51 protein-coding genes and 1 pseudogene (1 of these 52 running past the window's edge) are annotated in these 57671 nt (G+C 67.8%); 14 read left to right on the forward strand and 38 right to left on the reverse strand.

Annotated features, from left to right (window positions below):
* Positions 1-456: 456 nt before the first annotated feature.
* The 4 genes from tyrS to AC50X6_RS13390 all read right to left on the reverse strand — a co-directional run bounded on the left by tyrS (position 457) and on the right by AC50X6_RS13390 (position 5507).
* Positions 457-1770 (reverse strand): tyrosine--tRNA ligase, encoded by a 1314-nt coding sequence (gene tyrS, locus AC50X6_RS13375; RefSeq protein ID WP_494966696.1) that lies wholly within the window; start codon positions 1768-1770, stop codon positions 457-459.
* A 129-nt stretch (positions 1771-1899) separates the two neighbouring features.
* Positions 1900-4128 carry a HelD family protein gene (locus AC50X6_RS13380; RefSeq protein WP_494966697.1) on the reverse strand — a complete coding sequence of 743 codons (2229 nt, stop codon included), beginning with the start codon at positions 4126-4128 and terminating at the stop codon, positions 1900-1902.
* A gap of 135 nt (positions 4129-4263) precedes the next feature.
* On the reverse strand, positions 4264-4806 hold the full coding sequence (locus AC50X6_RS13385; RefSeq protein WP_494966790.1) for an adenine phosphoribosyltransferase: 543 nt from the start codon (positions 4804-4806) through the stop codon (positions 4264-4266).
* A gap of 26 nt (positions 4807-4832) precedes the next feature.
* Positions 4833-5507: a DNA-3-methyladenine glycosylase gene (locus AC50X6_RS13390; RefSeq protein ID WP_494966698.1), complete on the reverse strand. Its 675-nt coding sequence runs from the start codon at positions 5505-5507 to the stop codon at positions 4833-4835.
* A 94-nt stretch (positions 5508-5601) separates the two neighbouring features.
* Between AC50X6_RS13390 and AC50X6_RS13395 the strand changes: the two genes are divergently transcribed.
* Together AC50X6_RS13395 and AC50X6_RS13400 are read left to right on the forward strand one after the other, a co-directional pair.
* Positions 5602-7176, forward strand: a complete 1575-nt coding sequence (locus AC50X6_RS13395) for a DNA-3-methyladenine glycosylase 2 family protein (protein ID WP_494966699.1) — start codon at positions 5602-5604, stop codon at positions 7174-7176.
* Positions 7173-7709: a methylated-DNA--[protein]-cysteine S-methyltransferase gene (locus AC50X6_RS13400; RefSeq protein WP_494966700.1), complete on the forward strand. Its 537-nt coding sequence runs from the start codon at positions 7173-7175 to the stop codon at positions 7707-7709. The genes AC50X6_RS13395 and AC50X6_RS13400 overlap by 4 nt, the downstream gene beginning before the upstream one ends.
* 58 nt (positions 7710-7767) lie before the next feature.
* Here AC50X6_RS13400 and AC50X6_RS13405 read toward each other — a convergent pair whose 3' ends face one another.
* The 10 genes from AC50X6_RS13405 to argC form a co-directional block, all read right to left on the reverse strand.
* Positions 7768-8508, reverse strand: coding sequence for a maleylpyruvate isomerase family mycothiol-dependent enzyme (locus tag AC50X6_RS13405; protein WP_494966701.1), 741 nt, complete (start codon positions 8506-8508; stop codon positions 7768-7770).
* Positions 8509-8546: 38 nt separating this feature from the next.
* Positions 8547-9077 (reverse strand): pyridoxine/pyridoxamine 5'-phosphate oxidase, encoded by a 531-nt coding sequence (locus tag AC50X6_RS13410; protein ID WP_494966702.1) that lies wholly within the window; start codon positions 9075-9077, stop codon positions 8547-8549.
* 59 nt (positions 9078-9136) lie between these two features.
* Positions 9137-10573 (reverse strand): argininosuccinate lyase, encoded by a 1437-nt coding sequence (argH, locus tag AC50X6_RS13415; RefSeq protein ID WP_494966703.1) that lies wholly within the window; start codon positions 10571-10573, stop codon positions 9137-9139.
* Positions 10574-10578: 5 nt separating this feature from the next.
* Positions 10579-11784 (reverse strand): argininosuccinate synthase, encoded by a 1206-nt coding sequence (locus tag AC50X6_RS13420; RefSeq protein ID WP_494966704.1) that lies wholly within the window; start codon positions 11782-11784, stop codon positions 10579-10581.
* Positions 11785-11909: 125 nt separating this feature from the next.
* The gene (locus AC50X6_RS13425) at positions 11910-12443 is read right to left on the reverse strand and encodes an arginine repressor (protein ID WP_494966705.1); all 534 of its coding nucleotides are present in this window, start codon (positions 12441-12443) and stop codon (positions 11910-11912) included.
* Positions 12443-13447, reverse strand: a complete 1005-nt coding sequence (gene argF / locus AC50X6_RS13430) for an ornithine carbamoyltransferase (RefSeq protein WP_494966706.1) — start codon at positions 13445-13447, stop codon at positions 12443-12445. The genes AC50X6_RS13425 and argF overlap by 1 nt, the downstream gene beginning before the upstream one ends.
* Entirely contained in the window at positions 13444-14703 is a 1260-nt protein-coding gene (locus AC50X6_RS13435; RefSeq protein WP_494966707.1) for an acetylornithine transaminase, read from the reverse strand. The genes argF and AC50X6_RS13435 overlap by 4 nt, the downstream gene beginning before the upstream one ends.
* Positions 14700-15659, reverse strand: a complete 960-nt coding sequence (gene argB, locus AC50X6_RS13440) for an acetylglutamate kinase (RefSeq protein WP_494966708.1) — start codon at positions 15657-15659, stop codon at positions 14700-14702. Before argB ends, AC50X6_RS13435 begins: the two co-directional genes overlap by 4 nt.
* Positions 15660-15683: 24 nt before the next feature.
* Positions 15684-16850: a bifunctional glutamate N-acetyltransferase/amino-acid acetyltransferase ArgJ gene (gene argJ, locus AC50X6_RS13445; RefSeq protein ID WP_494966709.1), complete on the reverse strand. Its 1167-nt coding sequence runs from the start codon at positions 16848-16850 to the stop codon at positions 15684-15686.
* A complete protein-coding gene (gene argC / locus AC50X6_RS13450; protein WP_494966710.1) occupies positions 16847-17878 on the reverse strand; it encodes an N-acetyl-gamma-glutamyl-phosphate reductase in 1032 nt (343 codons plus the stop codon). Before argC ends, argJ begins: the two co-directional genes overlap by 4 nt.
* Before the next feature lie 253 nt (positions 17879-18131).
* Here argC and AC50X6_RS13455 point away from each other — a divergent pair, with 253 nt between their 5' ends.
* From AC50X6_RS13455 to AC50X6_RS13470, 4 genes are all read left to right on the forward strand, one after another.
* The gene (locus AC50X6_RS13455; protein ID WP_494966711.1) at positions 18132-19235 is read left to right on the forward strand and encodes a fatty acid desaturase family protein; all 1104 of its coding nucleotides are present in this window, start codon (positions 18132-18134) and stop codon (positions 19233-19235) included.
* A gap of 233 nt (positions 19236-19468) precedes the next feature.
* On the forward strand, positions 19469-20434 hold the full coding sequence (locus tag AC50X6_RS13460) for a quinone oxidoreductase family protein (RefSeq protein WP_494966712.1): 966 nt from the start codon (positions 19469-19471) through the stop codon (positions 20432-20434).
* Positions 20435-20665: 231 nt separating this feature from the next.
* Positions 20666-24541 (forward strand): Pls/PosA family non-ribosomal peptide synthetase, encoded by a 3876-nt coding sequence (locus AC50X6_RS13465; protein WP_494966791.1) that lies wholly within the window; start codon positions 20666-20668, stop codon positions 24539-24541.
* A gap of 51 nt (positions 24542-24592) precedes the next feature.
* Positions 24593-25978: a M1 family metallopeptidase gene (locus AC50X6_RS13470; protein ID WP_494966713.1), complete on the forward strand. Its 1386-nt coding sequence runs from the start codon at positions 24593-24595 to the stop codon at positions 25976-25978.
* A 563-nt stretch (positions 25979-26541) separates the two neighbouring features.
* Here AC50X6_RS13470 and AC50X6_RS13475 read toward each other — a convergent pair.
* From AC50X6_RS13475 to pheS, 3 genes are read right to left on the reverse strand one after another with little or no spacing between them, the layout of a single operon-like run.
* A complete protein-coding gene (locus AC50X6_RS13475) occupies positions 26542-27261 on the reverse strand; it encodes a 4'-phosphopantetheinyl transferase family protein (RefSeq protein ID WP_494966714.1) in 720 nt (239 codons plus the stop codon).
* 2 nt (positions 27262-27263) lie between these two features.
* Complete coding sequence (pheT, locus tag AC50X6_RS13480) at positions 27264-29819, reverse strand: phenylalanine--tRNA ligase subunit beta (protein WP_494966715.1); 2556 nt, start codon at positions 29817-29819, stop codon at positions 27264-27266.
* Positions 29820-29821: 2 nt separating this feature from the next.
* On the reverse strand, positions 29822-30880 hold the full coding sequence (gene pheS, locus AC50X6_RS13485; RefSeq protein ID WP_494966716.1) for a phenylalanine--tRNA ligase subunit alpha: 1059 nt from the start codon (positions 30878-30880) through the stop codon (positions 29822-29824).
* Between the two features lie 251 nt (positions 30881-31131).
* Here pheS and AC50X6_RS13490 point away from each other — a divergent pair, with 251 nt between their 5' ends.
* Both AC50X6_RS13490 and AC50X6_RS13495 read left to right on the forward strand, forming a co-directional pair.
* On the forward strand, positions 31132-31620 hold the full coding sequence (locus AC50X6_RS13490; RefSeq protein ID WP_494966717.1) for a hypothetical protein: 489 nt from the start codon (positions 31132-31134) through the stop codon (positions 31618-31620).
* 1 nt (position 31621) lies between these two features.
* A complete protein-coding gene (locus tag AC50X6_RS13495) occupies positions 31622-32260 on the forward strand; it encodes an SIMPL domain-containing protein (protein WP_494966718.1) in 639 nt (212 codons plus the stop codon).
* A gap of 35 nt (positions 32261-32295) precedes the next feature.
* Here AC50X6_RS13495 and pcp read toward each other — a convergent pair whose 3' ends face one another.
* On the reverse strand, positions 32296-32937 hold the full coding sequence (gene pcp / locus AC50X6_RS13500; RefSeq protein ID WP_494966719.1) for a pyroglutamyl-peptidase I: 642 nt from the start codon (positions 32935-32937) through the stop codon (positions 32296-32298).
* A gap of 77 nt (positions 32938-33014) precedes the next feature.
* Between pcp and AC50X6_RS13505 the strand changes: the two genes are divergently transcribed.
* Entirely contained in the window at positions 33015-34268 is a 1254-nt protein-coding gene (locus tag AC50X6_RS13505) for an Rv2578c family radical SAM protein (RefSeq protein ID WP_494966720.1), read from the forward strand.
* A gap of 73 nt (positions 34269-34341) precedes the next feature.
* Here AC50X6_RS13505 and AC50X6_RS13510 read toward each other — a convergent pair whose 3' ends face one another.
* The 4 genes from AC50X6_RS13510 to AC50X6_RS13525 form a co-directional block, all read right to left on the reverse strand.
* The gene (locus AC50X6_RS13510; RefSeq protein WP_494966721.1) at positions 34342-35715 is read right to left on the reverse strand and encodes an NAD(P)(+) transhydrogenase (Re/Si-specific) subunit beta; all 1374 of its coding nucleotides are present in this window, start codon (positions 35713-35715) and stop codon (positions 34342-34344) included.
* A complete protein-coding gene (locus AC50X6_RS13515; RefSeq protein WP_494966722.1) occupies positions 35712-36047 on the reverse strand; it encodes an NAD(P) transhydrogenase subunit alpha part 2 in 336 nt (111 codons plus the stop codon). The genes AC50X6_RS13510 and AC50X6_RS13515 overlap by 4 nt, the downstream gene beginning before the upstream one ends.
* Positions 36048-36063: 16 nt before the next feature.
* Positions 36064-37221, reverse strand: a complete 1158-nt coding sequence (locus AC50X6_RS13520) for a Re/Si-specific NAD(P)(+) transhydrogenase subunit alpha (RefSeq protein WP_494966723.1) — start codon at positions 37219-37221, stop codon at positions 36064-36066.
* A gap of 102 nt (positions 37222-37323) precedes the next feature.
* Complete coding sequence (locus AC50X6_RS13525; RefSeq protein WP_494966724.1) at positions 37324-37779, reverse strand: (deoxy)nucleoside triphosphate pyrophosphohydrolase; 456 nt, start codon at positions 37777-37779, stop codon at positions 37324-37326.
* A 170-nt stretch (positions 37780-37949) separates the two neighbouring features.
* On the opposite strand from AC50X6_RS13525, the gene AC50X6_RS13530 reads away from it, so the two are divergent.
* Positions 37950-39158, forward strand: a complete 1209-nt coding sequence (locus tag AC50X6_RS13530; RefSeq protein ID WP_494966725.1) for an MFS transporter — start codon at positions 37950-37952, stop codon at positions 39156-39158.
* Between the two features lie 5 nt (positions 39159-39163).
* On the opposite strand, the pseudogene AC50X6_RS13535 reads toward AC50X6_RS13530, so the two are convergent.
* Positions 39164-39362: pseudogene (locus AC50X6_RS13535) on the reverse strand (cation diffusion facilitator family transporter); the annotation flags it as partial.
* 275 nt (positions 39363-39637) lie between these two features.
* Here AC50X6_RS13535 and AC50X6_RS13540 point away from each other — a divergent pair.
* Positions 39638-39907 (forward strand): GlsB/YeaQ/YmgE family stress response membrane protein, encoded by a 270-nt coding sequence (locus AC50X6_RS13540; protein ID WP_494966726.1) that lies wholly within the window; start codon positions 39638-39640, stop codon positions 39905-39907.
* A 121-nt stretch (positions 39908-40028) separates the two neighbouring features.
* On the opposite strand, the gene AC50X6_RS13545 is transcribed toward AC50X6_RS13540, so the two are convergent.
* From AC50X6_RS13545 to infC, 4 genes are all read right to left on the reverse strand, one after another.
* Positions 40029-40940 carry a TrmH family RNA methyltransferase gene (locus tag AC50X6_RS13545; RefSeq protein ID WP_494966727.1) on the reverse strand — a complete coding sequence of 304 codons (912 nt, stop codon included), beginning with the start codon at positions 40938-40940 and terminating at the stop codon, positions 40029-40031.
* 66 nt (positions 40941-41006) lie between these two features.
* The gene (gene rplT / locus AC50X6_RS13550; protein WP_494966728.1) at positions 41007-41486 is read right to left on the reverse strand and encodes a 50S ribosomal protein L20; all 480 of its coding nucleotides are present in this window, start codon (positions 41484-41486) and stop codon (positions 41007-41009) included.
* Between the two features lie 120 nt (positions 41487-41606).
* Entirely contained in the window at positions 41607-41801 is a 195-nt protein-coding gene (rpmI, locus tag AC50X6_RS13555; protein WP_003798720.1) for a 50S ribosomal protein L35, read from the reverse strand.
* Positions 41802-41916: 115 nt separating this feature from the next.
* Positions 41917-43023 (reverse strand): translation initiation factor IF-3, encoded by a 1107-nt coding sequence (gene infC, locus AC50X6_RS13560; protein ID WP_494966729.1) that lies wholly within the window; start codon positions 43021-43023, stop codon positions 41917-41919.
* A gap of 435 nt (positions 43024-43458) precedes the next feature.
* Between infC and AC50X6_RS13565 the strand changes: the two genes are divergently transcribed.
* Entirely contained in the window at positions 43459-43845 is a 387-nt protein-coding gene (locus tag AC50X6_RS13565) for a DUF1844 domain-containing protein (protein WP_494966730.1), read from the forward strand.
* A gap of 178 nt (positions 43846-44023) precedes the next feature.
* Here AC50X6_RS13565 and AC50X6_RS13570 read toward each other — a convergent pair whose 3' ends face one another.
* The 8 genes from AC50X6_RS13570 to AC50X6_RS13605 all read right to left on the reverse strand — a co-directional run bounded on the left by AC50X6_RS13570 (position 44024) and on the right by AC50X6_RS13605 (position 50419).
* A complete protein-coding gene (locus AC50X6_RS13570; RefSeq protein WP_494966731.1) occupies positions 44024-45337 on the reverse strand; it encodes an MFS transporter in 1314 nt (437 codons plus the stop codon).
* A 61-nt stretch (positions 45338-45398) separates the two neighbouring features.
* A complete protein-coding gene (locus AC50X6_RS13575) occupies positions 45399-46331 on the reverse strand; it encodes an SseB family protein (protein WP_494966732.1) in 933 nt (310 codons plus the stop codon).
* Positions 46332-46343: 12 nt separating this feature from the next.
* A complete protein-coding gene (gene priA / locus AC50X6_RS13580; protein WP_494966733.1) occupies positions 46344-47090 on the reverse strand; it encodes a bifunctional 1-(5-phosphoribosyl)-5-((5-phosphoribosylamino)methylideneamino)imidazole-4-carboxamide isomerase/phosphoribosylanthranilate isomerase PriA in 747 nt (248 codons plus the stop codon).
* 75 nt (positions 47091-47165) lie between these two features.
* Positions 47166-47324, reverse strand: coding sequence for a CG2302 family histidine operon protein (locus tag AC50X6_RS13585; RefSeq protein ID WP_326966946.1), 159 nt, complete (start codon positions 47322-47324; stop codon positions 47166-47168).
* Positions 47325-48098, reverse strand: a complete 774-nt coding sequence (hisH, locus tag AC50X6_RS13590) for an imidazole glycerol phosphate synthase subunit HisH (protein ID WP_494966734.1) — start codon at positions 48096-48098, stop codon at positions 47325-47327.
* Positions 48095-48721 (reverse strand): imidazoleglycerol-phosphate dehydratase HisB, encoded by a 627-nt coding sequence (gene hisB, locus AC50X6_RS13595; RefSeq protein WP_494966735.1) that lies wholly within the window; start codon positions 48719-48721, stop codon positions 48095-48097. The genes hisH and hisB overlap by 4 nt, the downstream gene beginning before the upstream one ends.
* A gap of 85 nt (positions 48722-48806) precedes the next feature.
* Complete coding sequence (locus tag AC50X6_RS13600; RefSeq protein WP_494966736.1) at positions 48807-49925, reverse strand: histidinol-phosphate transaminase; 1119 nt, start codon at positions 49923-49925, stop codon at positions 48807-48809.
* A gap of 68 nt (positions 49926-49993) precedes the next feature.
* Positions 49994-50419 (reverse strand): LysM peptidoglycan-binding domain-containing protein, encoded by a 426-nt coding sequence (locus AC50X6_RS13605; protein ID WP_494966737.1) that lies wholly within the window; start codon positions 50417-50419, stop codon positions 49994-49996.
* Between the two features lie 347 nt (positions 50420-50766).
* On the opposite strand from AC50X6_RS13605, the gene lexA reads away from it, so the two are divergent.
* Entirely contained in the window at positions 50767-51516 is a 750-nt protein-coding gene (gene lexA / locus AC50X6_RS13610; protein ID WP_494966738.1) for a transcriptional repressor LexA, read from the forward strand.
* A gap of 435 nt (positions 51517-51951) precedes the next feature.
* Here the strand turns inward: lexA and AC50X6_RS13615 are convergent, their stop codons facing one another.
* Entirely contained in the window at positions 51952-54183 is a 2232-nt protein-coding gene (locus AC50X6_RS13615) for an ATP-dependent DNA helicase (RefSeq protein WP_494966739.1), read from the reverse strand.
* Positions 54176-55744 carry a GTPase HflX gene (gene hflX / locus AC50X6_RS13620; protein WP_494966740.1) on the reverse strand — a complete coding sequence of 523 codons (1569 nt, stop codon included), beginning with the start codon at positions 55742-55744 and terminating at the stop codon, positions 54176-54178. The genes AC50X6_RS13615 and hflX overlap by 8 nt, the downstream gene beginning before the upstream one ends.
* A gap of 551 nt (positions 55745-56295) precedes the next feature.
* Here hflX and AC50X6_RS13625 point away from each other — a divergent pair.
* Positions 56296-56910: a class I SAM-dependent methyltransferase gene (locus AC50X6_RS13625; RefSeq protein ID WP_494966741.1), complete on the forward strand. Its 615-nt coding sequence runs from the start codon at positions 56296-56298 to the stop codon at positions 56908-56910.
* On the opposite strand, the gene dapF is transcribed toward AC50X6_RS13625, so the two are convergent.
* Positions 56891-57671, reverse strand: partial view of a diaminopimelate epimerase gene (gene dapF / locus AC50X6_RS13630; RefSeq protein WP_494966742.1) — the 3' portion only. It continues 176 nt past the right edge of the window; the window shows 781 of its 957 coding nt (coding positions 177-957); its start codon lies off the right edge, out of view; it ends in the stop codon at positions 56891-56893. The genes AC50X6_RS13625 and dapF overlap by 20 nt on opposite strands.

The raw sequence follows: 57671 nt of genomic DNA on the forward strand, positions 1-57671 counted from the left end.
TTTGAAACCAGCTGTAAAAACCAGACCCACCACACACGTGGCAGGCCCGGCCAATTCAACCAATTCAATACAATAAATTGGTATCAACAAACTTGGCACACTATTGAGTTCTCAAACAACAGACACATTCGAATACTTATCGAAACAATTCACGCAAATAAATTCTTTATGTTCCGTTTTTCTTCGCTGCGATGTTTACAGCTTATTTCATTCATTTCCGCTTTGCAAATCCGGAATATTCTCTCGAAATTCACTTTGCGGAACGAATCCGCCCAGCAACATGAAGCAATTTTCCATATCCACGCCGGGCGCGGGAAGAATTGCTTCTCTATTTAGTGGGGGTTGGCCACCACTCATCGGTGGCGACTAGGAAGACATTACACGCTCCTCGCCGGCCGTGCAACTCGGCCTGGCAGGGCGTTCAGACAACACTGTGGGGAGGCGGACAGATGCTTGTTAGGGCGCAGAGACTTCCACGGTCGCCAGGTTCTTCTTACCCCGGCGCAGCAGCAGGTACCGGCCGTGCAGCAGCTCGCTGGACTCAATGACTACCTCGGGATCCGCGACCTTGGCGTTGTTCACGTAGGCTCCGCCTTCCGCAACCGTGCGCCGGGCCGCCGATTTGCTCTCCGAGAGTCCCGAGGCGACCAGCAGGTCGATGATTCCCAGCGCCGCGGTGCCGACGGTGACGGATGGCAGCTCGGAGGTGGCTGCCTTCAGCGTGGCCTCGTCCAGGACCGTAAGGTCACCATTGCCGAACAGGGCAGCGGACGCGGCGATGACCTTTTCGGTGGCATCCACGCCGTGGACCAGCGAGGTCACTTCGAAGGCCAGCTTCCGTTGGCCCTCGCGGGCGAACGGCCGTTCGGCAACGGAGACTTCAAGGGCCTCGATCTCGGCCCTGCCCAGGAAGGTGAAGACCTTGAGGCGTGCCGCAACATCACTGTCCGCCGTGTTGAGCCAGAACTGGTAGAAGGCATAGGGGCTGCACATCTGCGGATCCAGCCAGATGGCGTTGCCCTCGCTCTTGCCGAACTTCGTGCCGTCGGAGTTGGTGATGAGCGGCGTCCCCAGAGCGTGGACGTGCCTGCCCTCGACCTTGCGGATGAGATCGGTGCCGCTGGTGAGATTTCCCCACTGGTCGGAGCCACCGGTCTGCAGCAAACAGCCGTGGTCGCGGAACAGCTGGAGATAGTCCATACCCTGCAGGATCTGGTAGCTGAACTCCGTGTAGCTGATCCCCTCATCGGAATTCAGGCGGTTGGCCACAATATCCTTTTTGATCATGGTGCCCACGCGGAAGTGCTTGCCGATGCCCCGCAGGAAGTCGATGGCGCTCAGCGGCGCGGTCCAGTCCAGGTTGTTCACCATGCGGGCGGCGTTGTCCCCCTCGAAGCTGAGGAAGCGCTGGACCTGTGCCTGCAGCTTTCCGACCCATTCCGCGACAGTCTCGGGGGTGTTGAGCACGCGCTCGGCCGTCTGCCGGGGATCGCCGATCAGGCCGGTGGATCCGCCGACCAGGCCGAGGGGCTTGTGGCCGGCCAGCTGGATCCGGCGCATCAGGAGCAACTGGACCAGGTTGCCCAGGTGGAGGCTCGGCGCCGTCGGATCGAAGCCGCAGTAGTAGGTGGCAGGATCGCCGGCGAGCAGCGTCTCCAGCTCCGCCTCATCCGTGGAGACGTGGACAAGGCCACGCCATTTCAGCTCCTGCCAGACGTTGGCGAAGGTCGGATCATTCTGCTGGGAACGGAGATCATTTAGCTGGGACACGGAATCCAAGTTAGCAGGATCCGGACGCCGGCAGCGCTTGTGACCGCCGGACGGCGCCCCGCCGTCGGCTGCCGGAGCACATCCGGCTGTCGGCCGGCGGCTGCCGGCATCCGCGCCCGCCGGTGACAGCTATTCTTCGATGCCGGCCGGCACGGCGGCAGCAGCGATGAGCCGGAGGCGCTGGGTGGGCCGGGTCATCGCCACATACAGATCGCCGACGCGGCCGTGCTCGTGGTTCAGCATCGCCGACGGCTCCAGTACCACGACGCCGTCGAACTCCAGACCCTTGGCCTCGCGGGGGCTGATCACCACGATGTCCTGGACATAGCTGCCGGCGTCCGTGCCAACGCGGCGGCCGTAGACGGCGCGCAGCGCGGCGGTCGCCTCGGGGAGGAGATCGCCGTCGGCAATCACCGCCAGCAGGCCGCCCTCCAAGGCAGCCAGCTCCTGCGGCAGGACCTCGACGAGCTTGCTGACGATCCGGCCGGGCTCGACGCGATCGATGACCGGTGACCAACGGCCCTCACGGACCGCTTTGGGCGCCGAAACAACCAGCCCGGCCGCGGTGGCCATCCGCGCGGCTGCTTCAGCAATCTGCGACGGCGTGCGGTAGTTGACGGTGAGTTCCTCGAGCTGCCAGCGGTCCCCGAACATCGGGGCCAGGGCGCTTTGCCAGGAATTGGCTCCGGCGATGGAGCTCGTCTGGGCGATATCGCCCACGATCGTGAAAGACTTCAGCGGGCAACGGCGGACCAACAGGCGCCATTGCATCGGCGAGAGCTCCTGCGCCTCGTCCACCACGATGTGCCCGAAAGCCCAGGAACGGTCGGTCGTGGCACGCTCGGCAGCGGTAAGCCGGGTTTCGCGCTCCTGGTTCTGGTCCACCAGTTCCTCTGCGGAGATGAGGACATCCACGCCGGCGGTTTCCATGTTGACCAGGGTCTGCTTGGCATTGGCGATGTCGCGGGCACGGTCATTCTCCTGCTGCGCCAGTCCCCTGCCGGCGGCGGCGTCGAGCTCGCCCAGCAACTCGGCGGCCTCATCCAGCAGCGGCACGTCAGCCTCGGTCCACGGCGCATCGGCGGGCCGGAGCAGCAGGGCGCGCTCGGCCGGGCTCAGCATCGGGGTGCAGGCTTCAAGGATGGCCGGCTTGCTGAGCAGCTCCCCCACGAGCTTTTCCGGAGTCATCGGCATCCAGCAGAGGTTCAGCGCAATGCGGACGTCCCGGGCGGAGCGGACGTCCTCGGCCAGGTAGGAGCGGTCGGCGTTGTTACCGATGCTGCCGGCCTCCACCAGTTCCGTCATCTGCTCGGTCAGTTCGCGCAGCAGGATCCTGACGAACGAGACCCGGGCCTCGTTGTGCGGCTTGTTGGTGGCGCGGGCCCTCTCGCGCGCCCGGCGGACCTGCCGGGGGGTCAGGACGAGCTTGCGCCCGTCGACGTCGAGGGTCCGGTTTTCGGCGGGGATCCGCTGGCGGTTGGCCACGGCGTTGGCAACGACGTTGGCCATGTCCAGCCGGCCCTTGATGGCGGCGACGGCGGATTCCGGCTCGGCGACGGCTTTGATGCCCGGCATCAGGCGTCCCACGCTGGCCATCACCACGCCGGTCTCGCCGAGCGAGGGCAGCACGCGTTCGATGTACTTCATAAATGACGACGACGGGCCCACGAGCAGCACGCCGGCGGTCTTGAGCCGGTCCCGGTGGGTGTAGAGCAGGTACGCGGCGCGGTGCAGGGCGACGGCGGTCTTGCCGGTGCCGGGTCCGCCCTGGACCACGAGGGCGCCGGAGATGGAGGAGCGGATGATCCGGTCCTGCTCGGACTGGATGGTTCCGACGATGTCGGACATCCGGCCGGTCCGTTTGGAATTCAGGGCTGCCAGCAGGGCGCCTTCGCCCTGGAGGGAATCGTCGTCGGCGAGCATGTCGGCGTCGAGCACGTCGTCCTCGATCGCCTTGACGTCGCGGCCCTGCAGGATCAGGTGGCGCCGGCGCCGCACGCCCTGGCGGTCGAACGCCGTGGCCTGATAGAAGTGGCCGGCCTCGGGGGCGCGCCAGTCCAGCATGAGCCGCTGGAGCTCGTCCGTGGTCAGGCCGATGCGGCCGATGTACTGGGCTTCCCCGGAATCAAGGTCGAGCCGGCCGAACACCAGGCGGTCGTCGACGGCGTCGAGCTGGGCGAGGCGGTCCTCGTACATTGCCGCGAAGGCGTCCCGCTCCGAGACGTTCTGCATGGTGCCCACCGCGCCGGCACGGCGCACCTGGGCCAGCTGGGCGCGCTTTTCCGCCCGCAACTCATCCAGCCTGGCATAAAGTCCGGCCACATAGTCGCGTTCATGGGCCAAATCAGCGTCGTGCATCGAACGTTCCCCTATCGAAAAAGACAGACCCACCATTTTACACCCATTTCGTTAGACGCGTCGGAACTTTGTCAGGGCCTCGTTTTTTTCAGGCATTCCACCGATGCTTCCGACGGCGTCCTGCGACCGCGGGGGCTAGACGCGCAGCAGCGACTCGATCCGATACCCGCCCAGAGCGGCGCGGCCCCGGAGCCCCTCAAGTTCCATCACCACGCCCACCCCGGCCACTTCGACGCCGCAGCGTTCGAACAGCCGGACGGCCGCGCCGAGCGTGCCGCCCGTGGCGAGGACGTCGTCGAGGATCAGGACGCGGCTGCCCGGCGCGAGGTCGGTGGTGTGCAGCTCGAGAGTGGCGGTGCCGTACTCCAACGCATAGTCCTCGGCGACCACTTCACGGGGCAGCTTGCCGGCCTTGCGGACGGTGATGACGCCGGTGTCCGAGGCGTACGCGGCGGCCGCGGCCAGCAGGAAACCGCGGGCCTCCACCCCGGCGACGGCGTCGAACTGGCCCTTGAACGGCTCGACAAGGGCGTTCACTACAGCCCTGAACGCGGCCCCGTCGCCGAAGACAGGGGTCAGGTCCCGGAAGACGATTCCGGGCTTGGGGTAATCCGGGATGGTGGCGCACAGGCTGCCGATCAGCCCGGCCACCGTGGCAGGGGTGTGGTGCCCGGGCAACGTGGTCTGGTGGGTCTCGCTTTGATTCACCCATCAACCCTACTGGCTGGTGCTGCGGCGCCCGCGCTCCGCACCTTCGCCGCCTTGTAGCGGGAGACGGTCGGGTCGCCGCTGAGCCAGAAACGCCAGGGGTAGTGGTGGGTGCCGCCGGCGCCGGACACCCCGACACGCGGCCCGGAGCTGATGCCGGAAGCCTGGCCGGGCGGCACCTCCAGCCGGAACGGTGCGTCGAGCGCGTCCCGGCCGCTGTCCGCCGTCGTCAGTCCGAGAGCCGTGGCGAGCCGGGCGGGGCCGCTTGCCAGGTCTTTCGAGGATTTCGACGTCGGCCGCCGGGCCTGTGCCAGCGCCTCCCCCGCGACGATCTCGCCGGCCCGCAGGAGCAAGGCCGATGCCGTACCCGCCGGTCCGCACACGATGTTGGCGCAGTGGTGCAAGCCGTAAGTGAAGTAGACGTACAGGTGGCCGGCCGGGCCGAACATGGGCGCGTTGCGCGCCGTGGCACCGCGGAAGGTGTGCGAACCGGGATCGGGGTGCAGCGAATCGTGCGGGCCCAGGTAGGCCTCCACCTCGGTGATCCGCACCGACACCAGGCCGTCCCTGCCCTCATACGTCAGCACCGAGCCCAGCAGCCGCGGCGCCACCTGCCGGGCATCGGCGGATAACAGCTCCCGCACGGCGCCGGGCGTCAGTCTGGAATCCATGCTTCGACTTTAACAAACCCCCCCCGGCCGGCCCCGCCACGGCCGTGTCCGATTTCCGCTAGCAGCAGTACCGGGAAGCTGGCAGGATGACCTTATGGACTTCCTGCAGCGCTACCGGGCCATCGATGCCCGGGACACCCGTTTCGACGGGCAGTTCTACACCGCTGTCCGCACCACGGGCATCTACTGCCGGCCCTCGTGCCCGGCCCGGACCCCCAAGGCCGGGAATGTCACCTTCTACGAAACGTCTGCCGCCGCGCACGACGCCGGCTACCGGGCCTGCAAACGCTGCCTGCCCGAGGCCGTCCCCGGCACGCCCGCCTGGAACCTGCGCTCCGACATCGCCGGCCGTGCCATGCGGCTCATCAATGACGGAGTCATCAACCGCGACGGCGTCGAAGGGCTCGCCGCCAGGCTGGGCTACTCCTCCCGGCAGCTCAACCGGATCCTGAGCCATGAACTCGGCGCCGGCCCGCTCTCGCTGGCCCGGGCCAGCCGCGCCCAGACCGCCCGCACCCTGCTCGTCTCCACCCAGATGAAGGTGGCCGACATCGCGTTCGCCGCCGGCTTCAGCAGCGTGCGCCAGTTCAACGAGACCATCGGCGAGGTCTTCGCCATGACCCCTTCGGCGCTCCGGGCCACCGCCCGGCGCAGCCAGGCGCCGGGCCCGGCAGCAGTGTCATCGACAGCACTCACGCTGAACCTGCCGTACCGGGAACCGTTTGATCCCGGCGTCTTCGAATTCCTTGCCGTCCGCGCCATCCCGGGCATCGAGGAAGGGACGTCCACCTCCTACGCACGGACCCTGCGGCTTGCCCACGGCGATGCCCGGTTCACGGTGGATTTCGACGCCGATGCACCGGGCCGGCCCCTCATGCTGACCATCGGCGCACTGGACCTGAGGGACCTCACCTCCCTGCTCAGCCGGGTCCGCCGCCTGCTGGATCTCGACGCCGACCCGGTCGCCATTGACGGCGCGCTGGCGGCCGATCCCCGGCTCGCGGCGAGCGTGGCGCGCCTGCCGGGGATGCGGATGCCCGGCGCCGTCGACCCGCAGGAGCTCCTGATCCGGGCCATGATCGGGCAGCAGATCACCGTGGCGGCTGCCCGCACCGCGCTCATCCAACTGTCCGCGGCAGCGAGCGGGTGCCTGGTTCCCGCCGACGGCCTGCACCGGCTGTTCCCCACCGCGGCGCAGATCGCGGAGACCGGTTTCGGATTGCTCCGCGGCCCTCAGCGCCGCATCGACTCCGTCCGCGGGGCTGCCGCGGCGATGGCCTCCGGTGAGCTCGATTTCGGCTACGGCGACGACCTGCCCGGTCTGGAGGCCAAACTGCTGCCGCTGGCCGGCGTCGGGCCGTGGACCGTGGGGTACGTCGCGATGCGGGTGATCGGTGCGCCCGACGTCTTCCTGGCCAATGACGCCGCCGTACGGAACGGCATCCGCTCGCTGGCCCGCGGTTCCGACGGCGCGGCCCTGTCCCCTGAATTCCGGCCGAGCGCCGACTTCCGCGAAATCAGCCCGTGGCGCTCCTACGCCACCATGCACCTCTGGCGGGCAGCCGCGTCAGCGCAGGCCGCCGCACGCGCCGCGGCCTGCGCCGCACCCCGCTCCCGGACCCGCCCGGCGAAGGCCCAGACTCCCCCACCGAAGAAAGTGATGCCATGAAAGCCCAGCTGTTGACCATGTCCACCCCGGACGGCCCGTTCACCATCATGGCGCGGGACGGCGCAGTCCTGGCCTCCGGCTGGACCGCGGTCCCGGCTGAGCTGACCGGCCAGATCCATGCCCGGCTGCTGCCGGCGTATTTCGAGCCAGTCACGGAGCTGGGTTCCATCTCGGCCGCTGTCGACGAGTTCTACGCGGGCAATCCGGGTGCCGCCATGGCGGTACCCGTACTGCAAAAGTCCGGGCCGTTCCGGGGCCATGCCTGGGATGTGCTGCGGACTGTGCAGCCAGGGCACCCGGTGACCTACACCGAGTACGCGGAGCTTGCCGGAAATGTTAGGGCCGTCCGGGCCGCGGCCAGCGCCTGCGCGTTAAACGCGGCCGCGCTGTTCGTGCCCTGCCACCGCGTGATCCGCACCGACGGAAGCCTGGGTGGGTTCCGCTGGGGGCTTGCCATCAAGGAAAGCCTGCTGGACCGCGAGCGGGAGCTGGCCCACGCCGCACCACAGCACCTCTCGTCAGCGCCGAGGTGAGACTTCGCGCCCATGCTGTGAAAGAACATGGGCGCGAAGTCTCACCTCGGCGGGAGTCTCAGCGGGTCGCGGGCACCCCGGCCGGCCACGGCAGCAGCGCGGGGAGCTCGACGCCGTCGGCCGCGGCGGTGGCACGCAGGCTGCCCAGCGTTGGGGTGCGTCCCGCAAGCCACGCCGCGATATCGGTCAACATCCCGTTGACCACTGTGGACCGGCCGCCGGGGGCTCCGATGGCCGCGCCCGGCAGACCGAGCGGCTGGAGAACAAACCGCTGCCCTTCGGGGACGCGCGCGGACAGGAAGTCGAAGAGGTGCTCGCAGAACGGCCGGCTCCAGGTTTCCGGACCCCGTCCCGTACCGAGGTCGCCGGCGTGGATAGTCAGTTCGCGCCAGAGCGCCAGCCCGCCGTCGAACACGACGCCGCCGCGGTAGCTGATCGGCGTCTGCCAGCCGACGTCGTCCAGCGTTTCAAAAGCGCGCAGCGCCCGGCCCAGGGCTGCGTCCACGTCGATGCGGTGTTCCGCCAGGCTGTGCCCGGCAGCCATGTCGATGGCCCGGGTGCGGCCTTCGAAGCCGCCGTCGTAGAGTTCGATGCTCTCGCCGCGGGCCGCGAATTCCAGCTGGCGGGCCATCGCGTTGGCGATGCCGCCGAGGTGGGCCAGCACATGTCCGCGGGTCCAGTCCGGCAGTTCCGAGAGCGCGCTGACGTCAGGCTCCGTCAGTTTGGCGGTGATTCCGGTCACGACGCCGGCAGCGCGGCGGAGTTCTTCCAGCAGCTTTTCAGGGGTGATAGCGGTCATGGCGAACATCCTAGCCGGAGCTCCCCGATTAACACGGATTAACCCAGCTCAGCGGGACCGAAGCGGTGCCGGAGGTGCCGGCGGCTGTGCCGGGCCTGCCAGAACTCGATCTCCCGGGGCTGCAGGGCGTACAGCTGCCAGTCCGGGTTGTCGCCGCCATCCGCGCCGGGCCGGGCCTGCCAGTCCGCAGCCGAGGCCTCGTCGGACAGCTCCGCCACGCTGCCGGCAACGCGGACCTGCCGGCCCTGCTGCTGCCAGAAGAAGTTCAGCGCGGCGTGGGGATTCGCCGAAAGTTCCCGGCCTTTCCGGGACGTGCGCGATGTCGCGAAGTGCCAGCCGGCGTGGTCGATGTCCTTCAGAATCAGCATCCGGGATGAGGGCCGTCCGTCGGCGTCGACGGTGGCCAGGCTGAAGGCGTTGGGCTGCGGCACACCGGCTGCCAGCGCCTGATCGAACCAGAGGCGGAACAGCTCCGCCGGGTCCGCGGGCGCCGCAGCGGGTTCGAAGTCCGGGAGCACTTCGGGGAAGTCCGGCAGGGCACGCAGCAGTTGGCGGAAGGATTCGCTCATGTGCCCACCCTAACGAACGCGGGAAGGCCCGCGCCCGCAGGGTCCGCTGCGCTGTACTGCTACCCCGCGTACCCGCGCACGCCGTCCAGCTCCGTTTCAAGCGCCAGCAGCTGGCGCTCGACGGCCGCCGGTGCGGTGCCGCCCTGGGAGTTGCGGCTGTTGAGCGAGCCTTGGGTGGACAGGACCGAACGGACCTCCGGCGTCAGGTGGTCCGAGATGGCGGCGTATTCCCCGTCCGTGAGGTCCCAGAGTTCCACCCCGCGGCTTTCGGCCTGCTTGACCGCGGCACCGGAGAGCTCGTGCGCCTCACGGAACGGAACGCCCTGGCGGACCAGCCATTCGGCGATGTCCGTGGCCAGCGCGAAGCCCTGCGGGGCCAGCGATTCCATCCGCTCGGTGTTAAACGTCAGCGTCGCGATCATGCCGGAGACGGCCGGGAGCAGGACCTCCAGCGTGTCGGCGGCGTCGAAGACCGGTTCCTTGTCCTCCTGCAGGTCACGGTTGTACGCGAGCGGCAGGCCTTTCAGGGTGGCCAGCAGCCCGGTCAGGTTGCCGATCAGCCGGCCGGCCTTCCCGCGCGCGAGTTCGGCCACATCCGGGTTCTTCTTCTGCGGCATGATCGAAGAGCCGGTGGAGTACGAATCGTGCAGTGTCACGAAGGAGAACTCCTTGGTGGCCCACAGGATGACTTCCTCCGAAACCCGGGAGAGGTCAACGCCGATCATGGCCGTGATCCAGGCGAACTCGGCGAAGACGTCGCGGGAGGCGGTGCCGTCGATCGAGTTGTGCGTCGCGGAAAAGAAGCCCAGCTCGGCGGCCACGGCCTCCGGATCCAGGCCCAGCGAGGATCCCGCGAGGGCGCCGGAACCGTAGGGCGAGATCCCTGCGCGTTTGTCCCAGTCCTGGAAACGCTGCACATCGCGCAGCAGCGCCCAGGCGTGGGCCAGCAGGTGATGGCTGAGCAGGACCGGCTGGGCGTGCTGGAGGTGGGTGCGGCCGGGCATCGCCACGCCCCGGTGCTCCCTGGCCTGGCCCACCAGCGCGTCGATCGTGGCAAGCACACCGCGGGCGATGATCCGGGCATGGTCACGCAGGAACATCCGGCCCAGGGTAGCCACCTGGTCATTGCGTGAGCGGCCGGCCCGGAGCTTGCCGCCGAGCTGGGTGCCGGCGCGTTCGATGAGTCCGCGTTCCAGCGAGCCGTGCACATCCTCATCGGACTCGGCCGGTGTGTAGGCGCCGGAGGCGACGTCCTCGTCCAGCCGGGCCAGGGCGTCGAGCATCCCTTCGAGTTCGGCGTCGTCGAGCAGTCCGGCCTTGTGCAGCACTCGGGCGTGCGCCTTGGAGCCGGCGATGTCGTAACGGGCCAGCCGCCAGTCAAAGTGCGTGGACTTACTCAGCGCTGCAAGGGCATCCGCGGGGCCGCCGGCAAAGCGGCCGCCCCACAGTGCGCCGGTATTCGTAGCTTCCGCCTTGGTGGTCTCCGACTCAGCCACAGGGGCTACTGTCCTGCGACGCGGAGGTCACGGCCGGACGCGACCTTGGCGGACATGCCCCACAGCTCGATGAAGCCGCGGGCCATCGACTGGTCGAAGGTGTCGCCGGTGTCGTAAGTGGCGAGGTCGAAGTCATACAACGAGGTCTCCGAGCGGCGTCCGTTAACGATCGCCTGGCCGCCGTGCAGCATCATGCGGATGTCACCGGTGACGTGGCGCTGGGTGTCCTCGATGAAGGCGTCCAGGGAGCGCTTGAGCGGGGAGAACCACTGGCCGTCGTAGACCAGCTCGGACCAGCGCTGGCCGACGGCCGCCTTGAAGCGGGCCTGCTCGCGTTCGATCGTGATGTCCTCGAGGTGCTTGTGCGCGGTGATGAGCGCCATGGCTCCGGGCGCCTCGTAGATTTCGCGGGATTTGATGCCGACGAGGCGGTCCTCGACGACGTCGATCCGGCCGATGCCCTGGGCGCCGGCGCGGCGGTTCAGCTCCTTGATGGCCTGCAGCGGGGTGACCCTGACGCCGTCGATCGCTACCGGAACGCCGGCTTCGAAGGAAATGGTGACCTCATCCGGGGCCGGCGGGAACTCCGGGGTGGCGGTGTAGTCGTAGATGTCCTTGGTGGGGGCATTCCAGATGTCCTCGAGGTAGCCGGTCTCGACGGCGCGGCCCCAGACGTTCTGGTCGATCGAGTACGGGTTCTTCTTGGTGGTCTCGATCGGCAGTCCCTTTTCCTCGGCGAAGGCGATGGCCTTGTCGCGGGTCAGGGCGAGGTCGCGGACCGGGGCGATGCACTTCAGGTCCGGGCCGAGGGTCTGGATGCCCACTTCGAAGCGGACCTGGTCGTTGCCCTTGCCGGTGCAGCCGTGGGCCACCGTCGTGGCACCGAATTCGCGGGCGGCCTTGACCAGGTGCTTGACGATCACCGGGCGGGAGATCGCGGAGACCAGCGGGTAGTGGCCCTGGTAGAGGGCGTTGGCCTTCAGGGTGGGCATGCAGTACTCGTTGGCGAACTCGTCGCTCGCGTCGGCCACGTAGGCCTCGACGGCGCCGCAGCCCAGGGCACGCTGGCGGATGGTCTCCAGCGACTCGCCGCCCTGTCCGACGTCGACCGCCACGGCGATGACCTCGGCGCCGGTTGCTTCACCGATCCAGCCGATGGCTACGGAAGTATCCAGGCCACCGGAGTAGGCCAGCACAATACGCTCAGTCACTTCAAATGCTCCTTAGTTGTTGGGAAAAAATCAGTCGTGTGGGAAAAATATCGGGTAAAGCTTGTCTGTTGAAAGCCTGTCACACCGCTGGCGCAGGCCCAATCATCAAAAAGTACGGCCGGCCGTCAACTGGTGCCGGCTTCCTCGGCGAACTGCAGGAAGCGAGCGGCCGTGGCCGGGCCGCCTAGCGGATCGCGGGTGACCAGCAGGACCGTGTCGTCCCCTGCGATGGTGCCCAGGATGGAGGGCAGCACCGAGTGGTCGATCGCCAGTGCCAGGAAGTTCGCGGCCCCGGGCGGCGTCCGGAGCACCACGAGGTTCGCGGAAGCTTCGGCGGTGACCAGCAGTTCCCCGCACAACCGGGCGAGCCGGGCATCGAGGATTTCCTGGGTCACGCCGCTCTTGGCCGCCCGCTCGCCACCCTCCCCCGGCACGGCGTAGACGAGTGCACCTTCCTTGCCGCGGACCCGGACAGCGCCGAGTTCCACGAGGTCCCGGGACAGCGTGGCCTGGGTGACCTGGACGCCGTCGTCCGCCAGCAGGGCCGCCAGCTCGGCCTGCGAGCGGACCGATTCGCCGGTCAGGATCGCCGTGATCCGCGCCTGCCGGGCCGTTTTGGTGGCCGGGCTGGCTCCCGGGGAAGCCGGCTGGACGGACACTATCCCAGCCCTTCGACCACTGCGAGGCCGGAGCGGTGCATGAGCCAGGCCATCAGCGCCTTCTGGGCGTGCAGCCGGTTTTCGGCCTCGTCCCAGACGACCGACTGCGGGCCGTCGATGACGCCGGCGGCTATCTCATAGCCCCGGTAAGCCGGGAGGCAATGGAGCACGACGGCGTCCGGCGCCGCGAGCGTCATCGCCGCTTCGTTTACGGCGTAGCCGCGGAACAGCCGCAGCCGCGCTTCCTTCTCGTCCTCCTGGCCCATCGACACCCAGGTGTCGGTGGCGACGACGTCTGCGCCCAACAGCGCCTCAGCGGGGTCTACCGTGACGAGCACCGAGCCGCCGGTCTCCGCCGCGCGGTCCTCGGCGGCGGCGATGATCTCCGGCGAAGGCAGGTAGCCCTCGGGGCCGGCGACCCGCACGTGCATGCCCGCGGTGACCCCGGCCAGGAGGTAGGAGTTGGCCATGTTGTTTGCCGAGTCGCCGAGGTAGCTCATGGTGAGGCCCGCGAGGCCGCCCTTGTGTTCCTTGATGGTGAGCAGGTCGGCGAGGAGCTGGCAGGGGTGGTAGTCATCGCACAGGGCGTTGATAACCGGGACGCGGGAGTTCTCTGCCATCGCGACGAGGCCGGAGTGGGTACCCGTGCGCCAGACGATGGTGGACACCATGCGCTCGAGGACCTTGGCGGTGTCCTCGACGGATTCCTTGTGGCCGATCTGCGCCTCGCCCGGGTTGATAATGAGGGCATTGCCGCCCATGTCCGCCACGCCGGTGGCGAAGGAAACGCGGGTCCGGGTGGACGTCTTGTCGAAGATGACGGCGACGGTCTTGCGTCCGTTGCCCTCGGCGGCGAAGGGCTGCACGCTGTAGGGGGCAGCCTTCATCCGGACGGCGAGCTCGAGGACCTCGGCCTGCTCGGCCGGGTCCAGGTCGGTGTCCTTGAGGAAGTGGCGGGTCCGGGCATTCGAGGTGGTGTCCGTCGAGGTGGCGGTCGAGTTCACAGGGCGTCCTTTGCGGTCTGGAGGAGGGCGGGCAGGGCCGCCAGGAAGCGGTCAGCCTGATCCGTGGTGAGGATCAGGGGCGGCGCCAGGCGGATGGTGCGCGGGCCGGGACTGTTGACGATGTAGCCCGCCTCCAGCCCGGCGGTCACGACGGCGGGGGCCACGTCGGCGTCGAGATCGAAGCCGATCAGCAGTCCTTCGCCGCGGATCTCGGTCACGCCGTCAACCGTGGCGAGCCCGGCGCGAAGGTGCGCCCCCACGTGCCGGACGTGGTTCAGGACCTCCTGGTTTTCAAGCACATGCAGGGTGGCCAGCGCCGCGGCGGTGGCCACCGGGTTGCCGCCGAAGGTGCTCCCGTGCTGGCCGGCTGTCAGGAGCGAGGACGGGTCCGGGCCGAAGGTGAGCAGGGCGCCGATCGGGAAACCGCCGCCGAGGCCCTTGGCGAGGGTCACGGCGTCGGGCACAATCCCGGCGTCTTCGCTGGCGAGCCATTTCCCGGTGCGGCCGATCCCGGTCTGGACCTCGTCCAGGATCAGCAGGGCGCCGGCGGCGCTGGTGGCCTCGCGGGCGGCTTTGAGGTAGCCGGCGGGCAGCGGCCGGACGCCGGCCTCGCCCTGGATCGGTTCGAGGAAGACGGCAGCCGTGGTGTCATCCACGGCGTCCCGGAGGGCCCCGATGTCACCGAACGGGATGTGTACGACGCCGCCGGGCAGCGGCGCGAAGGGGGCCCGGTAGGCTTCCTTCGCCGTCAGGGCGAGGGCGCCCATCGTCCGGCCGTGGAAGGCGCCCTCGAGGGCAATGATCCTGGTCCGCGGTTTCTGGGCCGTGCCCGTGTTCCGGCGCGCCAGCTTAAACGCGGCCTCCACCGCCTCGGTGCCGGAGTTGGCGAAGAACACCCTGGAACCGGCCGGTGCGTTGCTGAGTTCCAGCAGTTTCTCGGCCAGCGCGATCTGGGTGGGGCTCGTGAAGAAGTTGGAGACGTGGCCCAGGGTGGCGAGCTGGCTGGAGATCACCGAGGTGACGAAGGGGTGGGCGTGGCCCAGGGCGTTGACGGCGATCCCGCCGAGCAAGTCCAGGTATTCCTTGCCGTCGGCGTCCCAGACGAGGCAGCCGGAGCCGCGGACCAGGACTCGCTGCGGGGTGCCGAAGACGCCCAGGAGCGAGGAAGAGTAGCGAGAGAGCCACTGCGCGCCGGTAGCGTGGCCGCGGGTTTCGATGATCTCAGTCAGCTCCGGTGACTTTTCGATTTGGTTCATGCCGTTACTTCCTCGTCCGGGACGACTTGGGTGCCGATGCCTGCGGTTGTGAAAGTTTCCAGCAGCATCGAGTGCGGCAGCCGGCCGTCCACTATGTGGGCACGCTCCACGCCGCCCTCGACGGCCCTGAGGCAGGCTTCCATCTTAGGGATCATGCCGGACTCCAGGCGCGGCAGGAGCTCGCGCAGTTCCGAGGCCGTCAGCGAGGAAATCAGCGAGGAGCGGTCCGGCCAGTTGCCGAAGAGTCCCTCAACGTCGGTGAGGATTACCAGCTTGGAAGCGCCGAGCGCTTCGGCCAGGGCAGCGGCGGCGGTGTCCGCGTTGACGTTCAGCACCTGGCCGGTGGTCTGCGCCTGCTTTGCTCCCGGGTCGCCGCTGCCGTCATCGAAGATTTCCGGTGCCACGGTTGAAATCACCGGGATCCGGCCGGCCGCGACGATGTCCAGGATGCCCTCGGGATTTACCCCGACGACCTCGCCGACGAGGCCCAGGTCCACCTCTTCACCGTCCACGACCGTGCCGGTGCGGATGGCCCGGAGCAACCCGCCGTCCTCCCCGGACATGCCGACGGCGTAGGGGCCGTGGGAGTTGATCAGGCCCACGAGTTCACGGCCCACCTGGCCGGTGAGGACCATCCGGACCACGTCCATCGCCTCGGGGGTAGTGACGCGCAGCCCGCCCTTGAACTCGGATTCGATGCCGAGCCGGTTGAGCATGGCATTGATCTGCGGGCCGCCGCCGTGCACCACCACCGGGTGGATCCCCACGTGGTGCAGGAAGACGACGTCCTCGGCGAAGGCGCGGCGGAGCTCGTCGTTGACCATGGCGTTGCCGCCGTATTTGATCACCATGGTGGTGCCGGCGAAGCGCTGGATCCAGGGCAGTGCCTCGATCAGGGTGCCCGCTTTGCCCTGGGCGTCGCGCATGGACGTGGTTTCGCGTGTCTGGCTGTTCAAATTGTTCGTCCCTCCGGGAACTCCCTAGCTGGAGTAGGCGCTGTTTTCGTGGACGTAGTCGTGCGTGAGGTCGTTGGTCAGGATCGTGGCCTCGGCGTCGCCGGCCTGCAGATCGATCTCGACCAGCACTGCGCGCGGCTCAAGGTCCACCAGGCTGCGGTCGTCGCCGATGCTGCCGTTGCGGCAGATCCGGATGCCGTTCATGGCCACGTTCAGCTGGTCCGGTTCGAAGGCCGCGTCCGTGGTGCCCACGGCGGAAAGAACGCGGCCCCAGTTGGGGTCCTTGCCGAAGATGGCGGTCTTGAAAAGGTTGGAGCGGGCGACGGCGCGGCTGACGGTCTCCGCGTCCCGTTCGCTGGCGGCGTTGAAGGTGCGGACGGCGATGTCGTGGCTGGCGCCTTCGGCGTCGCCGATGAGCTTGCGGGCCAGTTCCGCGCACACCTGTGTCAGCCCGGCACCGAACGCGACGGCGGACGGAACCGCGCCGGAGGCGCCGGAGGCGAGCAGCACGACGGTGTCGTTGGTGGACATACAGCCGTCCGAATCCGCCCGGTCGAAGGTGACCCGGGTGGCTTCGCGGAGCCCGACGTCGAGCATGTCCGGCCGGACGTCCGCGTCCGTGGTGAGGACCACCAGCATGGTGGCGAGCCCGGGGGCCAGCATGCCGGCACCCTTGGCCATGCCGCCGATGGTGAATTCGTTGCCTTCGGCATCCGTGCCCGTGAAGACGGCCTCCTTGGACACAGAGTCCGTGGTCATGATCGCCGTGGCGGCCTCGGCCCCACCCTCAGCGCTGAGTGCGGCTTTGGCGGCGCCGAGCCCGGCAAGGATCTTGTCCATCGGGAGCTGTTCGCCGATCAGGCCGGTGGAACAGACCACGACGTCGGTCGCGGAGATACCCAGCGCTTCGGCGGTCTTCTCGGCAGTGGTGTGGGTGTTCTGGAAGCCCTGTGGGCCGGTGCAGGCGTTGGCTCCGCCGGAGTTGAGGATGACGGCATCCACGCGCCCGTCCTTGATCACCTCGCGGGACCAGTGCACGGGGGCCGCGGCCACCCGGTTAGAGGTGAATACGGCCGCGGCGGCCTTGGCGGGCCCGTCGTTGACAACGAGGGCCAGGTCCGGATTGCCGGAGGCCTTAAGACCTGCCGTCACGCCGGCGGCCCGGAATCCCTTGGCTGCGGTGATGCTCACGGTGCGACTCCCTGCAGATCGAGGCCGGCGGTTTCCACCAGGCCGAGGGCTATGTTCATGGACTGCACGGCGCCGCCGGCGGTCCCCTTGGTCAGGTTGTCGATGGCGCAGGTGACGATCACGCGGCCGGTGTGCCCGTCGAGCGCCAGCTGGAGCACGGCATGGTTGGATCCCTGCACGGACTTGGTGGACGGCCAGCGGCCTTCCGGCAGCAGGTGGACGAACGGCTCGTCGTCGTAAGCCTCGCTCCAGGCGTGGCGCAGCTCCTCCGCGGTGACGTCCGGGCGGATTTTCGCGGTGGCGGTGGTGAGGATACCCCGGCTCATCGGGGCCAGCGTGGGCGTGAAGGAAACCGTGACCGGTCCGCGCGCGGCCTTGGACAATCCCTGTTCGATCTCCGGGGTGTGCCGGTGCCCGCCGCCCACGCCGTACGGGCTCATCGAACCCATGACCTCGGCGCCGATCAGGCTGGCCTTGGCGGCCTTGCCGGCCCCCGAGGTGCCGGAAGCGGAAACGATGACGACGTCGTCGGCCTGCAGCAGGTGGCTGGTAAAGCCCGGGGTGAGGGCCAGCAGGGCCGACGTCGGGTAGCAGCCCGGGACGGCGATCCGCTTGGCTCCGCGGAGTTCTTCGCGCTGGCCGGGAAGCTCCGGCAGTCCGTAGGGCCAGGTTCCGGCGTGCGGCGATCCGTAGAACTTCTGCCAGGCGGCCGGATCCTCCAGCCGGTGGTCGGCGCCGGCGTCGATCACCAGTGTGCCGCCCGGCAGCTGCGCCGCGATCCCGGCGGAGGCGCCGTGCGGAAGCGCGAGGAACACGACGTCGTGTCCGGACAGGTTTTCCACCGTGGTGTCTTCGAGGATGCGGCTGGCCAGGCTATGGAGATGCGGCTGCAGTTCCCCTAGTCTGGAACCGGCGTTGCTGTGCGCTGTGATGGCCCCGATGGTCACGTCCGGGTGGCCGGCCAGGAGCCGCAGCACCTCGCCGCCGGCGTAGCCGCTCGCGCCGGAGACGGCAACAGAAATAGTCATAACCACGACTATACAGCAAGAGTATGCATAGGTGCTGATATTTATGCACGCACTGATCTGTGCTTTTTTCCTGTGTCCACCGCCCTCTGTCCACCGCCCTCTGTCCACCGCTCCGTGTCCACCGCTCTGTGTCCCGGGTCCGTTCCGGAGCCGGCCTCAGCCGGAGCCCGTATGCTTGGCAGAGGGTGATCCAGACCGTGCGGTCCGAATGCCGGATGCGCGTTGCCCGAAACAGTTACGAGGCATGCCCTATATGACCCCCACCCTCACTGCCGCTCCCGAAGCTTCGGGGCGCCCGAAATCGCGCGTCCGGCAACCCAACGCCGTCGTACTGAGCTATTCGGAACTGCTGAAGACGGTGAAGGCTGCCGGCCTCCTCGAACGCCGCGTCGGTTTCTACATCACCGTGTTCGCCAGCCTGGTCCTCCTGATGACCGCCACCTGGTTCGGTTTCGCTCTCATCGGGGACAGCTGGTTCCAGCTCCTCATTGCCGCCGCTGTGGGCGTTCTCTGCACCCAGTTGAGCTTCCTGGCCCATGAGGCCGGACACCGCCAGATCTTTGCCTCCCGGCGCGCCAATGACTGGGCCGCACGGCTGCTCGCCACCTCGGTGGCCGGCATCAGCTACTCCTGGTGGGAGCAGAAGCACGGCGCGCACCACAACCACCCGAACGTGATTTCCAAGGACCCGGACATCGCCACCGGCGCCATCGCATTCTTCCCGGAAGCAGCAGCCACACGGCAGGGCCGGTTCTCCTTCCTGACGCGCAAGCAGGGCTGGCTGTTCTTCCCGCTGCTGTTCCTGGTGGGCCTGGGCCTCCAGATCGATTCAATCAAGTTCATCTTCCAGCGCGCCAAGGTCACGCACCGCTGGGTGGAAATCCCGATTCTGGCGGTCCGCCTGAGCCTGCTGCCGGTTCTCGCCTTCACCTTCCTGCCCTGGGGCATGGCGCTGGCCTTCATCGCCGTCCAGCTCCTCGTCTTCGGTTTCTACATGGGCGCGTCCTTCGCACCGAACCACAAGGGCATGCCGGTCCTGCCGGCGGACAGCCGCGTGGATTTCTTCAGCCGCCAGGTCCTGACGTCCCGGAACATCTCCGGCGGGTTCCTGATGGACATCCTGCTCGGTGGTCTCAACCGCCAGGCCGAGCACCACCTCTTCCCGGACATGGCCCGCCCGCAGCTGGACAAGGCCGCCGTGATCGTCCGTGAGTTCTGCGCCAAGCACCAGGTTCCCTACACGGAAACCACACTGCTGCAGTCCTATGGCCTCATCGTCCGGTACCTCAACGAGGTAGGCCTCTCCGCCGGCCGGCACTTCGAATGCCCGATGGCTACGGTTACCCGCCGCTTCTAAGCGGCCGCCCGTCAGCCGAATCTTACCTTCGCTGAAGCGGAGGGACCGGCGACGGGGCACTGAATATCCTGTTCCACCCGAAGTGACGGCCGCATGCCGGCCGTCACTTCGTTGTTGGTGCCGGTGTCCCTAGGATGGGTGCAGGTTCAGGGCACGGAAGTCCGGGCCCAGAAAACTCCGGCCCGGCCATTCACCCCAGCAAACCCGGCCATTCAGCCCAGCAAAGGAGACACATGATGCATGCAATCGTCGCCCGCGAGGCGGGCGGGCCCGGGGTTCTTACGCTCACCGAGGTGGAACGCCCGGTTCCTGGTCCCGGCCAGCTGCTGGTCAAAGTCTCCGCCGTCGGGGTGAACTTCATCGACACATACAAGCGCAGCGGCACGTACAAGGTGCCCTACCCCTTCACCCCCGGCTCCGAGGCGTCCGGCACCGTGGAGGCACTCGGCGACGGCGTCAGCGGATTCGCACCCGGCGACCGGGTTGCCACGGCCGAAGGCATCAACTGCTACGCCGGCTATGCCCTGATCGATGCGGACAAGGCCCTGCCGGTCCCCCGCGGCGTGGACGACCTCACCGCCGCCGCCCTGCCGCTGCAGGGCATTACGGCGCACTACCTGATCAACTCCTCCTTCCGGGTCGAAGCGGGCCACACCGTGCTGCTCCACGCCGGAGCCGGCGGTGTGGGCCTCCTGCTGATCCAGCTGCTCAAAGCCAGGGGCGCCCGCGTGATCACCACCGTCTCCACCGATGAAAAAAAGCAGTTGGCCCGCGAGGCCGGTGCCGACCATGTGCTGCGTTACGACGGTTTCGCCGCTACGGTCCGCGAACTGACGGGCGGGACCGGCGCTGATGTGGTGTACGACGGCGTCGGCAAGGACACCTTCGACGGCTCCCTCGCCGCCCTGCGCATCCGAGGCACCCTCGTGCTCTTCGGGGCCGCCTCCGGCCCCGTGCCGGCCGTCGACCCGCAACGGCTCAACGCCGGCGGCTCGCTGTACCTGACCCGGCCGACGATCACCCACTTCCTGCGCGATGCCCAGGAACGACGCTGGCGCTCAGGCGAGATCTTCGCGGCGGCGGCCGACGGAAGCCTCAAGGTCCGGATCGGTGCCCGCTATGACCTGGCGGAGGCGGCACAGGCCCACGACGACCTTGAGCAGCGGCGGACCACCGGAAAAGTCATCCTGGTGCCGTGATGCCCGGGACGCAGGAGGCCCGGGCGGCGGGGCCGGCAGAAGGACACCAGCGAGCCATGATTCGCCCGCCCGGCCGGCAGCGGAGGATTAACACAAAGCGAACCATGACACCTTCCATTCACCTCAACCGGAGATAATTCCCCTGTGACTGAGCAGCAACCGCACCGCAGCGACCTCCCGCAGGCCCCCGCCGCCGCCGGCCCGGCCTACCGGGCGCAGCTTCCGGGATCGCTGGCGGCACCGCCGGAGCGGACCCTGATCGAGATCCTGCAGGACACCGCCACCCGCTTTCCGGATGCCTCCGCGCTCGACGACGGCCACGAATCACTCAGCTACGCCCAGTTGCTGGCGGCAGTCCGGGCCACGGCGAAGGAACTGCATCTGGCCGGGCTCGGCGCCGGAGACAAGATCGGCGTCCGGATCCCCTCCGGCACCAACCGGCTCTACCTCTCGATCCTGGCCATCCTGATGATCGGCGCAGCCTACGTCCCGGTGGACGCAGATGACCCCGATGAGCGGGCCAAACTGGTCTTCGGCGAGGCCGGGGTCGCAGGCATAGTCCGGGGAACCGGGGAGATCGTGACGGGCAGCGGGCGGCCCCGGCCGTTCCCTTCCCCGCGGCTGCCCGGCGCGCACGACGACGCCTGGGTAATTTTCACCTCCGGCTCCACCGGAACTCCCAAGGGCGTTGCCGTGCGGCACCGCTCCGCGGCGGCCTTCGTCGACGCCGAAGCCCGGATCTTCCTGGCAGAGGATCCGATCGGGCCGCAGGACCGGGTCCTGGCCGGCCTGTCCGTCGCATTTGATGCTTCCTGCGAGGAAATGTGGCTCGCGTGGCGCCACGGCGCCTGTCTCGTCCCTGCTCCCCGGGCTCTAGTCCGGACCGGCATGGACCTCGGCCCATGGCTGATCAGCCATGGCATTACGGTGGTCTCCACAGTGCCAACCCTTGCGGCCCTCTGGCCCGTCGAGTCCCTCGAGAGCGTCCGGCTGCTGATCTTCGGCGGCGAGGCATGCCCGTCGGAACTCGCGGAAAGGCTCGCCGTGGAGGGCCGCGAAGTCTGGAACACGTACGGCCCCACCGAGGCCACCGTCGTTGCCTGCGCTGCACCGCTGGGAGGTCCAGGACCGATCCGGATCGGGCTGCCGCTGGACGGCTGGGACCTCGCCGTCGTCGACGTCAACGCGGTGCCCGTTGGCGAAGGCGAGGTGGGCGAGCTGATCATCGGCGGCGTCGGGCTGGCCCGCTACCTCGACCCGGCGAAGGACGCGGAAAAGTACGCCCCCATGCCTTCCCTCGGCTGGGAGCGGGCCTACCGTTCCGGTGACCTGGTCCGCTATGAGGCCGCGGGCCTGGTCTTCCAGGGGCGCGCCGATGAGCAGGTCAAGCTCGGCGGCCGCCGGATCGAACTGGGCGAAATTGACGCCGCGCTGCAGGCCCTTCCGGATGTTGCCGGCGCAGCCGCAGCGGTGCAGACGACGGCGGCCGGCAATCAGATCCTGGTCGGCTACCTCGCCCCGGCCGGCGGCGGGTTGGACCTGGCCGCGGCCCGGGAGTTGCTCGGCGCACGCCTGCCGGCCGCGCTGATTCCCCTCCTCACCCTCGTGGAGTCGCTCCCCACAAAGACCAGCGGCAAGGTGGACCGCCACGCCCTGCCCTGGCCGCTCGCCGGCGCCGGAGCCGCCGATGCCGACGGCGCCCCGCTGAACCTCCCGGACGATGCTCGCTGGATCGTGGACCAATGGAGCGCCGTGCTGGGCAGCGCCGTCAGCAGCCTTGACGCCGACTTCTTCGCCTACGGGGGCGGCTCCCTCGCGGCAGCCCAGCTGGTCTCGGCCCTGCGCGTCCGCTATCCCACCATCACCGTGGCTGACATCTACGCCACACCCCGGATCGGCGCCCTCGTCGATGCAGCCCGGCAGTCCCTGCCCGAAGGCGGGGCCGGCCCCGCCCCGGTGCGAGCCGTCCGCCGCACCGCCCGCAGGTCGCAGGTCTTCCAGATTCTGATGGGCGTGCCGCTGCACATCCTCGTGGGCATGCGCTGGCTCAGCTATCTGATGGCAGCCAACAACCTGCTCTCGGCGCTGGCCGGCTTCAGCGCCGCACCCACGGTGTCCTGGTGGTGGGTGGCAGCCTCCTGGCTCGTCTTCGTCAGCCCGGCCGGCCGGATGCTGATCGCGGTAGCCGCCGCCCGCCTCCTGCTGAGGAAGGTGGTGCCGGGAGTGTACCCCCGCTCCGGCCGGGTGCATCTGCGCCTCTGGCTGGCCGAGCAGATCCAGGACCTGGCCGGCGCCATCAGCCTCGCCAGCGCGCCGTGGGTGCCCTACTACGCCCGCGCCCTCGGCGTGAAGGTCGGCAACAACGTCCAGCTCCACTCCCTGCCGCCCGTCACCGGGCTGCTGTCCCTCGGCAGCGGCTGCAATGTTGAACCCGAGGTCGACCTGTCGGGCTGGTGGATCGACGGCGATGTGGTCCACATTGGCGCCATCCACATCGGTGCAGGAGCCACCATCGGCGCGCGCAGCACGCTCATGCCCGGGGCCACGATCGGCGCCGGAGCCCGGGTGGAGCCCGGCTCGGCCGTACTGGGGAAGGTCAAAGCCGGCCAACTGGTCGCCGGGTCCCCGGCCGAGCGGCGCGGCAAGGCCAGGCACACCTGGCCTGACACGGCACCGGAGCATCCCCTGATCGGCCGGCTCTGGTTCGCCGGCTTCGCCACGGCCTCTGCCGTGCTGGCGCTGATCCCCCTGCTGTCCGCGGCAGCCGCGGCCGCGGTCATGTTCTTCTTCATCCAGGGCAAGGAATCGCTCTCCGCCGCGTTGCCCCAGCTCATCCTGTCGCTCCCGCCGGCGGCGCTGGTGTGGTTCCTGACGAACCTCGTGCTCATCCTGCTCACCACGCGGCTCCTCGGCGTAGGACTGGCCGAAGGCTACTACCGGGTCCGCAGCCGGATCGGCTGGCAGGTATGGGCCACCGAACGCGTGCTGGACCTGGCCCGGGATCTGCTCTTCCCCCTCTACGCCAGCCTCTTCACCCCGGTCTGGCTGCGCTTGCTCGGTGCGAAGATCGGCAAGAACGTGGAGGCCTCCACCGTCCTGCTGATCCCCAAGATGACCACCGTCGGCGAAGGCGCGTTCCTGGCAGATGACACCATGGTGGCGTCCTACGAACTCGACGGCGGCTGGCTGAGGATTGCCCCCGCCAAGATCGGCAAACGCTCCTTCCTGGGGAACTCGGGCATGACAGCCGCCGGCCGCAACGTACCCAAGAACTCGCTCGTCGCCGTGCTCTCGGCGACGCCCGCAAAGGCCAAATCCGGGACGTCGTGGCTGGGCAGCCCGCCCGTGCGGCTCCGGCGCACCGCGATCGCCTCGGATGACACGCGGACATACCAGCCGCCGCTGCGGCTCAAGATTGCCCGTACCCTCTGGGAATTGGGCCGGTTTGTCCCGGTTGTAGCGACAGTGTCGGTCGCGGCCGGGGTTCTTCTCGCCTTCGATTGGCTGGCCTCCAGCTTCAACTACGGGGTTGCCGCAGCCCTGGGCGGCGTGGTGATCCTGATGGCCGGCGCCGCGGCTGCGGGAAGCGCCGTCGTGGCCAAGTGGGTCCTCGTGGGGCGCATCCGTCCGGGCGAACATCCGCTGTGGAGCTCCTTCATCTGGCGCAACGAGGTGGTGGACACCTTCATCGAGATGGTCAGCGCGCCGTGGTTTGCCCGCGCAGCTACGGGAACGCCGGCTCTGGTCTGGTGGCTCCGGGCGCTCGGCGCGAAAATCGGGTCCGGGACCTGGTGTGAAAGCTACTGGCTGCCCGAAGCGGACCTTGTGACCCTGGGCCGGAACTCCACCGTCAACCGCGGCTGCGTCGTCCAGACCCATCTGTTTCACGACCGGGTGATGAGCATGGACACTGTTACGCTCGAAGACGGAGCAACCATGGGACCCCACGGAGTCATCCTCCCGCAGGCCAGGATCGGCACAGGCGGCACGGTGGGCCCGGCATCCCTCGTCATGCGGGGTGAAACGGTACCGGCCGCGACATACTGGATGGGCAATCCGGTGAGTCCTTGGGCCGGGCCGGCTGCACCGGCGCCCAAGCTCAAGTAGCCACACCCGCACCGCCAGTCCCGCACCCGCAATCCCGAAGGCCCGTTCCCCATGAGTTCCACCCCGATAAGTCCCCCTGCAGGAGCCGGCACCGGCAGCGCGCTGCCATCGAGGGGAGCGGCCGGCGCAACGGATCCGTACCTGCCCGGCCACGGCACCAACGCGTACCGCGTCACCCGCTATGAACTGGAACTGGACTACAAGCTCAGCAGCAACCGCCTGAGCGGTCGCGCCGTCGTGCACGCGGTCACGCAGTACGCGACCGCGGCGATCGTGCTGGACCTTGTCGGCCTCCGAGCCAGCAAGATCCAGCTCAGCGGCCGGCGGGTGCGGAAGTTCAGCCAGCGTGCGGAGCAGCTTGTGGTTGTGCCCGACGCCGCCCTGCTTCCGGGCGAGGAGTTCACCCTGGACATTCGTTACGAAGGCAACCCGTCCCCCCGCCGAGGGCTTTGGGGTGAGGTGGGCTGGGAGGAGCTCACCGACGGCGTGCTCGTCGCCGGCCAGCCCAATGGCGCTGCGTCCTGGTTCCCGTGCAACGACCACCCGCGAGACAAGGCCAGCTACCGGATCAGCGTAACCACTGACGCCAATTACCGCGCCGTCTGCAACGGGGTGCTGATCTCACACAGCAGCCGGTCCAGCCGCGAGACCTGGGTGTACGAACAGTCCGAACCCATGTCCTCATATCTCGCCACCGTCCAGATCGGCCGCTACGAACTGCTGGCGCTCAACCCTGTCCGCCCGGCGGCTCAAGTGCCGCAGTACGCGGCCGTTCCCGCAGCTCTGGCGGACGCCGCCCGCGAAGGGCTGGCACGCCAGCCGGAGATGATGCGGACCTTTACAGACTGCTTCGGCCCGTACCCGTTCCAGGAGTACACCGTGGTGGTGACGGATGACGAGCTGGAGATCCCGCTCGAGGCGCAGACCTTGTCCATCTTCGGTCCCAATCAGCTGGAGCAGGACTGGAATTCGCAGCGGCTCATTGCCCACGAGCTCTCACACCAGTGGTTCGGCAACTCGCTGACCGCGGCATCATGGAAGGACATCTGGCTGCATGAGGGGTTCGCCTGCTACGCGGAATGGATCTGGTCCGAGGAGGCAGGCGTTATGCCGGTGGCTGGCCGGGCGGCCGCCGCCTGGCGGAAACTCCACTCCGGCAGCCAGGATCTGCTCGTGGGTGATCCCGGGCCGGAGCTGATGTTTGATGACCGGGTCTATAAGCGCGGCGCCCTCGCGCTGCACGCCCTCCGCCTGCGCTGCGGCGACCTGGCGTTCTTTGCGCTGCTCCACGACTGGGCCAGCGTGCACCGCCATGGCTCCGTGTCAACGCCCCAGTTCATCCTCGCCGCCGACCGGGCGACGGGCCTCGACGCCGAAGCCCTGCTGCATCCCTGGCTGTATGAGGAAGCCCTCCCGCCGCTGCCGGCCGGGGGCTAGCCGGGGTCAGCACTCGATCTCAGGGCCGCGTTGTGCGCCCGTTCTCCAAAGAGGGCCGCGATGAGCGCTTCATGGCGGCCATCTTTGGCGACTCGTTGGCCTGGTGGCCGCTCCCGTCGGCCACCAGGTCCCTGGCCCCCAAGGATCTGCCGGCCCGCCACCACGAAGCGCAGTCACTGAGCATACTCAGTGGCGGGGTTGCTGCGTTTGTCCTTGCTACCCGGGTGACGACGTTCCAGCCCAGTTACTGGGTTCTGGAACCCGTCTCAGCCACAGGGAACCGTGGGATCCCGCGGGTGCCGGCTGGCGGGCGCGGAAGCAACTGGGCGGGAGCGTCGCGCCGGAGCCCCGGGGACCCCCGCAGCGGCCATCTTTGGCGATCCGCTGGAGCCCTCAACTGAAGTTATCTCGCGCATCGAATCCGGCGTCAACAGCGGCGTTGCCGGTCCCGGATCACCCTCCGACCGGCGGGAAAGACTCTCAAAACGCGAAGCCGGCAGGCAGGAACTCCTGGTAAACGATGATCTAGACAGTCACCATGTTGAACAGGAGTTCCGTCACCTTCATAAGCCCCCACCCGTGCGGCCTAAGAGTTCACTGGCTTCAGAAAACGCGACGGCGGCGGCGAGGTCCGGGGGCAGACCCGTCTCCGCCGGAGCCAGGTCCCGGACGTCGGCACGGTGCAGCACATCGAGGGTGTCCGGGGCAGTCCGCAGCCCGTCGCCGGCCATCTTCAGCCAGGCTTCCTTCCGGGCCCAGAGCCGCCCACGTTCGCGCAGCAGCGCCCGGGGCGGGAGTCCCTGCAGGCCCCGGCGTTCCGCCGGTGCCAGCGCGACGTCGTCGAAACCGGCAAAATCCGTCCGTGCGGGATCCTCGACGTCCACGCCAAGCCGCAGGCCCGGTTCCCGATGAACTACGGCGGCCAGCAGTGCCCAGCCGCGGCAGCGCGACAGGCTGAGGGAAAGCCCGGCCGGGGCGCCGTCGAGCCAGTAGCCCGGCCGTCCATGGTCAACTTCCGGGCCCGTTCCGCAGCCCGGGCAGGAGTACGCGGCCGTCAGCTGACCGGGTTGCGCTGCCAGGATCCCGGCGGCGAAACCGCGCAGCGCGATCCGGCCGGCCAAAAAGTTCCGCCGGGTTACTGCGTCTTTGATGCCTGCGGCACGCGCGCGTTCCGCGCGATCAAGGAAGGCCCCGCCGCCCGGTCCGACGTCGGCAAGACGAACGGACCCGACAATGACCCCGGAAGTACCCGGGACGAGGGCGGCGCCGAGGCCTCCGGACACTCCTACCGTTGGACCGCTCCAAAGCGTTCGTGGGCGACCGCCACGGCGCTTTCGCGGGCCGCGGAGGCTTCGTCGGCGGTCAGGGTGCGGTCCCCGGCGCGGAAGCGCAGGCTGAACGCCAGCGACTTCTTGCCTTCTTCGATGCCTTTGCCCGCGTACACGTCGAAGAGTGCCACGTCCTCGAGCAGTTCGCCGGCGCCTTCGCGCAGCGCCGTGAGTATCTCTTCGGCCGGGACCTCGTGGGGCACCACGAGGGCGACGTCCTGGCTGGCCACCGGGTAGGTGGAGATGTGCCGGGCAACGATCACGTCGGCGGCGGCCTCAAAGAGGGTGTCGGCGTTGAACTCAAGCGCAACAGTCCGGGCGGGCATGTCATGCGCTGCCAGCAGCTTCGGGTGCAGCTCGCCGGCGAAGCCCAGGACCTCACCGGTGCGGAGCGCCAACTGCGCGGCCCGTCCCGGGTGGAAGGCCTGATGCTGTCCCTGGCTGACCACGATCTCGACTCCCAGCACGTCGCCGGCAAGCCGGGCGATGTCCAGCGCATCCGCCCAGTCCCACGCACGCGGCGAGTGGCCGGCGGCGGCGGGCGAATCGTGTCCGGTGAACACCGCGGCAAGGTACAGCGGCTGGTCCGGGACGCCGTCGTACAGGGCATCCAGCACGTCGTCACCGGGCCTTGCGCCGAGCGGCGGGATCGAAGCGGTGCCGAGCGTGTCCCCCGGCAGGAACACGAGGCCGGCCTCGAAGAGCGCCAGGTCGCGGAAGCCTCGGGACTGGTTCCGCTTGGCCACCTCGATGAGCCCCGGCAGGATCGAGGTCCGCAGGTAGCCGTGCTCCTCGCTGATCGGGTTAGCGAGCTTAAGCGCCCTGCGTGCCCCGCCTTCCGTGGCCACGCCGAAGGTGGCGTTGGCGGCCTTGGAGACGAACGGATAGGCCAGGACCTCGGTCAGGCCGGCGTCGGCCAGTGCCTGCACGAGGCGCCGGCGCTGCTGCTGGACGCGCGTCAGGCCACGGCCCGGAGGCGCCACTGGGAGGGTCGCCGGAATGCTGTCGTAGCCGACCAGCCGGGCGATTTCCTCGGTGAGGTCCTCCTTGGTTTCCAGGTCGTTGCGCCAACTCGGGGCCGTCACGGTGTAGCTGGTGACGTCGCCCGTGCCGGTCTTCTCGACGACGGCGCCCAGGTCCTCGAGCGAGGTGACGATCTGCCCTTCGCTGAAGTCGATGCCGATCCGTTCCGAGGCGAAGGCGGCGGGCAGTTCGATCGTGACGGTGTCCGGTGCGGTGCCGACGTCGGTGCCTGCCTCATCGGCCGTTCCGCCGGCCAGCTCCACCAGGAGGTCAACCACCCGCTGCGCTGCAATGCCCGCAACCTGCCAGTCAACGCCGCGTTCGAAACGCTTCGACGCCTCGGACGGCAGCCTGTGCCGGCGGCGGGAGCGTCCGATGGACACCTCGTCGAAGTGCGCGGCCTCGACCAGGACGTTCGACGTCGAACCGCTGACCTCGGTGGCCGCGCCGCCCATGACGCCGGCAACCCCGATCGCGCCGGATCCGTCGGTGATCAGGAGATCCTCGACGTCGAGTTTGCGTTCCTTGCCGTCCAGGGTGGTGATTTTCTCCCCCGCCACGGCGCGCCGGACCACGATGTCGCCGGACAGCGTGTCCAGGTCGTAGCAGTGCGTGGGCTGGCCGAGCTCAAGCATGACGTAGTTGGAGATGTCCACCGGCAGGGAAATGGAGCGGATGCCGGCCAGCCGCAGCCGGGAGGTCATCCACGGCGGCGTCGGCCGGCCGGCGTCGACACCGCGGACGGTGCGGGCCACGAAGCGGTCGCAGCCGGTCTTGCCGTAGACCGGGGCGTCGTCGTTGAGCTTGACACCGTGGCCGCCGCTCAGCGCCGCGGGGGCCCGGACGAGGGACGCCGGGTCGGTGAAGGACGTGCCGGTGGCGTGGGCGTATTCGCGGGCAACCCCGCGGATGGAGAACGCGTACCCGCGGTCCGGCGTCACATTGATCTCGGCGGCCTGGTCGTAGAGGCCCAGGAGTTCCATGGCGTCGGTGCCGAGGTCCGGATCCAGCCCGATCCGGGAGAGGACCAGGATGCCGTCGTGGTCTTCGCCGATGCCGAGTTCGCGGACAGAGGCGATCATGCCCGCGGACAGGTGCCCGTACGTCTGCCGCGCGGAAATGCGGAAGTCGCCGGGCAGCACGGCACCAGGAAGGGTGACCACCACCTTGTCGCCTTCCACGAAGTTGTGGGCGCCGCAGATGATGCCCTGCACGCCGGAGGGGTCGATGCCCTCTCCCGTGAGGCCCTGCTGCTGGCCTTCGGGGACAACCCGGACCTGGCACCAGTTGATGGTCTTGCCGTTGGTCTGGGGTTCCTTGACGATGCTCAGGACCTGGCCCACCACGATCGGCCCCTGGAGGGTGTCCGCGGGCCGGTGGACTGCTTCTTCTTCAAAACCGACCGTGACGAGTTCGGCCATGACGTCTTCGGCCGTTGCTCCGGCCGGTACCTGCGCGAATTCACGCAGCCAGGAAAGGGGGATACGCACTGTTAGATCTCCATCCCGAAGTGCTCGCTGAAACGTACGTCGCCTTCGATCATGTCGCGCATGTCGCCCACCTCGTTGCGGAACATCAGCGTGCGCTCGATGCCCATGCCGAAGGCAAAACCTGAATAGATGTCCGGATCGATGCCGGCGGCGCGGAGCACGTTGGGGTTGACCATGCCGCAGCCGCCCCATTCGATCCAGCCGGGCCCGCCCTTGGCCCCCGGGTGCCAGATGTCCAGCTCCGCGGAGGGCTCGGTGAACGGGAAGTAGTTGGGGCGCAGCCGGATCCGGGCCTCGTCGCCGAACATCTGGCGCGCGAAGTGCTCCAGGGTGCCGCGGAGGTCCGCCATGCTGAGTTTCGTGTCGATGGCCAGGCCCTCGAACTGGTGGAAGACCGGGGTGTGTGTGGCGTCGAGCTCATCGGTGCGGAACACCTTGCCGGGACACAGCACATAGATGGGCAGTTCGCGTTCCAGCATGGAGCGGACCTGCACCGGGGAGGTGTGGGTGCGCATCAGCAGGTGGGCCTCTGGCGGCTCCACGAAGAAGGTGTCCTGCATTTCGCGGGCCGGGTGATCCGGCTTGAAGTTCAGCGCGTCGAAATTGAACCACTCGGACTCGACCTCGGGGCCCTCGGCGATTTCCCAGCCCATTCCGACGAAAATGTCCGCGACGCGCTCCTGCAGGGTGGACAGCGGGTGACGCGCACCGGCACGACGGCGGCGCGGAGCCGCCGTCACGTCCACGGTCTCCTCGACCAGGATCCGCGCGTCGTTCTCGGCCTCCAGCCCGGCGGTGCGGTCCGCGAGCGCCTTGTTGACGCGTCCGCGGGAGGCGCCCATGAGCTTGCCGGCGGCGGCCTTCCGGTCCTTCGGCAGCCCGCCTATTTCGCGGTTGGCGAGGCTAAGCGCGGACTTTTCGCCAGTGTGCGCCAGGCGTACGGCCTTGAGTTCATCGACCGTGGCGGCGGCGGCAATGGCGGCAACGGCCTGGTCTACGGCTGCGGTGATGGCGGCTTCGTCCAGAGGATTCGGGACGGCGCCCGGCAAAATTTCAGTCATCTACTGTTCTTAGCTACGAGTCGGTTTATGCCAACGGCGGTCGCGCCCGCAGATTGATTTCGCCGGCAGCGCATCTGTCATCAACATCTGTCATCAACAAAGGTCAGGGCACGCCGAAATCCCTCCGGCGGGCACTCGTGTCCAGTCTAGTTGAACGCATCCCGCTGCCCGGACGTCACGGGGACTCCTGCGGTTCGTAAAGGGCACGGATCCCCGGTTCAGTCCGGCTACGTCCCGGCTAGCATTGCCTCATGACGTCCGGACAACGGCTGCGGCAGCTGGCCAACGTACTGAATGCAACAACTCCGCTGGGGTTGCTGCTGGCCGGCTGTGCCCGCACCCCCGTCCGCCGCGGACCCCGAGGACTGCTGATTGCTACCGGCTACGGCTGGCGGCTGCCCATCGCCGGGGCGTTCACGGTGGGCAATGTGGTGCTGTTCCGTTCCGGGCCGGCGGAAGCCCTGGCCGATCCGGTCCTGCTGGGGCACGAGGAACGCCACAGCACCCAGTACGCCTGGTGCCTCGGCGTCCCCTTCCTGCCGCTCTATTTCCTTGCGGCCGCCTGGTCGCTGTGGCGGACCGGCAACCCCGGCTCCGCCAACGCCTTCGAGCGGCACGCCGGACTGCAGGCCGGCGGCTACCCGGAGCCGGGTACTGCACGGACCCCTGCACAGCAAACAGCACAGCACACCACTTCAACCAGTGCGGGCCGGGCGGCCCATGAGCGGAACGAGGCATGACATGACCGAAATCCCCAGGACCATTTCAGTCAGCGGAACCGGCAGCGCGGAAGCCGCGCCCGATCTGCTGACTCTTTCCATCGGCGTCGAGTGCCGCCGCGAGAACGTCGCCGCGGCGTACGGCGGTGCCGGAGGGGCCTCAGCCGCCATCTCCGCGGCGCTTCGGGAACGCGGCGTCGAAAGCAGGGACATCACCACCTCGGGACTCAATGTCCGGGCCGAGGTCAACTGGCAGGAAGGGCAGGGGCAAATCGTCTCCGGATACCTGGCATCCAGCGTGCTGAGCGTCCGGATCCGTGAACAGGCGGCGTCCTCGGACATCATCGCCGCAGCCGTTGCGGCCGGCGGCGACGACGTCCGGCTCAACGGGGTGGAGCTTGGCTTCGCGGATCCCGCCGCCGTCACGGCCCGCGCCCGCGAGGCCGCTTGGGCAGATGCCCTCGCCACAGCCCGGCACTTCGCTTCCCTCGCCGGCGCCTCGCTGGGCAAGGTGGTCTCGCTCGCCCAGCAGACCGGCTACCCCGCCCCCGTCCCGGTAGCCGGGCTGCAGCGCGCCGTCTCCGCAGAGTCTCTCACCGTGGAGGCCGGCGAATCCAGCGTCAGCGCAGCCGTCGGCGTCGTCTGGGAGCTGCTCGACTGACGGACTGGTGCGTTGCTGCCCGTGCACTGCTGCAGCTAGTGCGTGGCACCTGCGGCCAGCTTGAGATCCGCCGTGGTGCCCAGCGTGGTGCGGACGACGACGGCGAGCGCCGCCGCCATGAGCCCCACCGGCAGGGACGCGGTGACGCTGCCCGGCGGGACCTGTTCGACCGCATACGGGACGTGGACGAACCCTCCTCGTGTTCCGGGGCGCAGCCGCAGTGCGTGCATCAGCCCGTAGAAGACGTGATTGCAGACGTAGGTCCCTGCCGTCTGGGATACCTCGGCGGGGATCTGCGCGGTACCCAGCGCCGCCAGGGCAGCTTTCACCGGCAGGGAACTGAAGTACGCCGCCGGTCCGCCGGAGACCACGGCCTCATCCACCGGAGCGTTTCCCGCGTTGTCCGGAATCCGGGCGTCGTCGCAGTTGATGGCAATCCGTTCCAGCGAGATTCGGGACCTGCCGCCGGCCTGGCCGGCGCAAACCACCACTTGCGGGCTGTACCGCTCCAGCGCTTCCTCCAGCACCCTGATCGAGTCCCCGAAGGCGCACGGCAGTTCCACCGTCCGCACCTCGTACCCCGCGGCCCGCAGCAGCGCCCCGGCCTCCCGCGCCGCGGTCCAGGACGGGTTGGTGCTTTCGCCGCCGAACGGCTCGAACCCTGTCAGGAGAATCATCGCCCCAGCCTAGCAATGCGGCCTGCAGTGCTGACGGGGTCCTTGACTTAAACTCGAACATACATTCGAATGGAGCCATGAGATGGGACGCACAAGCACTCAAACCGGCGCCCGGAGTCAGGGCAGCTGACGGCAACACTGGTGAAGACAGTACTCGTGAAGAAAGCTCCGCTGACGGCGCCACCTCCGGCGCTGCCCCCGGCGCCGGCGGCGGGCGAAGCGCACCGCCGGCCATCAATGCCCTCCTTCCGCTGCTCGGGCTGGTGCGCTCCGTGACCACCCCCGAGTTTGCCGGGGTCACTTTCCATGAGGTCACCGCCAAATCGGTGCTCAACAAAGTGGCGGCCGGTTCACGGATGCCGTTCGAGTGGACCATCAACCCCTACCGTGGCTGCAGCCACGCCTGCGTCTATTGTTTCGCCCGGAAGAGCCACACCTATCTGGACTTCGACGCCGGCCTGGACTTTGACAGCCAGGTGGTGGTCAAGATCAACGCCGCTGAGGTCCTTCGCAGGGAGCTGGCGAAGCCCTCGTGGGGTCGCCAGCATGTCGCCCTGGGTACGAACACGGATCCGTACCAGCGTGCCGAGGGCCGCTACCAGCTCATGCCGGGCATCATCGGCGCCCTCGCCGATTCGGGGACTCCCCTGTCCATCCTGACCAAGGGCACCCTCCTCGCCCGGGACATCCCGCTCCTGAAGCACGCCGCGGCCCAGGTCCCTATCGGGGTGGGTATCTCGCTGGCGATGACCGATGAGCGGCTCTCGGAAGCCGTGGAGCCGGGCACTCCCGGGCCGCGGGCACGCTTGAAGCTGGTTTCCCGGCTCCGGGAGGCCGGGCTGCCCTGCGGCGTCATGGCCATGCCCATCCTGCCGTGGCTCTCAGACAGCGACGAGTCCCTCGATTCGCTGTTCGGTGCCCTCAAGGCGGCCGGCGCGACGGGTGTCACGGCCGGGGCCCTCTACCTCAAACCCGGGACCCGGGAATGGTTCATGCAGTGGCTCGCACGGGAGCACCCCCAGCTTGCCGGCAAGTACCGGCGCCTGTATGGCAGCGGCTCCTACGCCTCTAAGGAGTACCGGGCGTGGCTCGCCGGGCGCATCCGGTATTTCAAGGCCCTGCACGGCTTTTCCGGCTCACAGGGCTTCAGCCACCGGGACTTTAACACTGATCCCCATGGCGTGGATCCCAACAGTGCGGATCCCCGGCAGGAAGAGGCCCAGTATCCGGCCGGCAGCATCCCCGAGACCGCCGGCTACCCGGGCCACCCGGGCCACCCGGGCGGGCAGGGCAGCCGGGAAGAGCAAGCCGCGCAGCCCACCTTGTTCTGACGACACAGTCCGGGACTATGGGTTCCGGACCGCAGCCCTGCCTGAGGAGAGAGTGCTTAACGCGCACCTCGGCTTAAAGGGCCTTCAGCGCGCCGAGCACTTTGGCGAGGGAGTCTTTCGCGTCGCCGAAGAGGAGTGTGGTCTTGGGGTCGTACAAGAGCTCGTTCTCGATGCCCGCGAAGCCGGGGCGCATCGATCGTTTCAGGAACACCACCTGCCCGGCCTGGGCCACCTCAAGGATCGGCATGCCGAAGATGGGCGCCCCGGGCGTTGACTTGGCGGCCGGATTGACCACATCATTGGCGCCAACCACAAGGGCGACGTCGGTGTTCGGGAACTCCGGGTTGGCTTCTTCCAGCTCCTTCAATGCCTCGTAGGGAACGTTGGCTTCGGCGAGGAGCACGTTCATGTGGCCCGGCATCCGGCCCGCCACCGGGTGGATGGCAAAGACGACTTCGACTCCGCGGGCCTCCAGTGCGGTGGCGAGCTCCGCGACGGTGTGCTGGCCCTGGGCCACGGCCAGCCCGTAGCCGGGGACGATCACCACCCGCTGCGCGTAGCCCAGCTGGACGGCGACGTCCTCGGGCGAGGACGAGCGGACCGGCCGTTCGCTCTGGACAGTCGAGCCTGCCGTCGAACCGCCGCGGAAAGCGCCGAACATGATGCCGGCCACCCCGCGGCCCATGGCGGAGGCCATCACCTTGGTCAGGATGGTTCCGCTGGCCCCCACGAGCGTGCCGGCGACGAGCAGCAGGACATTGCCGAGCACGATTCCGGAGGCCGCCACTGCGAGGCCTGTGAAGGCGTTGAGCAGAGAGATCACGATGGGCACGTCGGCGCCGCCCACTGGCATTACGAGCAGGAGTCCGGCCACGAGCCCCAGGACCAGCAGCGCAACGGCCCAGGCCGTCGAGCCGGTGAGGACGATGAAGACCCCGACACCGGCCGCACCCAGTAGGACAACACCCATGACCGCGGGCATGCCGGGAAAGAGCAGGGGGCGGGTGCTGATCAGTTCCTGCAGCTTGCCCACCGTCACCGCGGAGCCGGCAAAGGACACCGCGCCGACGGCCATGGTGAAGACCACGGCCAGCCGCACCCACGGGTCGTCGCCGTGCCCGAGCTCCAGCAGGGCGACCAGCGCGGCCGCCCCGCCGCCGACCCCATTGAACAGGGCAACGAGCTGGGGCATCTGGGTCATCTGCACGCGCCGGGCCACCGGGACTGCCACGGCGGAGCCGACGGCGATCGCGGCCAGGATCAGCGGGATGTTCGCCAGCTTTGCGGACAGGAACACGGTGATGACGGCCACGAGGGCGCCGGCGGCACCGATGGCGTTGCCGCGCCGGGCGGTCCGGGGCGAACTCAGGCCTTTCAGCGCAAGGATGAAGCAGACGGCGGCCACCAGGTAGAACAGGGCCGTCCACTCCGGGGCAAGGAGACTCATGTGCCGTCCTCCCCGGCCGGGCCTCCGGAACGGGGGTGGGCCGGCTTCCGTCCGCCCTTCCGTCCGCCGAACATCTCCAGCATCCGGTCGGTGACGACGAATCCGCCCACCAGGTTCGCTGTTGCGAGCACCACGGCGAGAAGGGCGATCGCGAGCAGCCACGGCTCGGCGGCTTGTCCTGCCACGATGATTGCGCCGACGAGGATGATGCCGTGGATGGCGTTGGCACCGGACATCAGCGGGGTGTGAAGCTTGCTGGTCACCTTGGAGACGACTTCAAAGCCGACGAAGACCGCGAGTACCACCACCGTGAGCATCGTGACCGGATCCATCACTGCTGTGCCTCCATTATTTGGCCGCCTCCATGGCGTCGGCGGTAGCGGCGTGCCGGACCGAACCCGCGTGGGTCAGGCAGGCTCCAGCGACGACGTCGTCGTCGAAGTCCGGGGTGACCTGGCCATCTTTAGTCATCAGGGCCAGCAGGTTGGCGACGTTTTTGGCGAACAGGCGCGACGCATCGGAGGGCATCGCGGAGGCGGCGTCCCGCAGCCCCACGAGGGTCACGAAGCCGCCGGCAACAGGCACCCTGATGTCCTGGCCCGCGATCACCCCTTCGACGTTTCCGCCGGATTCGGCCGCCAGGTCAACGACGACGGATCCGGCCCGCATGCCGGCGACCATGTCCAGGGTGACAAGCAAGGGTGCGGAGCGGCCGGGAATGGCTGCCGTAGTGATGAGGACATCCGCCGCCGCGACATGCGGGGCCAGCATGGCCCGCTGCCGCTTGGCCCGGTCCTCGCCGAGTTCACGCGCGTACCCTCCGGCCCCTTCCGCGGCGGCGTCCGCCGACCGTTTGTCCAGGTCCAGCTCGATGAAAGTGCCGCCCATCGAGGCTACTTCGTCGGCGGACGCCGCGCGGATGTCGTTGGCCGAGACCCGGGCGCCCAGGCGTTTGGCGGTGCCGATTGCCTGCAGCCCGGCGACGCCGGCTCCGAGGACCAGCACCCGTGCGGGCGGGATGGTCCCGGCCGCCGTCATGTAGAGCGGGAAGAACCGCGGGTAGCGCAGGGCGGCCTCCAGTACCGCCCGGTAGCCGGAGACGAGGGACTGTGAGCTGAGCGCATCCATAGACTGGGCCCGGGAAATGCGCGGGACCAGTTCCAGCGCGAAAGAGGTGACGCCGGCGTCGGCGAGGGCCCGGACGGCGGGCAGTTCTGAGCCCGGCGAGCCGAACCCGACGGTTATTGTTCCCGGCCGCAGCCTAGCGGCGGTCTCGGTTGCCAGTGGCCGGACGTGCAGGAGGACATCCAGTTCTTCGGGCAGCAACTCCGGGACAATCGTGGCTCCGGCCCTCGCATAGGCTGCATCCGCATACCCGGCTTCCGTCCCTGCACCGCCCTCCACGGCGATTTTCAGGCCGAGGGCCGTGAGTTGCTGCACTGTCTCCGGTGTCGCCGCAACGCGTCGCTCCCCCGCACGCCGCTCCCGTCTGACACCGACCTGCACGGGCGACTCCTCTCGGTTCGCTTCAGAATAGTCACATGCCGGAGGCTTTGGCGAGAGGCGCGGCGGGGAGAAGCGCTTCCGGCTATCATGCGGCTCTGTGGATCAGCCGGCGGGGACAGCCGGGCGGAGTGAACCCTGAAGGCTATCCAGCAGTGCCTCCACGATGGGAAGGTCCGCCGGAATCCAGGGCAGTCCCAGGATTTCCCCGCGGTTCCGCAGCCCGATCCAGCGCAGCTCGTCGTGGTCCTGCAGCGGTCGTGGGTCGCCGTCGACCAGCTCCGCAAACCACACACGCATTGCGGCACGCTCGTTGAGCGGCCAGCCGGTGGCGGATACCGCTTCCAGTTCGGCGCCCAGCCGGACGCTGACGCCGAGTTCTTCGAACAACTCCCGATGCAGCGCCTGCTCGGCCGTCTCTCCGGACTCCACCTTGCCGCCCGGGAACTCCCACATGCCGGCAAATTGTGGGGGTGCCGTGCGCCGTGCGACCAGCAGCCGGCCCGGATTTGCCAGGGAGTCCAATACTGCGCCGCCAACGACGCTTATGAGTGAAGTCACGCCCCAAGTCTAGGGCGGCGGCCGCTTACGGGAGAATGGAGGTGGCCGCCTTCCTGATCATCAGGAATACCGGGTGGGCCCGCCCCGTTGCACAGACCAGCCCACACATCAGATTTAACTTGCCGCATTTTTTCTGGCTCACGCCGGGAACGTCACCGAAAAGCAGACGAATGACAACCACCCAACAAGCACCGGCCACGCCCAAGACCGGCACCCGCCATCTTGCCCTTGCCATCGTTTCCCTGGCCATGGGCGGATTCGGCATCGGCACCACGGAATTCACCATGATGGGCCTGCTCAAGGAGGTGGAACAGGGGCTCAACATCAGCACCCCGGAAGCCGGCCACCTGATCTCGGCGTACGCCCTCGGCGTCGTCATCGGCGCCCCGGTGCTGGCCGCCATCGGCGCCAAGCTGCCGCGGAAATACCTGGCTCTGGGCCTCATGCTGTTCTTCAGCGTCGCCAACCTCACCTCCTTCATTGCCCCGGATTACGGCAGCATGCTCGTGTCCCGCTTTGCGGCCGGACTGCCGCACGGCGCGTTCTTCGGCGTCGCGGCGGTGATCGCTGCCTCCCTCGTCGCCCCGACCAGGCGCGGCTGGGCCATTTCAATGGTCATGGCCGGCCTGACCATCGCGAACGTCGTCGGCGTCCCCTTTGGAACCTGGCTGGGCCAGACGTACGGCTGGCGGCTGCTCTTCCTGCTGGTCGGCGTGATCGGCATCATCACGCTGGTGATGCTCTGGCAGTTCGTCCCGTTCCAGAAGCCCCATGCCGACGCCAGCTTCCGCCGCGAGCTGGGTGCGCTCAAGCGGCTCCAGGTCTGGCTGGCCCTCCTGATCGGCGTCGTCGGCTTCGGCGGGTTCTTCGCCACTTACACCTACATCGCCCACACCATGACCTCGGTGACCGGGATCCCATCGGTCTGGCTGCCGCTCGTGGTGGCTCTCTACGGGCTGGGTATGGTGGCCGGTAACATCGTCGGCGGCCGGATCGCGGACAAATCCGTGATGGGAACCATCTACTGGGTCCTGCCCGGCATCGCCGTGGCCCTTGTGGTCTACGCCCTGGCCGTGCACTGGCCGTGGTCCGCCCTGGTGATGGTCTTTGTGGTGGGTGGCGCCGGCGCCATGCTGGTTCCGGCCCTGCAGACCCGGCTCCTGGACGCCTCACCCGACGCCCCCTCACTCGCGTCCTCGCTCAACCATGCTGCCCTGAACGTGGCCAATGCCCTCGGCGCCTTCCTCGGCGGACTCGTCATCGCCTGGGGCTGGGGCTACGTCGCCCCCGCCCTCGTGGGCGCCGGCCTGGCCCTGCTGGGTCTCGGAGTCGCCGCCATCAGCGGCCTGGTGGAAAGCAGAAGGCCGCTGGCACCGTAGCCCGGATGCGGTTCCTTGACCTTTCCCCAGGCCTCGTACAGCGCGAAAAGCCCGCCGACGCTGAACAGCCGAAGGGGTGCTCCGGGCTCGCTGCCTTCCTGGCGCACGCTTCCCGCCGACGAGCAACGATGAGGAGAACGTCAGGGAATAAGCGACGAATTTCAGGAAGGCGATGGTCAGGTTGGCGGCCAGCGCCGCAACAATCGCCGTGGTACCGCCATTTGCAGCCGAACGAGCTGCTCCTTGAGTGTCGTGCCGGGGTGGTCGCGGACACCGGCCGGTGCCTGCGCCCGCAGGAGTGCCGGACCCGCCGGACCCGGCCGCACCGCGGATTGCCCCAGCGCCGGCCCGGAGGCGCGGCCTGGTAACGGCTGGTAACGATTGAATGTGATCCTGCTGACATTTAAAGCCGCAAGTGTTAGCTTGAAACCGTATTCGGAATCCACAATTCGGATGCCGACGAATATGTAGGAGGAGACATGGGCTTTCTTGGCTGGATCATTCTCGGACTCATAGTAGGTGCAATCGTTAAGGCAATCATGCCCGGCAAAGTCGGCGGCGGCTGGGTCACCAGCCTCGTGCTCGGCGTCGTCGGCGCACTAGTCGGCGGCTGGATCGGCGACCTGCTGTTCGGCGGCGGCAAGATGGAATTCTGGAATCTCGGTTCCTGGATCCTGGCCATAGTCGGCGGCCTGGCAGTTGCCGGAATCTACGGCGCCGTCACAGGACGCAACAAGACCAGAGCCTAATCGCGCGGAGCAATTACGCGCGAACGACGGCGGGGGCCCACCTTTCGGTGGACCCCCGCCGTGTTTTCGTGCTGGACCGCGGCTTTGACCGTCTGGCAGCGTTTCCAGCCGCGCCAGGCGGCTACGCGGATTCCGTGCCGCTCCCCTGCTGCGCGCGGGCGCTGGCGTACAGGCAGACCGTGGCCGCGGTTCCGAGGTTGAGGCTTTCGGCAGCCCCGTACACCGGCACGGCCACCCGGTGGTTGGCCAGAGCAAGTTCTTCCCCGGACAGTCCCTGGGCCTCGTTACCGAAAAGCCAGGCGGTCGGATCTTCCAGGGCATACCCGGATTCCGGCGCCGGCGCCCCCAGCCGGCGGGCTGAGTTCTCGTCCTGGAGCCGGTCCAGGTTGAGCTCGCCGTCGCCGTCGGCGGCCAGGACGCCGATACCGCGTTCCTTGCATTGGGCGACGATCTCCTCGACTTCGGCGCCGAGCACAACCGGCAGGTGGAAGAGGGATCCCGCCGTCGAACGCACTGCTTTGGGGTTGTAGATATCGACGCTGGAGGAGGTCAGGATGACGGCGTCCGCGCCGGCCGCGTCGGCTGCCCGCAGAACGGTACCGGCGTTGCCGGGGTCACGGACCTGGGACAGCACAGCGATCAGCCGCGGACCGGCGTCGAGCACCTGCTCGAGACCCGTGTCCAGGAAGCCGCAGACCGCGAGAACGCCTTGCGGGTTGACCGTGTCCGCCATCGCGGCGAGCACTTCGTCGGTGGCGAGGAAGGCGGTGGTGCCCTCCGCGAGTGCCTCCAGATCCGGGTGCCGGTCCAGGCAGGACTCGCTCGCGTAGACCTCGTAGACGATGCCGGGCTCCCCCGCAGCAATCCTCCTCTGGTGCAGGCCAAGGGCTTCCCGGACCGCCTGCGGCCCCTCAGCGAGGAACTCGCGGCGTTTTAACCGGGCCGGGCGCCCGGCAAGCTGAGCTACCTTCCTCACCCGATCAGCTCGAGGGTTGGAGAGTAAGTCATCATGCGGGCGCCCGGTTTCGTTCATATAAGAACCTTAGTTGCTATTGCAGCCGGTTCTTGAACGAGGCAGTCGTCCGAACTACTTCACGTTCTACTCGGCAGCCTCGTCGGTGGCCTTCTTGGCAGCAGGCTTCTTGGCAGCAGGCTTCTTGGCGGCGGCCGGCTTCGTGGCGGCCGGTGCAGCCTCAGCCTGGACGGCCGGAGCTGACGTATCGGCGGGCAGCGAATCCTTGGCAATCTTGACCAGAGCGGCGAAGGCGTTGGCGTCGGAAACGGCAAGCTCGGCCAGCATACGGCGGTCAACCTCGACCTCAGCGGCCTTCAGGCCCTGGATCAGTCGGTTGTAGGTCAGGCCGTTGGCGCGGGAGGCAGCGTTGATGCGCTGGATCCACAGGCGGCGGAAGTCGCCCTTCTTCTTCTTGCGGTCGCCGTAGCTGTACACAAACGAGTGCAGCAGCTGCTCTTTGGCCTTGCGGTACAGGCGTGAACGCTGTCCACGGTAGCCCTTTGCGCGTTCGAGGATAACCCTGCGCTTTTTGTGGGCGTTTACCGCCCTCTTCACACGTGCCACGTGCGTACTCCTTCGAAAATTCTGATCCCAAGCGTCTACTGCCGGAACAACCGGCCGGCCTGAGAAGCCTTTTTAATAGTTGACTGCTGCCAGGTGGCAATCAGCCAGAGAACTTGGAACTTAGATGCCGAGCATCTTCCGGATGACCTTGGCGTCGCCCTTGAAGACGATCTTGTCGCCGGCCAGGCGGCGGGTCAGCCTCGAGGACTTGTGCTCGAGGTAGTGTCGGCGATTGGCCTGCTGGCGGCGCAGCTTGCCGGTACCGGTCAGCTTGAAGCGCTTCTTAGCACCGCTGTGGGTCTTCATCTTCGGCATGGGAACCGATCTCCTTACGTATCCGCAGACAAGGTCTGCAGTCTTTCGTGCAGCCACCCCTGCGGGCGGCGTGCTGGTTGCTTGCCGCCGGACATTGCTGTCCGGCAGCCGTGAACTAGTTGGTCTTCTTGGTTCCCGGCCTGGCGGCGGCCTTGGGAGCAGCCGGCCGTGCCGCGGGCTTCGGTGCCGCAGGACGCGGAACCGGCTTCGGCGCAGCCACCGGCTTCGGTGCTGCTGCCGGAGCAGCCTTTTCAGCCTCGGGAGCCTTCGCGGCTGCAGCCTTCGGCGCCGGAGGCGCCTTGGCAACTGCCGGCTTGGTAACAGCGGGCTTGGCGGCGGCCCTCGGAGCTTCGCGCTTAGGAGCAGCCGCGGAGACCTTGGGAGCCTCCTTGGGCACTTCCTGGACGGGAGCCTTTTCTGCCGGAGCTGCCTCGATCTTGGTCTCGGCGGCCGTCTCGGCGGCGGGGGCCTCCGTATCGACGGCTTCTTCCACCGGGGCGGTCTTGGCCGGGGCCTCGACGACGACGGCTTCCGTTGCGGGGGCCTCCGCTGCCGGTGCCTCAGCCTCGGTCACCGGCGCCTCGGGTGCAGTCCGGACCTCGTAGCCTTCCGGAAGAAGATCGGCGAGCGACTGCGTCAGGGGTGCTTCGGGGCCTGAGGTGTCAACGCGGCCGCCACCCGATGCCTTCGCTTCGTTCTCAGCCTTGGCTTCGGCGCGCTGCGTTGCGCGGCGAGCCTCCGCCTTGGCTTCGGCCTTGTTCTTCAGCGGGCCCACCACCATGACCATGTTGCGGCCATCGATGCGCGGGCTGGACTCCACAACCCCGACTTCAGCAACGTCGTCGGCAAAGCGCTGGAGCAGGCGGATGCCCATCTCGGGGCGCTGCTGCTCACGGCCGCGGAACTGGATCATGGCCTTGACCTTGTCACCGGCACCGAGGAAGCGGAGCGCGTGGCCGCGCTTGGTCTCATAGTCATGGGTGTCGATCTTCAGGCGGAAACGGATTTCCTTCAGGACCGTGTTGGTCTGGTTCTTCCGGGCCTCGCGCGCCTTGACCGCAGCTTCGTACTTGTACTTGCCGAAGTCCATCAGCTTGCACACCGGAGGCTTAGCCTGAGGTGCAACTTCAACGAGATCAAGATCCGCTTCGGCAGCCAAACGCAGGGCGTCTTCAATACGGACAACTCCTACTTGTTCGCCTGCAGGGCCGACCAGCCGCACCTCGGGGACGCGGATACGCTCATTGATTCTTGGCTCGCTAATGTTAAAGCTCCTGTGTTCGTGAGGGGTATTCCACCGGCAAAAAGAGAAGGCCCCCAATTGCCGGAGCAATCGAAGGCCTCAAGGATCGGTGCTGCCTGCCTCCTGAGGAAGCGGCATACATTCCCGCCAGGCTGACGCCCGGTTAAATGCCCGACCAGGTACCCGGCAACCTTGCTTCTTGCGAAGCTTCCCGAAGGATCGCGGCTGACGCGGGTGGGAGAGAACTCCGCTTGCTAACTGGAAACCGATTCTACAGAAGGAATCCCGTCCGGCGCACATCCATAACTGATCATGGTTGGGTCAACGGGGATTCCACCTGTAGTCATTCACCGCCGTTCAACTCTGAGCAGTGAAAATAACGACATCCAGTCGGTCTGTGACAAGCTTACCAGCATGAGCACAACAGAGCGTAATTCACACGTCTACGAGCCCGCCGGCGCCCAGGCCGATGTCTCACAGCAGATCCGCGACATCTCCGAGGTTCCTGCGATCGAGGTCATTACCACCGCCGCTGTGCACCTCATGAGTGCCGCCGCCGTAAAGCTCGGCCTGGCCGCCGAGGAGAACGCCGAAGAGCTCAAGGACCTGGACGAGGCCCGGAAGCTGATCACGGCCCTCGCTGGCCTGGTCACTGCGGCCGCGCCTGAGATCGGATCGCAGCATGCCGGCCCCCTGCGCGACGGGCTGCGGTCGCTGCAGCTGGCGTTCCGCGAGGAATCGATCATTCCGGATGCCCCGGGCAAGGGTCCGGGCGAGAAGTACACCGGCCCGGTCAGCTAACATCGCAGGAACCAGGCAGTAGCCAATCACTTCGCGCCGGCGGCCGGACCACGGTGGTCCGGCCGCCGTCGTCGTTAACGCAGGCTTCGTTTGACCATCGTCGTTCTCGATCGTCGTCAGTCATCGTCCGTCGCTGACGAACGCCGCTGGAACAGCGCCGTCGGGACCGCGCCGCTGCTTACGCGGTGGAGACCAGCCGGAGCCGGCGGCGGTGCTGCAGCACAAGTCCCACGAGGCACAGCACGACGCCGGCCACTCCCACGGCGGCGAAACCGGCCCCCGGTCCGACGCCGTCGATGAAGAGTCCGGCCAGCGGCGCCCCGAGGGCCACCCCGCCGGTGAGCGCCGATCCGTACCAGCCCATCGCCTCGCCACGGCGGCGCTCGTCGACGAGTGCGGCAACCTTCTCCGAGGCTGCCGAGAGGACCGGGGCGCACAGCAGCCCCGGCAGGAGCGAGAGCAGGCTCAGTGTCCAGGTGTCCTGCGCAAACGCCATGGGAATGGACAGGGCTGACATGCCAAGGAGCAGCAGGATCGGAGAGATCGGCCGGTGCAGGGCGCCGTAGATGAGCCCGCCGACCACCGAGGCCGCGCACCAGAAGAGGAACACGAGGCCGATCTCGGCCTGGTGTCCACCGGCCTCGAGAGCCGCAACGATCCCCACGTCGGTGCCGCTGAGCACCATGCCTGCCCCGGCCGCGACGGCGAAGACGGCGCCCACGGCGGCGGTGAACCAAGCGAAATTGTGGATGACCTTGTGCCGCAGCCCGGACCCGCTCTGCCGCCTTTCCGCGGCGGACGCCAAGGGCGCCAGCTCTGCGGCCGCTTCCTGCAGGTGGGCCGGCGCGGCGGCGACGACGGCGGCTTCCGCGCATTCCAGCTGGTCCGCTTCGAATCCGGCATCAGGAACGGCGGTGCGGGTCGGCGGGTTGAACCACATGAGGAAGAGTCCTGACACCGAGGTGGCAGCGCCGACGATGGTGAGCCCCACGACCGAGTGTCCGGCGGTGGCGACGAGGGCGCCGGCAGCGGGCCCGATCATAAAGACCAATTCCGTGGAGATCGCGTCCAAGGCGAAGGCCGTCCGACGCTGCTCCCCCGTGGCAAGTACGCCGAGGGACTGTCGCACCACGCTGAAGATTGGCAGCGTGAGCAGGCCACCGACGAAGACCAGCGGCAGCAGCAGCTCGTAGGACACGTGCGGCACAATTGACCAGATGACCGTCTCGGATATGACTGACGGGATCAGGGCCCTGCGCAGGCCCACGGTGTCGACCCGCCGGCCCCGCCAGGGTGCCCCGACGGCGATGCCGATGGTCATGACGGCTGCTGCGGCGCCAGCGGCGGCATAGCCCTGGCCCAGGGTCAGCACAATGTGCAGGGTCAGCAGCACACCCGCGGCCGAGTGCGGTATTCGGGCGATCATCCCGACCAGCAGCAGCCGCCTGACCGGCCGCACGGCCAGCAGTTCCCGGTAGAGCGCGAAGTTCACGAAACTATTTCCTTCTGGTACTTCCCCCGGCGGCACCGGGAGGTCTCCCGCTGGCTGTCAGCTACGGTGCTGCACGCTGTAACTTGACCTCGATCGAATCAACCCGTTCGGCAAACATTTCATTCCGGCCCCACGCGGTATTCAGGCCTGCCACGATCAGCTGCACACCGTCGGCGTCGAGACCGTCTTCCAGGTACAGGACCACCCGGACTTCCGGGCCGGCGCCACCGCCGGGGTACCGGCGTCCGTCGGCGGCAACCGAGGCAACTCCACCGCCTGGCTGAATTTCTACACGCCGGACCTCCGGAAAGCCTACCGCCGCCAACCCGAGGGACTGCGCCAGCTCGGGATCAGCATACGCCGGTGTCCATGGCCGCTGCTGCGCCAAGGCCCAGACGGCCGGCCGTCGCACCACGAATGTGACGGCGGAGCCGGGATCGAGCACCAGCAGTTCGGCCCCTTCCGCGACGGCGGACAGCGCGGCGCGGGCTGCATACACGGCAACGGGCCGTGCCTCGGGATGCCAGGCTTCAAGCGCCGCGGCCGAGGTGAACAGTGGCATCGCGGTCCGGCCGTCGGGCGCCTTCAACGTCACGAGGGCCATATCGGCCTGCTTGTCACCGTGGAGCTTGTCACCGTGCAGCTTGTCACCGTTCATGGTGTCCACCGCCGGGCGCGTCACGCCTTCGCCTTCTTCGGCGAGCTGGGCGAGGATCGGCACGAAGACCCGGGCGGTGGACAGCGCGGCGACTACGCCGGCTTCGTCACCTTCCCCTGCCGCGAGGGCCGCCATGGCGGCGAGGTAGCCGGGGTCGGCCATGCCGTCGTCGTCCGCGAAATTGTGGATCCTGGCGTCCTCGCCGGCCAGGCTTCGGCCGGACCAGGGCCGGCCGGCCGAGTCCGTCGCCCGGCCGGCGCCGGCCAGGGCCGCGGCAATATGGCCCGGCAGCTGCCGGGAAGGTGTTGCGTTCTCGCCTTCAGGCTGGTGCTTCATACCGCGGACCTGCTAGCGGCGGCCGGCCACGTCTAGGGCCTCGGGCAGTGTGAAGTTGCCGTGGTAGAGGGCCTTGCCGACAATCGCGCCCTCGACGCCGAGCGGCACGAGGGAGCGCAGGACTTTGAGGTCGTCGAGGCTGGAGATGCCGCCGGAGGCGACGACGGGCTTGCCGGTCTTCTCGACCATCTGGCGCAGGAGTTCGATGTTGGGGCCCTTGAGGGTGCCGTCTTTGGTCACATCCGTGACGACGTAGCGGGCGCAGCCGGCCTCTTCGAGCCGGCCGAGGACGTCCCAGAGGTCTCCGCCTTCCCTGGTCCAGCCGCGGCCGGCGAGGGTGGTGCCGCGGACGTCCAGTCCGACGGCGATCTTGTCGCCGAAGCGCTCGATCACCCGGGCAGTCCACTCCGGGTTTTCCAGGGCAGCGGTTCCCAGGTTCACCCGGGCAACGCCAAGCTCGAGGGCGTTCGCCAGGGATTCGTCGTCGCGCAGGCCGCCGGAGAGCTCCACCTTGATGTCCAGCCGTCCCACCACTTCGCGAAGCAGTTCCGCGTTGGAGCCCCGGCCGAACGCGGCGTCAAGGTCGACCAGATGGACCCACTCCGCGCCCTGCTGCTGCCAGCTCAGCGCGGCTTCCAGCGGCGTGCCGTAGCTGGTTTCGCTGCCGGCCTCGCCCTGGACGAGGCGGACGGCCTGGCCATTGACGACGTCGACGGCGGGCAGCAGTTCAAGGACGGGCAGCGGGGTTTCGATGGTCATCGTGGGATCCTCAGTTTCTCAGCGGATGGCGGTGGTCGGGTTGCTGCCGGCCGGTTGCTGGCGGTTGGCCGGCAGCTAACCGGCGGGCAGGGTCAGGAGATAGGCGGCCAGCAGCGACATCCCGGCCAGTGCATAGAACACGATCTGGACCCAGCGAGGGCTCTTCTGCTGTCGGAACGACAGCGCCCCGCCAATCAGTAGCCCGGCGAGGCCCATGAGCACGATCGACCACATTTAGGCGGTCGCTTCCGGCGCGGCGGATTCCGCTTTGACATCCGGGACGGCAGCGGTCCCGGAGCCGGTGCGCAGGCCCTCGACCCAGTTGCGCAACAGGCGCGCCCCGGCGTCGCCGGACTTCTCCGGGTGGAACTGGGTGGCGCAGAGAGGGCCGTTTTCCACGGCCGCGATGAACGGGGCACCGTGCTCGGACCAGGTGACCAGGGGCGCCGTCATGCGGGGCTGGATCACGTCGAAGTCCCAGTGCTGCACACCGTAGGAGTGCACGAAGTAGAAGCGCTCGCTCTCGACACCGGCGAAGAGCTGGGAACCGGCCGGCACGGACACCGTGTTCCAACCCATGTGCGGTACCACCTCGGCCGGCAGCAGCTCGACTTTGCCGGGCCACTCCCCCATGCCCGGGGCCTCGGTGCCGTGCTCCACGCCGGCCTCGAACAGGATCTGGAGGCCCACGCAGATGGCCAGCACCGGCCGGCCACCGGCAACGCGGCGTCCGATCATGCGGATGGCGTCAACGGCTTTGAGCTCGCGCATGACAGTTTCGAAGGCGCCGACTCCCGGGACGACGAGGCCGTCGGCATTAAGCACGTCCTCCGGCTTGGCGCTGAGGATAACCTCGGCACCGGCGCGCTCGAGCGCGCGAACGGCCGAGCGGATGTTGCCGGAGCCGTAGTCCAGCACCGTAACCGTGGGCTTACCCTCGGGCGAGACAGGCTTCCTGCCGGCGTCGGGGTTAATGATGGCACCGTCCTGCAGCACCTTGCCGGTCACAGCGCACCCTTGGTGGAGGGGATTCCCTCAACGCGCGGATCGGACTCCACGGCCGCACGCAGGGCGCGGGCGAAGGCCTTGAACTGGGCCTCGACGATGTGGTGCGGATCCCGGCCGGCGGTCACGTTCATGTGCAGGCAGATCCCGGCGTGCAGTGTGATCGCCTCGAAGACGTGGCGGGTCAGGGAGCCGGTGAAGTGACCGCCGATCAGGTGGTATTCCTGGCCGGCGGGCTCCCCTGCGTGCACGAGGTACGGGCGCCCGGAAACATCGACAACGGCGTGCGCAAGGGCTTCGTCCAGGGGAACCGTGGCCTCGCCGAAGCGCCGGATGCCTGCCTTGTTGCCCAGTGCTGTGCGCAGGACCTCGCCGAGAGTGATGGCAACATCCTCCACCGTGTGGTGCACGTCGATGTGGGTGTCCCCCGTCGCTTTGACTGTCATGTCGATCAGCGAGTGCTTGCTCAGCGCCGTCAGCATGTGGTCGTAGAACGGAACCGAGGTGCTTATATCCGAGACGCCGGTGCCGTCCAGATTGATCTCGACCAGGACGGATGACTCGCTGGTGGTCCGTTCCATACGCGCGGTCCGCCCTAGGGCAGCGGTTGATCCGGTGTTGCTCATGTTGAGGTGTCCTTTGGCTGAAGGCGGGGTGTAGGGCTTGCGGCGCCGGACTCGCGGGCGGGGGTTGCGGGCTCCGCCCTTAAGTCTAGGCCTGCTGTGTTGCGCGGCTGGTCAGTATTCTCTCCAGGGCTTCGAGGAAGGCTGTGGTTTCCGTCTCAGTGCCGGCAGTGACACGCAGGTGCCCGGGGATGCCGACGTCGCGGATCAGTACCCCGGCGTCCAGAAGCTCCTGCCAGGTCTCGTGCGAATCCCCGAGGCCGCCGAAGAAGACGTAGTTGGAGTCGGAGGCCGCGGGTTTGAGCCCCATCCGCTGCAGCTCGGAGACTATCCGGTCACGCTGGCGCTTGATGTCCTCGACGTCGGCCATGAGCGCGGTCCGGTGGTTTAGCGCGGCCAGGCCTGTCGCCTGCGTGATGGCGGAGAGGTGGTACGGCAGCCGGACGAGGCGCAGGGCGTCGGCGACTTCGGGGGCCGCCGCCATGTAGCCCAGCCGTGCGCCCGCGAGGGCAAAAGCCTTGCTCATGGTGCGCGAAACGATCAGCCGCTCCCGGCCAGGCAGCAGCGTGAGGGCGCTCGGAGTGCCGTCGTGGGCGAACTCGTGGTAAGCCTCGTCAACGATCACCACGGTCTGGCTGGCTTCGCCCGCTTCGTAGACCGCTGCCACGACGTCGAGGCCAAGCCCGGTGCCGGTGGGGTTGTTCGGGGAGCATAGGAACACGATGTTGGGCTGCAGTTCGCGGACCTGGCGGGCTGCCGATTCGGCACTGAGGCCGTAGCCCTCGGCGCGGACCCCGGAGATGTATTCCGTGTCCGTGCCGGCGGCCAGCAGGGGGTACATGGAGTAGGTGGGAGGGAAGCCGAGGGCGGTACGGCCCGGTCCGCCGAAGGCCTGGAGGATCTGTTGGAGGACCTCGTTGGAGCCGTTGGCTGCCCAGATGTTTTCCGCACCCAGGCCGTGACCGAGGTAGTCCGCCAAGGCTCCGCGCAGTTCGGTGAACTCCCGATCCGGATATCGGTTGAGTCCGGCTGCCGCGATGGTCACGGCCTCGGAAATCGCGGCGCGGACATCGGCCGGCACACCATGGGTGTTCTCATTGACGTTGAGCAGGATCGGCACCTCCAACTGCGGTGCACCATACGGGCTCAGCCCACGCAGATTGGTCCGGAGGGGGAGTCGATTCAGGCGTTCTAACTGGTCGGTCACTCAACTAGTTTAAGTGAGACGGCGACGGGCCCTGAAACTGTGACGCCTGACGGACTGCACCAGAGATGTTACTTGGCTGGAACCACGAGTGACTGGCCGGGAACAACCCGGGCCGCCTCGAGGTTGTTGAGCTGAAGAATGTCGGCCACCACATCGCGGGGATCACGCTCCGGGGCCACGGTTCCGGCGATGGCCCACAGCGAGTCTCCGGGCTGAACGGTGACCGAAACAGCCGGGGTCAACCGCAGATCGGCGGCGGACTCGGAGGCCTTGGCCGGCGCATTGAGAAAGCCGCTGAAGGAGAGAATGAGGGCGGCCAGCAGAATGAGGGGAACGCCGAAAAAGACGAAGCGTCCTCGCCTGGTCAACCGCAGCGGCGCCTGCCTGGTGCGGGCCGCGGAGCCGTGCCCGCCGAGAAAACGACCATCGCCGGATGCCTCTCCGCGGTCGGTTGTGTAGCCGAATGTGTCGTGAAACGCGCTTGATGCTGACATGAACTGAGCCCTCCTGGACCATACGGTGCCGCCCGGCGTACTGCACGTACTTGCCGCCAACCGGCCTAACCTTCGAACATAGAACCGAACGTCGCGCCTTGTCCGAACATCGCCAAAGTCGAATACATATTCGAACTCTGCTTCTGTTTTAGCACTTATAGACGAACATTGTCGAGACTCGCTAGAACAAATGTTTGAAAAACTGCTGCGGCTGGCCTACGTTGGAGTCACAGGACAACCGCATCTGCAGTTGATCAGCAGGGTCTGACAAAGTCCGAAAAACAGGGCCGTACGTTCCGGCAACTGCAGCGACGACAGCCGGGCACAAGGGAAAGGCGTTGGCGAATATGGCAGCACAAGCCACCGGCGGCAGGGCCAGCCAGCGGAACCAGCAGGCTGCCCGGCCCCCGAAGAGCCTCACCATCCGGCAAAAGAAGATCCTGGAAACCATCCAGCGCTCGGTATCGGAGAACGGCTACCCGCCGTCCATGCGTGAGATTGGCGACATGGTTGGACTGGCAAGCCTCTCCAGCGTCACCCACCAGTTGTCCCAGCTTGAGAAGCTGGGCTACCTGAGGCGCGACCCCAAGCGTCCGCGTGCCATGGAAGTGCTCATGCCGCTGACCCTGGATGAGGGGGCCACCAGGATTTCAGGAGCCGGGAAGCCGAGCGGCCTGCGCTCCGTGGGCGGGCTGTCCGTCTCCGAGCTCACCAGCGCCACGGATACCGCTATGGTGCCGCTCGTGGGCCGGATCGCTGCCGGCGGCCCTATTCTCGCCGACCAGGTGGTCGAGGACGTGATGCCGCTGCCGCGCCAGCTGGTGGGTCATGGTGAGCTTTTTATGCTCAAAGTCGCAGGCGATTCGATGATTGACGCCGCCATCTGCGACGGCGACTGGGTGGTGGTACGCCGGCAGAGCGACGCCGTCAACGGCGACATCGTGGCCGCGCTGCTGGACGACGAAGCAACGGTCAAGACATTCCGCCAACGCGACGGCCACATGTGGCTGTTGCCGCAGAACACCCAGTACGAGCCCATCCTCGGCGATCACGCCGTCATCATGGGCAAGGTGGTCTCGGTACTCCGCTCCCTGTAGCTAAAATCAGATACCGGCTCTGACGCTCGCTCACCTTTCGCGGTGGACAACAGAACGCTCCCTCACTTTTCGGTTTGACCTTAAATGCTCCGTCACATTATGTGACGGAGCATTTACCTTTGGCACTCAGAATCGGAGTGCTCCCTGTTTCGGGTCTTTCGCCGAAGTACGCCGACCCGGGGTGGGCTGAATACGAGCGGGCACTGGGACACGACACGCAATCTTTCCTGCGACGCGCGGATGTCGTGGCGCTACCGGAATACCCGCAGCGCCAGGGCATTTGCGCGTCGCAAGGCTAAATGCGCCGCGTCAGCAGCCCGGCACCGGAAGTCCGCGGAATCCAGGCGCTGCCGTCGCCCGCGGGCCGGAGCAAGTGGGCGCGAACGCCGCGACCCGGGCCGGGACGTTCCACCCGGACTCTCTGAATGGCAGCCTCTACGCGGCCGGCTGCCCGGATTCTTTGGCGAGGCGTTCCAGCGCAGCAAAGGCTATCGCGGGATCGGTGGTGGGCCAGAACGGCGGAAGTGCGGCGCGGAGGAATCCCCCGTAGCGTTCCGTGGAGAGCCGTGAGTCCAGTACCGCCACCACTCCTTTGTCCGTCGTCGTCCGGATCAGCCGCCCGGCGCCCTGTGCCAGCCGGATCGCGGCGTGGGTCGCCGACACGCTCATAAAGCCGTTGCCGCCGGCCTGGGCCACAGCGCGGGACCGCGCCGTCATCAGCGGGTCGTCCGGCCTCGGAAAGGGGATCCGGTCGATCACGACCAGCCGGCAGGAGTCGCCCGGGACGTCAACACCCTGCCACAGCGACATAGTCCCGAAGAGGCAGGTGTCCGGCTCGTCGGCGAACTGCCGCACGAGCCCTGTCATGGTTGAGTCTCCCTGGCAGAGAATGCTCAGCTCCAACCGCGGCCGCATGGCCTCGGCGGCGTCTTCGGCGGCGCGGCGGGAGGAAAACAGGCATAAGGCCCCGCCGCCGGAGGCCCGGATCAGTTTCTCCAGCTCATCAAGCGCTTCCGGGGAGGTGCCGCGGCCGGGTTTGGGCAGGTGCTTCGCAACATAAAGAATCCCCTGTTTGGGGTATTCAAACGGCGAGCCGACGTCGACGCCGGTCCAGCTGGGCGCGCCGGGGCCGACCAGTCCAAGGCCGCCGGCGGCCGGTTCAAACGCCGAGCCGATCGCCAGGGTAGCCGAGGTCAGGATTACCGTGTGGTCTGCGAACAGGCCCTCGCGCAGCCGGCCGGCGACGCTCAGCGGCGCCACGTTGATCAGCGCCGGAGCGGACTCGTCCGGCTGGGAGTACCCCTGCGCCGGGTCGAAGGTGCTGTTGCGGGAAAACCACACCACTTCACGGTTTTCCCGAGCCGCGAGCAGCCGTTCGCAGAGTTCCAGGATGACCATGAGCCGGGAGCGGGCGAGCTGACGGCCGCCGTCGGCCGTGTTGGCGCTGTCCCCCTTGGAATCGGACAGCGCGGCGCGGCAGGCATCACGCAACTGGTCCACACAGTCCAACTGTTCGCTGTTGAGGCCCTTGGGCATAAGTCCGCCGGGGACGCCTTCAATGGCCAGCTCGAGGTTGGCCGCTGCATTGCTAAGCGCGTCCACGGTAATGCCGGTGTGCTTCCGCGCCCCTGAAGCGGCAACATGCACCATAGCGACGGAGAGCTGCCCGGACACGGCGCCGGTGACGCGGTCCTGGAGTTCGTGCGCCTCGTCGACCACCACGACGTCGTACTCGGGCAGCACGGCGAGGCCCTCGAAGGCGCTGACGGCCAGCATGGCGTGGTTGGTGACGACGACGTCGGCGTCTGCAGCGTTCTGCCGGGCCAGTTCGCTGAAACATTCGCCCGCCAGCGGACATTTCTGCGCCCCGAGGCATTCCATCGAGGTGACGGACACCTGGCGCCAGGCGCGGTCGGTCACGCCGGGCATCAGCTCGTCGCGGTCGCCCGAGGCGGTCGCCTCGGCCCATTCGCGGAGACGGACTACTTCCTTGCCCAGCTGGGAGGACGCGCCGCCCATGGCCGCGGCAAAATGCGGGACGGATGTGTCCTCGCCGAGGGAGAAGAGCTGACCCTCGGAGGGCTCCTCGGAAGGGAAACCGCCGTCGAGCTTGTGCCGGCAGACGTAGTTGGAGCGTCCCTTGACCAGGGCGACCTTGACGGGCCGCTCCAGGGCAGGGGTGATGGTCTTGAGCAGCCGGGGCAGGTCCCGGCCCACGATCTGGGTCTGGAGGGCCAGGGTGGCAGTGGAGACAAGGGTTGGTTTCTGGCTGACCAGCGAATGGGCGATCAGCGGGACCAGGTAAGCGAGGGACTTGCCCGTGCCGGTGCCGGCCTGGACCAGCAGGTGGTCGCCGCTGTCGATCGCGCGCGCCACCTGCCGGGCCATTTCGTGCTGGCCGTCGCGGCTCTGGCCGCCCATGCCGGATACTGCCCGCTCGAGGAGCTCAATGACGAACTCCTCGCTGTGCGGCTGGGCTCTACCCGCCCCCTTTTGTGCTGCCGGCCCGTGTCCGTCAGCTCCGTCAGGGCCGTCAGCTCCGTCAGGGTTTTCACCAGCCCGGGTCCCGCCGGCAGATCCGTCGCCGGCAGAGTCGTTCCCTGCGGAGTCGTCCCCGTCGGGGCCTGCCCGCTCCGGGTCCGGCCCCGTCACCGCTGCCTCAGTCATTGCTGACAAACGAATCCAGTTCAGCCGCGAATCCTTCGCGCACCATTACGACGGCCCGGGTGCCGGATTCCCCGTGGTCGAGGCTGAGGATCTCGGCGTCGGTCTCGTGCAGCTTGCTGAGCAGGTCCCCGCGGTCGTACGGGATCATCAGTTCCAGCCTCACGCTGGGCCGCGGGATGCCGTCGCTGATGGCCTTGAGCAGCTCCGGAAGGCCCTCACCGGTGCGTGCCGAAACCACCACGTGGCGCGGTTCGCGCTGCTTGAGCCGTTCGATCACGAAGGGGTCGGCGGCGTCGGCCTTGTTCAGGACGATGATTTCCGGGACCTTGCGGGCGTCGACTTCGCTGAACACCTTGCGGACGGCGGCAATCTGGCCCTCCGGATCCGGGTGGGATACATCGACGACGTGCAGGATCAGGTCCGCGTCGGAAACCTCCTCCAGGGTGGAGCGGAAGGCCTCCACGAGCTGGGTGGGGAGCGAGCGGACAAAGCCCACGGTATCGGCGAGGGTATAGCCCAGCCCGTCGGAGGTTTCAGCCTTGCGGACCGTCGGGTCCAGGGTGGCGAACAGTGCGTTCTCCACCAGGACACCGGCATCCGTCAGCCGGTTCAGCAGCGAGGACTTCCCGGCGTTGGTGTACCCGGCGATCGCTACTGACGGCACGGCATTACGACGGCGGTTGGCGCGCTTGGTTTCCCGGGCCGGCTTCATCGCGGCGATTTCGCGCCGCAGCTTGGCCATCCGGGTGCGGATCCGGCGCCTGTCCAGTTCGATCTTGGTTTCACCGGGACCACGCGAGCCCATGCCGGCGCCTGCACCGCCCACCTGGCCACCGGCCTGGCGGGACATCGAGTCACCCCAGCCGCGCAGGCGCGGGAGCAGGTATTCGAGCTGGGCCAGTTCCACCTGGGCCTTGCCTTCGCGGCTTTTGGCGTGCTGGGCAAAGATGTCCAGGATCAGGGCCGTGCGGTCAATGACCTTGACCTTGACGATGTCTTCCAGGCTGCGGCGCTGGGACGGGGCCAGTTCGGCGTCGACCACGACGGTGTCCGCGCCGGTGGACATCACGATGTCCTTGAGTTCCTGGGCTTTGCCGGATCCGAGGAAAGTTCCGGGATCGGGCTTCGCGCGGCGCTGGACAATACCGTCGAGGACCTCCGAGCCTGCGGTCTCGGCGAGGGCTGCGAGCTCACGCAGCGAGTTCTCGGCATCCGCGAGAGTGCCTTCGGTCCAGAGGCCGGCCAGCACGACGCGCTCAAGGCGCAGTTGACGGTATTCGACTTCGGTGACATCTTCAAGTTCGGTGGACAGGCTGCCGATCCGGCGTCGGGCGTGCCGATCCTCGAGGTCCTGCTGGTCGCCATCGTAGTTGCCGTGTTCCGCGTCCGGCCTGGAGATCGCCTGGGCCTTGCCGAGCACCGGCCGGGACTCGGCGGCAGCCGGGGCCTCGGTCCGGGCGGGGGTGTCCTTGGAGAGGATCCGGTCGATGACAGCCTGGATCTCCGCGGGGCTCATGTCCGGGGCTGCTGAATCGGGTCCGGTGTTGGGCTGGCTGGTCATGGTCTCCTTTGAAGGTTCGGCAGTTTCAGAATAGTGCCGATCGGTGTTGTGTGGGGCGGTATTCGCGCGGGGCTGACGACTATCGGTCAAACGGGTCCTCCTGGTATGCCGGCGGCAGCGGTGCCGGGGGCAGAGTGGGCTCCGTGTGGAGCGGCGGGATGAGGGAGGGAAATCATTAATATGAGTTGCTGCCTGGACACGCCTGCGGGGACGAATATACGCCCAAGTCTTGTTGTCCTGAACTGTCCATGTGACGGGAATCGCTGTTCGCCAAATGTTGCGGGCCCCAGACAGGGACGAAACACTGGATTGGGCGCTGCACGAGATCAAATTGGCGGAAGGTAATTACCTGCGTCGCTGCGGGGACGGGATTTGACCCGCACCGGCTACTTGAAGATTGAGAACATGCCCTCAACAGTAGCAGACGGCGACGCTGCCTCCGGCCCGGGCGGGCGTCCGGTTGAGCTCCCCCGAACCATGCCGCGACAGCCCGGGTCTTCCCGTCCCCACCGGTTTCCCATACAGGCCGACGGCCAACTAATCTGCCAGATATGGAGTCTGCACACTATTTCAGCGCCCAGCCCGCCGGGGCCTTTACGCGCAAGCCACTGACCGTGGAGCTTGCCGGCGAGACGCGCCGCTTGCAGACGTCCTCGGCCATCTTCAGCCCGGACGGCATCGACAAGGGCACGGCGGTCCTGCTGGCCGCGGTTCCGGCCCCGGCACCGCAGGGGAAGCTGCTGGACATCGGCTGCGGCTGGGGTCCGGTCGCGCTCACCATGGCCCTGCGGGCACCGCATTCGCAGGTCTACGCCGTCGATGTCAACGAACGTTGCGTGACCCTGACCAACGAGAATGCGGCGCTGCTGGGGCTCGGGAACCTCACGGCCAGTACACCGGACGCCGTCGATCCGGAACTGCGCTTCGACACCATCTGGTCCAACCCGCCCATCCGGATCGGCAAGGACGAACTCCACGCGCTGCTTCTCCTGTGGCTGCCGCGGCTCGCGCCGGGCGGCTCCGCGTGGCTCGTGGTGCAGAAAAACCTGGGGTCGGACTCGCTTCAGCGCTGGCTCGCTGCAGGGCTGGACAGCAGCTTCACCGTGACGCGGGAGAGCACGTCAAAGTCGTTCCGCATCCTGCGGGTCAGGAAAGCATCCCACTAGCCACGATCGCGGCCGGCCCGCTGAGCTCGACATGCTCGTTGCCCCCCGGGCCGAGGAAAAACTTTACGCCCACGACGCCGCCGGGCACGTGGACGTTCCACACGTCCGGGGCGCCTTGGCCGGCCCAATGGCGGATCGCGGCGGCGGCGGCACAGGCACCGGTGCCGCAGGACTGGGTCTCCCCCACGCCCCGCTCGTACACGCGCATCGTGATGGTCCCGATACCCTCATGGACCAGCGGCTCGGACGGCACGACGAACTCGACGTTGGTGCCCTTCGGCGGCGTCGGATCCACGTGGGGGGCGGTGAATAACTGCGTGGCGTTGAGTTCGGAGAGCTCGGCCAGGGCGACGACGGTGTGGGGGTTACCCATGCTCACCGAGAGTGCGGGCCGGGCGACCTCAAGACCCTCGGCGCTGACCAGCGAATCCATGGCCCGTGCCGTGGCCTCGCCCGGGAAGATAAACTCCCAGGATCCCATGTCGACGGCGTAGCCGGCGGCGGTGCGCACAATCGTCTTCGCGCCACCCCGGGTGCCGATGGTCAGTGACTCGCCGGCAGGCAGCTCCACTAGACCCTCGGCGATCAGGAAGTGCACAAAGACGCGGACCCCATTGCCGCACATTTCGGAAAGCGAACCGTCGCCGTTGCGGTAGTCCATGAACCATTCGGCGTCCGGGTGCCCTGTGAGCAGCTCCTGTCCCTCGGGCAGGAGCCGGGACGGCACGGCGCGGATCAGGCCGTCCCCGCCGACGCCGCGG

This window comes from Pseudarthrobacter sp. HLT1-7 (assembly GCF_059383435.1).

Bases quoted from the DNA above. Each gene is read 5' to 3' on its own strand.
- AC50X6_RS13495 (WP_494966718.1), top strand. From the start codon at position 31,622: ATGACCGAAATCCCCAGGACCATTTCAGTCAGCGGAACCGGCAGCGCG.
- hisB (WP_494966735.1), bottom strand. From the start codon at position 48,721: ATGAGCAACACCGGATCAACCGCTGCCCTAGGGCGGACCGCGCGTATG.
- lexA (WP_494966738.1), top strand. From the start codon at position 50,767: ATGGCAGCACAAGCCACCGGCGGCAGGGCCAGCCAGCGGAACCAGCAG.
- AC50X6_RS13410 (WP_494966702.1), bottom strand. From the start codon at position 9,077: ATGAGCGAATCCTTCCGCCAACTGCTGCGTGCCCTGCCGGACTTCCCC.
- AC50X6_RS13530 (WP_494966725.1), top strand. From the start codon at position 37,950: ATGACAACCACCCAACAAGCACCGGCCACGCCCAAGACCGGCACCCGC.
- AC50X6_RS13625 (WP_494966741.1), top strand. From the start codon at position 56,296: ATGGAGTCTGCACACTATTTCAGCGCCCAGCCCGCCGGGGCCTTTACG.
- AC50X6_RS13470 (WP_494966713.1), top strand. From the start codon at position 24,593: ATGAGTTCCACCCCGATAAGTCCCCCTGCAGGAGCCGGCACCGGCAGC.
- pheS (WP_494966716.1), bottom strand. From the start codon at position 30,880: ATGACTGAAATTTTGCCGGGCGCCGTCCCGAATCCTCTGGACGAAGCC.
- AC50X6_RS13585 (WP_326966946.1), bottom strand. From the start codon at position 47,324: ATGTGGTCGATCGTGCTCATGGGCCTCGCCGGGCTACTGATTGGCGGG.
- AC50X6_RS13400 (WP_494966700.1), top strand. From the start codon at position 7,173: ATGAAAGCCCAGCTGTTGACCATGTCCACCCCGGACGGCCCGTTCACC.
- AC50X6_RS13515 (WP_494966722.1), bottom strand. From the start codon at position 36,047: ATGGATCCGGTCACGATGCTCACGGTGGTGGTACTCGCGGTCTTCGTC.
- priA (WP_494966733.1), bottom strand. From the start codon at position 47,090: ATGACCATCGAAACCCCGCTGCCCGTCCTTGAACTGCTGCCCGCCGTC.
- AC50X6_RS13565 (WP_494966730.1), top strand. From the start codon at position 43,459: ATGAGCACAACAGAGCGTAATTCACACGTCTACGAGCCCGCCGGCGCC.
- AC50X6_RS13615 (WP_494966739.1), bottom strand. From the start codon at position 54,183: ATGACTGAGGCAGCGGTGACGGGGCCGGACCCGGAGCGGGCAGGCCCC.
- rpmI (WP_003798720.1), bottom strand. From the start codon at position 41,801: ATGCCGAAGATGAAGACCCACAGCGGTGCTAAGAAGCGCTTCAAGCTG.
- AC50X6_RS13405 (WP_494966701.1), bottom strand. From the start codon at position 8,508: ATGACCGCTATCACCCCTGAAAAGCTGCTGGAAGAACTCCGCCGCGCT.
- AC50X6_RS13490 (WP_494966717.1), top strand. From the start codon at position 31,132: ATGACGTCCGGACAACGGCTGCGGCAGCTGGCCAACGTACTGAATGCA.
- hflX (WP_494966740.1), bottom strand. From the start codon at position 55,744: ATGACCAGCCAGCCCAACACCGGACCCGATTCAGCAGCCCCGGACATG.
- AC50X6_RS13545 (WP_494966727.1), bottom strand. From the start codon at position 40,940: ATGAACGAAACCGGGCGCCCGCATGATGACTTACTCTCCAACCCTCGA.
- AC50X6_RS13460 (WP_494966712.1), top strand. From the start codon at position 19,469: ATGATGCATGCAATCGTCGCCCGCGAGGCGGGCGGGCCCGGGGTTCTT.
- AC50X6_RS13390 (WP_494966698.1), bottom strand. From the start codon at position 5,507: ATGGATTCCAGACTGACGCCCGGCGCCGTGCGGGAGCTGTTATCCGCC.
- AC50X6_RS13455 (WP_494966711.1), top strand. From the start codon at position 18,132: ATGACCCCCACCCTCACTGCCGCTCCCGAAGCTTCGGGGCGCCCGAAA.
- AC50X6_RS13395 (WP_494966699.1), top strand. From the start codon at position 5,602: ATGGACTTCCTGCAGCGCTACCGGGCCATCGATGCCCGGGACACCCGT.
- AC50X6_RS13575 (WP_494966732.1), bottom strand. From the start codon at position 46,331: ATGAAGCACCAGCCTGAAGGCGAGAACGCAACACCTTCCCGGCAGCTG.
- AC50X6_RS13435 (WP_494966707.1), bottom strand. From the start codon at position 14,703: ATGAACCAAATCGAAAAGTCACCGGAGCTGACTGAGATCATCGAAACC.
- pcp (WP_494966719.1), bottom strand. From the start codon at position 32,937: ATGATTCTCCTGACAGGGTTCGAGCCGTTCGGCGGCGAAAGCACCAAC.
- AC50X6_RS13505 (WP_494966720.1), top strand. From the start codon at position 33,015: ATGAGATGGGACGCACAAGCACTCAAACCGGCGCCCGGAGTCAGGGCA.
- AC50X6_RS13380 (WP_494966697.1), bottom strand. From the start codon at position 4,128: ATGCACGACGCTGATTTGGCCCATGAACGCGACTATGTGGCCGGACTT.
- AC50X6_RS13540 (WP_494966726.1), top strand. From the start codon at position 39,638: ATGGGCTTTCTTGGCTGGATCATTCTCGGACTCATAGTAGGTGCAATC.
- AC50X6_RS13510 (WP_494966721.1), bottom strand. From the start codon at position 35,715: ATGAGTCTCCTTGCCCCGGAGTGGACGGCCCTGTTCTACCTGGTGGCC.
- argC (WP_494966710.1), bottom strand. From the start codon at position 17,878: ATGACTATTTCTGTTGCCGTCTCCGGCGCGAGCGGCTACGCCGGCGGC.
- AC50X6_RS13605 (WP_494966737.1), bottom strand. From the start codon at position 50,419: ATGTCAGCATCAAGCGCGTTTCACGACACATTCGGCTACACAACCGAC.